This window comes from Streptomyces sp. NPDC053673 (genome assembly GCF_055585225.1).
The window spans coordinates 1-56,995 of the sequence record NZ_JBVJKN010000033.1 but is presented as its reverse complement, the minus strand read 5'-3'; the positions used below and the strand labels follow the sequence as shown (position 1 = coordinate 56,995).

Here is a 56,995-nt window from a genome sequence, read left to right as displayed (position 1 = left end):
TGCCCGTCCCACGACGCAGCGACCCTGCGGCTGTCGGGGCGCTGCGCGCGGCGTGCGCCGGAGCGGATGTCGTCCATGCGCACGGGCTCAACGCCGCCGTACGCACCGCGCTGGCTCTCAGCGGGCAGCGCGTACCGCTCGTCGTCACCTGGCACACCCGGACGCACGCCGAGGGGGCGCGCGGCCAACTGCTGCGGCTGCTGGAGCGAAGGGCGGTGCGGGCGGCGGCGGTGGTACTCGGTACCTCGTCCGACCTGGTCGACCGAGCCCGCAGCAGGGGCGCGCGGGACGCCAGGCTCTCACCGGTGTCGGTGCCGGCGCCGCGCCGCCCCGCGGGCGCCTACGAGAACAAGGCGAGGGCCGAACTGGGCGCCGTCGACCGGCCGCTGCTGATGGCGGTGGGCCGGCTCGAACCCGGCCGCGGGTACGGAACCCTGCTGGACGCGTCCCGCGACTGGCTCGAACTCGACCCCGTACCGCTGGTCGTGATCGCGGGAGAGGGACGCGAGCGGGTGTCGCTGCAGCGGCGCATCGAGTTGGAAGGGCTGCCGGTGCGGCTCATCGGCCGCCGGGACGACATCACCGAACTCCTCGCCGCGGCGGATCTGGCCGTGCTTCCCAGCCGGTGGGAGGCCCGTTCGCTCCTCGCACAGGAGGCGCTTCGGCTGGGTGTGCCGCTGATCGCGACCCGGGTCGGCGGCATCCCCGAACTCGTCGGCGACGCCGCGGAGCTCGTGCCCTACGGCGACCCCGTGGTCCTCTCCAGCGCCGTCACCGGCCTGCTGGCGGACCCGGACCGCCGCCGGCGGCTCGCGGCCGCGGGCCGCGCGCAGGCCGCGACCTGGCCGACGGAGGACGAAACCATCGCCCAGGTCCTGAGCGTCTACGACGAACTCACCCAGCCGCCCCGGCTCGGCCGGGCCTGACGGCGGCATGCTGGGCGGGGGCTGGAATCCCGGGGGCCGCGCCCCGATCAAGGCGCGCCCGCGTCACAGCACGCCCAGTCAAAGCGCGCAGGCGTCGAGGCGCCTCAATCAAGGCGCGCCCGCGTCAGAGCACACCCAGTCACAGCACGCCCAGTCAAAGCGCGCCCCCGTCAAGGAGCGTGGCGGCGCGCCCTGAGGGCCAGGGAGAGCGCCAGGACCGTCTGGGGGTCGTCCAGGTCCGTGCCCAGCAGCTCCGAGATACGAGCCAGGCGGTTGTAGAGCGTCTGGCGGTTGAGGTGGAGTTCGCGTGCCGTCTCCGCCTTGCGGCCCGCATGGGCCAGATACGTCTCCAGGGTGGGCAGCAGAGGCGGGCGGGAGGTGCGGTCGTGGTCCCGGAGGGGGCCGATCGCGCGGTCCACGAAGGCCGCCAGGTCGGGGTGGTCCCGCAGCCGCCACAGAAGGAGGTCGATGTCGAGGCGGCGTGCGTCGTACCAGGGGCGGTCGGAGAGGCCCTGTGCCGCCGTCGCGGTCTCGGCCGCGTGCCGCAGGCCCGCCGACGCCGCCGCCCAGCCGCCCGCCACGCCGACGACGACCACCGGAGGGTGCGCCCCGGCGCGTTCGAGGCCCGCGCGCTGCAGCCCCGCGTGCAGCGCCGCGGCGACCCGGTCCGCCAACGCCGTACGTTCCGACTCCGAACGCAGCCCGAGCAGCAGCGGTACACGGCCCTCCACGGGGCGCACACCCAGCAGGACGGGTACGCCGACGGACGACAGCTCTTCGAGCACCGCGCGGGCCAGCAGCGACCAGTTGCCCGACGGGGACAGCTCCGGGGCCAGCCGCATCACCACGGGCAGCAGCGGACCGTCGCCCGGTTTGAAGCCCAGGACCTTCGCCTGGGCCGGCGCGTCCTCCGCCGAGATCCGCCCCTCGGCAAGGTCCGTGAGGAAGTCGCCCCGGCCGCGCGCCGCCAGCTCCTCCTCCTGGCGGGCCTGCATGAGGACCACCGCGAGCACCCCCGCCGTCCGTTCCGCGGCCATTCGGTGCACCGGAAGCAACGGGGACGAAACGGCGAGCAGGACGAGGCGGGCCCGTACCGCGCCGGCGCCGTGGCCCCCGCCCGGCACATCCACCAGCACCGTCCCCGCCGGCGGACCGGCCTCCCGCGCCGCGCGCTGACCGCGCAGCCCGTCCCAGACCTGCAGCGGATCGGCGGCGGCGGGCCCGGACTCGCTGTCGGCCGCGTACAGCAGTTGTCCGTCCGGAGTCTCCAGGAAGACCGGATTGGCCGTGAAGTCCGCGAGGATCCGGAGCACTTGGGGGATTCCGCCGCCCCCGAGCAGCGCCTCCGTACACCGCCGGTGCACCTCTTCGGCCTGCTGCAGCAGTGCGTAGTGCCCATTGACGATCTCGGTGTGGACCTCCTCCGTCACCGAGACGAACGGCACCTCGCGGTGCAGCTGGATCAGGGGCAGCCCCGCGGACCTCGCCGCCTCGACGATGGTCGCGGGCAGCCGGGCGAAGCGGGGGCCCAGCTCCACCACCAGCGCCGCGATCCCGCGTTCGGCGAGCCGCCGTACGAAGGCGCGCTGTTCGGCGGGCCGGGTGCCCAGGCCGAGACCGGTGGTGAGCAGCAGCTCACCGCCCTTGAGCAGCGATGCGATGTTCGGCACCTCGCCCGCGTGCACCCAGCGGACCGTGCGGTTCAGCCGGTCGGCGCCCGCCACCACCTCCGGAAGCCCGCCGCGGAGCCCGGGCAGCTCGAGCGCCCGCTGCACGGTGATTCCGCCCTGTGTTTCCATTGCCGGGACGCTACCTGGGCAAAAGTTCGAAGGACAACTGTCAGCCCGGCTTGATGTTGTGGTTCCGGCTGAACACATTGTCCGGGTCGTACTGGGCCTTGACGGCGGCGAGACGCCGATAGTTCTCGGCGCCGTAGCCTGCCACCACCCGTGCCTCGCCCTCGTCGCCGATGAAGTTGAGGTACACCTGGCCGATGGACCAAGGCGCGACATCCCTGCGCGCGTCACGGACCCACTGTCTGCCGCGCGTGTCGTCGGCGGGGCTGTCCCAGATCCCGAAGGGGTGGGAGACCCACTCGGCGCTCCGCCAGGGCACCGGATAGGCGGAGTCGCCGCGGGCCAGCGCGCCGCCCATCGGGAAGAGGATGTGCTGCGAATTCGACGGCACGATCATGCTGTCCGCACGGGCGCAGAAGACGTCCACGGCCTCCTGCGGCAAGGCCTGGAGATACTCCGCCGACCAGTAGTTCCGCAGGCCCGGCGGATCGTCGATCATGCACTGAAGTTCCGCGTACGGGAGGTCTGTGATGACCTCCGCCTCGTGTCCGAGGCGGAGCAGCGGCCCGGCCCCCCGGCGCAGTTCGGACTCCGGGCCCGCGTAGGTGATCAGCACCAGGCACACCGGCTTGTCCACCAGGTGCTCGGGCATGAAGTCCTCGGGCGGGCCGGTCAGAAAGATGAATCCTCCGCCGACCTCGTCCGGCGCTGACTCCAGCACGTCCCGGTAGACGGGGAGCACCTTGGCCCCCTTCGCCGCCGGGAAGAACAGGAAGGCGACGGACATGTCGGGCAGGGGGTGCAGCCTCAGCGTCATCGACGTGGCCACACCGAAGTTGCCGCCGCCGCCGTGGAGCGCCCAGAACAGTTCGGGGTTCTCGTCCTCGTCGACGTGCAGTGCGGTCCCGTCGGCCGTCACCAGATCGACGGCGACGAGATTGTCGCAGGCCAGGCCGAACTTCCGCTCCAGCCACCCCGAGCCGCCGCCCAGTGTGAAGCCGCCCACCCCGGTGGTGGAGGCCCGGCCGCCGGTGACCGCCAGGGCGAACGGCTGGGTGGCCCGGTCCAGATGACTCATGGTGGCTCCGCCGCCGACACAGGCCGTACGGGCGTCCGGGTCGACCGTGACCGCGTGCATCCTGCGCAGATCGACGACGAGACCGCCATCGGTGGTCGCGAGACCGGCGACGCTGTGGCCGCCGCCGCGGACGGCCAGCTCCAGCTCGTTCTCCCGGCCGAAGCGCACCGCCGCGGCCACGTCCGCCGCCGACTCGCACTGGGCGATCACCGCGGGCCGCCGGTCGATCATCGCGTTGAAGAGCTTGCGGGCCTCGTCGTATCCCGCGTCGCCCGGGGTGATCACATCGCCGGTGAGGGTTTCGCGCAGTCCTTTCAGGGCCGCTTCTGCGAGGGACTGGGGCGCCATGACGGCCCCCTTCCGGGACGCCAACGGGACTCTCCCATCGTAAGGACGTGCCCCCGTGGCACGCGCCCCGGACGACTGCCTGTGGGGTCCGCTCTTCGCTGTCCTCCGGCTGTGCTGTGACCTGCACGTCGAGAAACCGGCGTCGACGAGTCCGCGCGGCCAACAGGACAGGGGATCAATCCCACAGCTGCCCTACCCGCCGTACGCGCCGGACGCGGTGAGACGGAGTGCCGTGTCGATCAGCGGAACATGGCTGAACGCCTGCGGGAAGTTGCCCACCTGGCGCTGCAGCCGCGGGTCCCACTCCTCGGCGAGCAGGCCCAGGTCGTTGCGCAGCGACAGCAGCTTCTCGAAGAGCCGTCGGGCCTCGTCCACCCGCCCGATCATCGCCAGATCGTCCGCGAGCCAGAACGAGCACGCGAGGAAGGCCCCCTCGTCGCCCTCGAGACCGTCGACCCCGGCCTCGTCGCCGGCCGTCGGATAGCGCAGGACGAAACCGTCCGGGGTGGACAGTTCCCGCTGGATCGCCTCGATCGTGCCGATGACGCGCTTGTCGTCCGGCGGCAGGAAACCCATCTGCGGGATCAGCAGCAGCGAGGCGTCGAGCTCCTTCGAGCCGTACGACTGGGTGAAGGTGTTGCGCTCCTTGTCGTAGCCCTTCTCGCAGACATCGCGGTGGATGTCGTCGCGCAGCTCGCGCCAGCGCTCCAGCGGCCCGTCCGCGTCGCCCGACTCGATCAGCTTGATCGTGCGGTCGACGGCGACCCACGCCATGACCTTCGAGTGCACGAAGTGGCGGCGCGGCCCGCGGACCTCCCAGATGCCCTCGTCGGGCTGGTCCCAGTGGTCCTCCAGATAGCGGATCAGCTTGAGCTGGAGGACGGAGGCGTAGTCGTTGCGCGACAGTCCGGTCATGTGCGCGAGGTGCAGGGCCTCGGTGACCTCGCCGTACACATCGAGCTGGAGCTGGTTGGCGGCGCCGTTGCCGACCCGGACAGGGGCGGAGTTCTCGTACCCGGGCAGCCAGTCCAGCTCCGCCTCGCCGAGCTCACGCTCGCCGGCGATGCCGTACATGATCTGCAGGTTCTCCGGGTCGCCCGCGACGGCGCGCAGCAGCCACTCGCGCCAGGCCCGGGCCTCTTCCCGGTAGCCGGTGCGCAGCAGCGAGGAGAGGGTGATCGCCGCGTCCCGCAGCCAGGTGTAGCGGTAGTCCCAGTTCCGTACGCCGCCGATCTCTTCCGGCAGCGAGGTCGTGGGTGCGGCGACGATCCCGCCGGTCGGGGCGTACGTGAGCGCCTTCAGCGTGATCAGCGAGCGGACCACCGACTCCCGGTAGGGGCCGTGATACGTACAGTGCTCGACCCACTCGCGCCAGAAGTCGGCGGTGGCCTCCAGCGACCCCTCGGGGTCGGGCAGCGCCGGCGGCTGGTGGTGCGACGGCTGCCAGCTGATGGTGAAGGCGATCCGGTCGCCCGGGGAGACGGTGAAGTCGGAGTACGTGGTCAGGTCCTTGCCGTACGTCTCCGTCGGCGTGTCCAGCCACACCGAGTCGGGGCCCGCGACCGCGACCGTACGGCTGTCGACCTTGTGCACCCACGGCGTGATCCGCCCGTACGAGAAACGCATCCGCAGCGCGGAGCGCATCGGCACCCGCCCGCTGACGCCCTCCACGATCCGGATCAGCTGCGGTGCCCCGTCACGGGGCGGCATGAAATCGGTCACTCTGACCGTGCCGCGCGGCGTGTCCCACTCCGATTCCAGGATCAGGGAGTCCCCCCGGTACCGGCGGCGGTTGGCCGTGGGCGGCTCTGCGCCCCCCGGATACGCGGGGCCGAGCCGCCAGAAACCGTGTTCTTCGGTGCCGAGCAGCCCGGCGAAGATCGCATGCGAGTCGAAGCGGGGCAGGCACAGCCAGTCGACCGTGCCGTCCCGGCAGACCAGGGCAGCGGTCTGCATGTCTCCGATGAGTGCGTAGTCCTCGATGCGCCCGGCCACGTGGATCTCCAGTCGAACGGCCACGTCCGCCCTGCGTGGCACTTACTGCGGTCAAGGGTGTCAAACGGTCAATGGGTCGTTGACGAGCTCTTGTTCCGGTATGTGGGGTCCCGCCCAGGCGAAGCTCTGGTGGAGGGCGGGGGTTGGTTTTGCCGGTCGCCTGCCTGGCTCGGCAGCGATATTCCGAATCAAGTGTCCGAGCAGGATACGACGCACCCCGGTGATCCGCGCGACGCTCCCGGCAATGCGGCGCCGCCGAACGGGTGAGCGGCGGGTGAGCTCGGAGAAGCCCGTGATGGCCATGATGCCCTGTGTGGCCGGAAGCAGTCTCCCTTCGGCGCTGATACCCTGGTAGCCCGTGGACCGGTGGTGCGCCCCCATTGCGATGGCGGCCCCCGAACCGCAGCGACGGCACCCCCGGAAATCTCCGGATCTCCTCAGCGGGACCGCCGGTACGCACGACGAACTCGCGACCACGGGAGCCCCCTCTTGGCCATGCCGCCCGCTGCTTTTCGAAACAGCACAGCCACGACGACCAAGCACATCTTCGTCACCGGGGGTGTCGCCTCCTCGCTCGGCAAGGGCCTGACCGCCTCGAGCCTGGGTGCGCTGCTCAAGGCGCGGGGCCTGCGGGTCACGATGCAGAAGCTCGACCCGTACCTGAACGTCGACCCGGGCACCATGAACCCGTTCCAGCACGGTGAGGTGTTCGTCACCAACGACGGCGCCGAGACCGACCTGGACATCGGCCACTACGAGCGCTTCCTCGACGTGGACCTGGACGGCTCCGCGAACGTCACCACCGGTCAGGTGTACTCCACGGTCATCGCCAAGGAGCGGCGCGGCGAGTACCTGGGCGACACCGTCCAGGTCATCCCGCACATCACCAACGAGATCAAGCACCGCATCCGGCGCATGGCCACCGACGACGTCGATGTCGTCATCACCGAGGTCGGCGGCACGGTCGGCGACATCGAGTCGCTGCCGTTCCTGGAGACCGTGCGCCAGGTCCGCCACGAGGTCGGCCGGGACAACGTCTTCGTCGTGCACATCTCGCTGCTGCCGTACATCGGCCCGTCCGGCGAGCTGAAGACCAAGCCGACCCAGCACTCGGTCGCCGCGCTGCGCAACATCGGCATCCAGCCGGACGCGATCGTGCTGCGCGCCGACCGTGACGTACCGACCGCGATCAAGCGCAAGATCTCGCTGATGTGCGACGTCGACGAGGCCGCGGTGGTCGCCGCGATCGACGCCAAGTCGATCTACGACATCCCGAAGGTGCTGCACACCGAGGGCCTCGACGCCTACGTCGTGCGCAAGCTGGACCTGCCGTTCCGCGACGTCGACTGGACGACGTGGGACGACCTGCTGGACCGCGTCCACAACCCCGACCACGAGGTCAATGTCGCACTCGTCGGCAAGTACATCGACCTGCCCGACGCCTATCTGTCGGTGACCGAGGCGCTGCGCGCGGGCGGTTTCGCCAACCGCGCCCGCGTCAAGATCAAGTGGGTCACGTCGGACGACTGCAAGACCCCGGCCGACGCGAAGAAGCAGCTCGACGACGTGGACGCGATCTGCATCCCCGGCGGCTTCGGCGACCGCGGTGTCAGCGGCAAGGTCGGCGCGATCCAGTTCGCCCGTGAGAACAAGATCCCGCTGCTCGGCCTCTGCCTGGGCCTGCAGTGCATCGTGATCGAGGCCGCGCGCAACCTGGCCGAGATCCCCGAGGCGAACTCGACGGAGTTCGACGCCGTCACCGCGCACCCCGTCATCTCGACGATGGAGGAGCAGCTGGCGTACGTGGAGGGCGCGGGCGACCTGGGCGGAACGATGCGGCTCGGCCTGTACCCGGCGAAGCTCGCCGAGGGCTCGATCGTCCGCGAGGTCTACGACGACCAGCCGTATGTCGAGGAGCGCCACCGTCACCGCTACGAGGTGAACAACGCCTACCGCGCGGAGCTGGAGAAGAAGGCGGGCATCGTCTTCTCGGGCACGTCCCCCGACAACAGGCTCGTCGAGTACGTCGAGTACCCGCGCGAGGTGCACCCGTACCTGGTCGCCACCCAGGCGCACCCGGAGCTCCGCTCCCGCCCGACCCGCCCGCACCCGTTGTTCGCGGGCCTGATCAAGGCGGCCGTCAAGCGGAAGACGGACGCGTAGGCGTCAGGCGATACGGTTGGCCGGGGTACGGGTCCTTCGGGCCTCGTACCCCGGTTTTCTGTGTTTCTGTTCGGCACGGTTCGTTTGTTGTTCGTTCGCTGGAGGACGCTTCATGGCCATCAAGGACACCCCCGAGGAATGGCGGGTCACTGCGACGGCGACCCCGTTCCGGGGCAACAAGACAAGCGTCAGGACCGACGACGTGGTCATGCCCGACGGCTCGGTCGCGCGCCGTGACTACCAGGTCCACCCCGGGTCGGTGGCGGTGCTCGCCCTCGACGAGTCCGGCCGCGTCCTCGTGCTCCGCCAGTACCGGCACCCCGTGCGGCAGAAGCTGTGGGAGATCCCGGCCGGCCTCCTCGACGTGCCGGGCGAGAACCCCCTGACCGCCGCTCAGCGCGAGCTGTACGAAGAGGCCCACGTCAAGGCCGTCGACTGGCGGGTCCTCGCCGACGTCTACACCACGCCCGGCGGCTGTGACGAGGCCGTACGGATCTTCCTGGCCCGCGATCTGTCCGAGGCGGAGGGTGAACGCTTCCACGTCTCCGAGGAGGAGGCGGACATGGAGCTGGCCCGGGTGCCGCTGGAGGACCTGGTCCGGGGCGTGCTCGACGGGGAGCTGCACAACAACTGCCTGGTGGTGGGCGTGCTCTCGCTCACCGCGGCGCTCGCCGGCGACGGTGTGGAGGCGCTGCGTCCTGCCGAGGCGGAGTGGCCGGCGCGGCCGTTCGAGGCGTAGCCCCTCCGGGGGTGTGCGGGGCGCCTCCGGCGGCGGTGCGATGTGCCTCCGGCGGGGGTGCGGATTGGGTGCGGCGCGGCTCCGGCGGGTGCGGGGCGCCTTCGGCGGGTGCGGTGTGCCTTCGGCGGCTGTCGGGTGCGTCTCCGCGGGGGCAGTGACGGTGTGCCCGGTGCCGTGGCGGCAGCTGGTGTGTCCGTCCTCAAGCTCCCCCTACGCCCTGCGGCGTGGGGGGACCCCCAGACCGGCTTGGGGTGCGCCGGTGGGTGGTGGGGCTGGGCCCCTCCGGGCTCGACTCCTCGGGGCCGGCGGGTTGCCCTGTACCGCGGGTTCGTCCGGTACTTCCGCCGGTCCCTGCGGGGCCGACCCGGCACGGCCCCGCCCCGGGCCGTCGCCCGGCTGCGGGCCGTGGGGGGCTGCTTCGGCCCGGGTCCGGGCCGGTCGCCGGGTGCGGGCCGTGGGAGGCGGGGCCGCTTTGAGCCGGATCCGGTTCGGGTGCCGGGTGCCGGTCCGACGATCGGCTGATCCGATCGGGGGATCTGCTCGCCACGCGTCGTCGCGGTCTGCCCGGTTCGGCGAGATGCCTGAATTACGCTCGGAGCGCCCGCGGGGAGACCCCCGGTGGGCTCGGCTCGTGGCGGACTGGGAGCGTGGCCCGTGACGGATCAGGCGGTGGACCGAAACGGACCCGAGGGGGCGGGTGCACCGTCGTCCCCGGACCGCCCGATGCCGGCCGGACCGAGTGGGCCGGTGGCCGCGGACCCCGCCGGGCGTGGCACCGTAAGCGGTGTGGGTGGGCAATTCATCGGGCGGCAGCGGGAATTGAAGGCGCTGCGGTCCGACATCGAGCGAGCCGGTCTTGACACGATCTCCGGGCGCAAAGCGCCGCGGGCCAGGGTCCTGCTCGTCGCCGGGCGGCCCGGCTCGGGGCGGACCGCGCTCGCGCGGGAGCTGGCGCGCCGGCTGGCGGACGCGTACCCGGACGGGGTGCTCCGGGCGAGCCTCACCGAACCGGGCGGCGAGCCCGTGCCCACCGACCGCACCGCACGCCGGCTGCTCGACGCCCTCGGGATCGGCGCACCGCCCGGCGCGGCGGAGGACCTGCTCAGCGAGATGGTCCGCGAGGCTCTCGCCGTGCGCCGCTGTCTGCTGCTGCTCGACGACGCGAACGACGCCGAGCAGGTCGACCCGCTGCTGCCGGACAACCCCGAATGCCTCGTCGTCGCCGTCGCTCAGGGACCGCTCACCGGAATTCCCGACGTACGGCCGTGCACGATCGGCGGGATGGACCCCAAGTCCGCGATCGAGCTGCTGAGCCGTTTCACCGGCTCGGTGCGGATCACCGTCGACCCGCAGGCCGCCGAATTGCTCGTGGAGCAGTGCGGCGGACAGCCCGCCGCGATGGAGCTGGCCGGTGGCTGGCTCGCGGCACGCCCCAAGGCCTCGGTCGCCGACGCCGCCAAACGGCTGCGGGCGCTGCCCGACGACCCCGAGGAGCCGGCCGGTGCCCGGCCGCTGTCGCGCGCGTTCCGGCTGGTGTACGAATCCCTGCCGGCATCCGCCGCCCGGGCACTGCGGCTGCTCGCGCTCGCGCCCGCCGGGCTCGCCGATGCGCACACCGCGTCCGCGCTGGCCGGCTGCTCGGTCTCGGCGGCCCAGTCGACGCTGGAGGAATTCGCCGCCCTCGGGCTGTTGCGGGCGGATGCCGACCGTGATCAGTACCAGGTGCCCGGCTGCCTCGCGCCGCTGCTGCAGGGGCTGATGGCCGACGAGGACCGGCCGGCCGAGGTGCAGCTCGCCCGGGCGCGGATGCTGGAGAGGACCGTACGGCTGCTGCATTCCTGCCGGGCCGTCACCGAACCGGACGGCTCCACGGCCCGCAGGAAGCTCGCCGGGCTGCCGCGTGCCCTGCGTTTCGAGAGCGCGGCCGCCGCCGAGGGCTGGCTGCGGGCCCGGCAGCCGGCCCTGCTGGCGGCGGCGCGGGCCGCGGTGGCGGACGGCGAGCTCGACACCCTGGCCCGCCGGCTGATCGCAGCGCTCACACGGGCCCTGGCCGCGCATCGCGGCACCGAGGCCGCCGCGCCCGAGCTGTACGGGCTGCATCAGCTGGTCCTCGACGTCGCCGAGCGCCGCGAGCTGCACCGGGAGCGGGCGGCCGCGCTGCTGAACCTCGCCGACCTGGATGTGCAGACCGGCCGCACCGAGGACGCTTTGGTGCGATACCGGTCGGCGCTGGACGCCGGACGCATGGCGAAGGATCCGTACGCGACCGGCCGCGCAATGGAATCCGTAGGGGGTGCGTACCAGGAGATGGAGGACTGGCAGCGCGCCGCCGACTGGTACGGACGAGCCCTCTCCCAGCGGCTCGCCCGCGGGGAGCGCGCCGACGAGGCACGGCTGTACGGCCGGCTCGGTGCCGTACACACCTATGCGGGCCGCTACGGCGAGGCGCTGCGCAGCTGGCGGGCGGCCGCGGCCGGATATCGACGCCTCGGCGATCTGCCCGGCCATGCACGGGCGTTGAGTGAGGCGGCCCGGGTACAGGAGTACGCCGGCCGGCCGCAGGAGTCGTTGCGCACCTGCGAGGAGGCGGTCGCCTGGGCGCGGCAGGCCGGGGACCTGCGGTTGCAGGCCGCGCTCCAGCTCAGACTGGCCGACACGCTGGAGCGGCTCGGTGACCCTGCGGCCGCCCGGCTACACCGTGCCGCTGCCGAGCAACTGCTCGGAACCGATACTTCCGGCCTACGAAATCCGTAGTGCTTCAGTCAAAGAATTTTGCTTTGCAAGGCTAGACAGCGAGAAGTCCTTCATTAGACTGGCTCTGCCGGGTGACGCCCCGGTCTCTCCCGTTGCGCCCGGCGTATCCGGGTAACTATGGAAGTGCACCAGAAATCCCCCTGAGTCAAGGACCGTGATCGACGTGAAGGTCGGCATCCCCCGCGAGGTCAAGAACAACGAGTTCCGGGTGGCGATCACCCCCGCCGGAGTGCACGAGCTCGTGCGCAACGGCCATCAGGTCTTCATCGAGGCCAACGCCGGTGTCGGCTCCTCGATCACGGACGAGGAGTTCGTCTCCGCCGGTGCGCAGATCCTGCCCACCGCCGACGAGGTCTGGGCGACTGCCGACCTGCTGCTGAAGGTCAAGGAGCCCATCGCCGAGGAGTACCACCGCCTCCGCAAGGACCAGACCCTCTTCACGTACCTGCACCTCGCCGCCTCCCGCGAGTGCACGGACGCCCTGCTCGAGTCCGGCACCACCGCGATCGCCTACGAGACGGTGGAGCTCCCGAACCGCGCCCTGCCGCTGCTCGCCCCGATGTCCGAGGTCGCGGGCCGGCTGGCCCCGCAGGTCGGCGCGTACCACCTGATGCGCTCGGTCGGCGGCCGTGGCGTGCTGCCGGGCGGTGTCCCGGGCACCCACGCCGGCGAGGCCGTCGTCATCGGCGGTGGCGTCTCCGGCTGGAACGCCACCCAGATCGCCGTCGGCCTGGGCTTCCACGTGACCCTGCTCGACCGCGACATCAACAAGCTGCGCGAGGCCGACAAGATCTTCGGTACCAAGGTCAAGACCGTCGTCTCCAACGCCTACGAGCTGGAGAAGGCCGTCGTCGAGGCCGACCTCGTCATCGGCGCCGTCCTCATCCCGGGTGCCAAGGCCCCGAAGCTGGTCACCAACGAGCTCGTCGCCAAGATGAAGCCCGGAAGTGTCCTTGTCGACATCGCCATCGACCAGGGCGGCTGCTTCGAGGACTCGCACCCGACCACCCACGCCGAGCCGACCTTCCAGGTCCACAACTCGGTCTTCTACTGCGTCGCCAACATGCCGGGCGCGGTGCCCAACACCTCCACCTACGCGCTGACCAACGCCACGCTGCCGTACATCGTGTCGCTGGCCAACAACGGCTGGGTCGAGGCGCTGCGCCGTGACCCCGCGCTGGCCAAGGGCCTCAACACCCATGACGGCCACGTCGTTTACAAGGAGGTCGCCGAGGCGCACGGCCTCGAGTCGGTCGAACTGAGCACGCTGCTCGGCTGACACCGCGACCGACAAGCGACCGCCCTGTCAACAGGGGTCGTCAACATCACGCAACCGGCCGGACCTTGTCGAGCAAGGTCCGGCCGGATGTGTGTCCGGACACTTCGGGCTCTCGCTCAACTTGCCTCGAACGTAACCCTTTAGCCGTTTCGCACACCCGCGGAACCCCACGGCCATACCTTGCCAAGTGGCCTGTGCACCCTTGACAGCGGGGTGTTCGGTTCCCGACACATCGGGCCGGGTCCGGCGGATTGTGTTGCTGCGGACCGGTGACACGCCATAGAGTCGCCAACCGTCGGCATGGTGCCACGCTGACCTATCGATAAATTTTCCTGGTCACGTCCAAGGAGGTAAGACGACTTGTGAATGAGTCGACATTTTCTCCCGGGGGTGGTCATGCAGGGATCCCTGCGCAGGACCAGGGTCCTGCGTCCGGGCTCGAAGCTGTCGGCTCCGTCGCTGTCCGAACCTTCGCGACCCACCAGCACATGACGACGACAGCCCACACGATGAAGATGATGGACGGCCAACACGTGAACGCCATGGCCGGCAACGAGAGTGGCCGAGAGTCCACCCACTTCGCCGACTACGACGAAGTGCCCGAGGGGCACTTCTACGATCCAGACGCCGAATACGAGCCGGACCCGGAGTACGCGGCCACGCTCGCGCCCGACGCGGCCCGCCAGCGCCGCGAGCGGATCGGTCCCACCGGGCGGCCGCTGCCGTACTTCCCGATCCCGGGCCCGCTGACCGACCACGGCCCCGCGAAGATCATCGCGATGTGCAACCAGAAGGGCGGCGTCGGCAAGACGACGTCGACCATCAACCTGGGTGCCGCGCTCGCGGAGTACGGACGCCGGGTCCTGCTCGTCGACTTCGACCCGCAGGGAGCCCTGTCGGTCGGCCTCGGCGTGAACCCGATGGAACTCGACCTCACCGTCTACAACCTGCTCATGGAGCGGGGCATGTCCGCGGACGAGGTCCTGCTGAAGACCGCCGTGCCCAACATGGACCTGCTGCCGAGCAACATCGACCTCTCGGCCGCGGAAGTGCAGTTGGTGAGCGAGGTCGCGCGCGAGTCCACGCTGCAGCGTGCGCTGAAGCCGCTGATGCAGGACTACGACTACATCGTGATCGACTGTCAGCCGTCGCTCGGTCTGCTGACCGTGAACGCCCTGACGGCCGCCCACAAGGTGATCGTGCCGCTGGAGTGCGAGTTCTTCGCGCTGCGCGGGGTCGCGCTGCTGACCGAGACGATCGAGAAGGTCCAGGAGCGGCTCAACCCCGACCTGGAGCTCGACGGCATCCTCGCCACGATGTACGACTCGCGCACGGTGCACAGCCGTGAGGTGCTGGCCCGCGTGGTCGAGGCCTTCGACGACCACGTCTACCACACGGTCATCGGGCGCACGGTGCGCTTCCCGGAGACCACGGTCGCCGGTGAGCCCATCACGACGTACGCGTCCAACTCCGTCGGTGCCGCCGCCTATCGCCAGCTCGCCAGGGAGGTGCTCGCCCGGTGTCACGCCGAGTGAGTCTGCCCGGGGCCGACGAGCTGTTCCGTACGACCGGCGGCACGGCGCTGCAGTCGTCGTCCCCGAGGCGGGGCGCGGCCGGCGCGAACGGCGAGGCGCGGGTGCCGGCGCCGGCGGGCGAGAGCGACCCGGCGGCGGACGCGCAGCCGGCCGCTTCCGCGCCGGCGTCCCCGGCGTCCTCGGCGTCGGAGGAACACTCGGCGGCGGAGGCGGAGGCCACCGAGCCCCGGAGCCGTACGGCCGCGGACGGCGACCAGGCCGGGTCTCCCGCCAATGCCGCCGCGAAGGGCCGTCCCGCCGCTGCTGCGGCGCCGGCCCAGCGCCGGCGGAGCCGTGCGGCCAACCGTCGGCCCAGCGGCCGTGAGCGGCACGACGAGAAGATCACGGTCTATGTCTCGGCCGAGGAACTGATGGACCTCGAGCACGCACGTCTGGTGCTCCGCGGCGAGCACGGCCTCGCCGTCGACCGCGGGCGCATCGTCCGCGAAGCGGTGGCGGTCGTGCTCGCGGACCTGGAGTCCCGGGGCGACGCGAGCATCCTGGTGCGGCGCCTGCGCGGTCGCTGACGGGGTAGCCTGCGCGCGACGTTCCTTCCGCTCCCTGGACCACGATGCCCCCGACCGACGACGCCTCCACCCCAGCGCCGCGCGCCTCTCGACGTGCGCTGGGCCGCGGCCCGGGTGCGTCCGGGTCCCCTGCCGGGGGCCGTTCCGCGGGATTCCCACCGGAGCCCCGTGAGCCGTCGGCCGAGCCGGCGGCGGCCCCGTCGGCCCCCTCGGCCCTCGCCGACCTGCCGGCCGAGGCGGCACACGGTCCGGTGGTCCCCGTGCCGGCGGACCCTGTGGAGCCTGTGGTTGCGGACCTTGTGCAGCCTGTGGCGGCGGACCTCGTGGAGCCCGCGGGTGAGGCACACGACTCCCACCCGGCGGCCGACGCGGTCCCTGGTGTGGCTGATCCTGTGGTGGAGCCCGCGGGGAGCGAGGGCGAAGACGACCCCGGATCCGCCGACGACGGGCGGTTCAAGGTACGGCTGGCGAACTTCGAAGGGCCCTTCGACCTGCTCCTCCAGCTGATCTCCAAGCACAAGCTGGACGTGACCGAGGTCGCGCTCTCCAAGGTCACCGACGAGTTCATGGCGTACATCCGGGCCATGGGACCCGACTGGGATCTCGATCAGACGACGGAGTTCCTCGTCGTCGCGGCGACTCTGCTCGACCTGAAGGCCGCCCGTCTGCTGCCCGCCGCCGAGGTGGAGGACGAGGCCGACCTCGCGTTGCTCGAAGCCCGGGACCTGCTGTTCGCGCGGCTGCTGCAGTACCGCGCGTACAAGCAGATCGCCGAGATCTTCCAGCACCGGCTGGAGGAGGAGGCCCGGCGCTACCCCCGGACCGTGGGGCTCGAGGACCACCACGCCGAACTCCTCCCCGAGGTCGTCATCAGCATCGGCGCCGAGGGCTTCGCCAAGCTCGCCGTCAAGGCCATGCAGCCCAAGCCGAAGCCCCAGGTGTACGTGGACCACATCCACGCGCCCCTCGTGAGCGTGCGCGAGCAGGCCGAGGTGGTCGTGGGCATGCTGCGCGAACGCGGCAGGGTCAGCTTCCGCGAGCTGACCGAGGGCGTCGGTGACACGCTCACCGTCGTCGCCCGCTTCCTCGCCCTGCTGGAGCTCTACCGCGAGAAGGCCGTCACCCTGGACCAGGAGGACGCCCTCGGCGAGCTCATCGTCACCTGGGCCGGTGGCGATGCGACGGCAACCGTCACCGATGAATTCGACCGAGCCCCCGAGCCCCTTGAGAAAGCAGAGGAGAAGGCATGAGCGATCTCAAGCCCGCGCTCGAAGCCGTCCTCATGGTCGTCGACGAGCCGGCCACCGAGGAGCACCTCGCCAAGGTGCTGGAGCGGCCCCGCAGGGAGGTCTCGGACGCGCTGCGCGAGCTCGCCGACGAGTACACCGTCCAGGGGCGCGGCTTCGAGCTCCGGCTGGTCGCCGGCGGCTGGCGCTACTACACCCGCCCCGAGCATGCCGAGGCCGTCGAGCGCTTCGTCCTCGACGGCCAGCAGGCCAGGCTCACCCAGGCAGCGCTGGAGACCCTCGCCGTGGTCGCCTACCGTCAGCCGGTCAGCCGGTCCCGGGTCTCCGCCGTGCGCGGCGTGAACTGCGACGGCGTCATGCGCACCCTCCTCCAGCGCGGTCTCGTCGAGGAGGCGGGCGCGGAACCCGAAACAGGTGCGATCCTGTACAGGACGACGAACTACTTTCTGGAGCGGATGGGCCTGCGCGGCCTGGACGAGCTCCCGGAGCTCGCGCCCTTCCTGCCCGAGGCGGAGGCGATCGAGGCCGAGACGCAGGAAGGCGTACCGTCGTTCGATCCGGACGCTCCGGACACAGACGCAGACGACACGACGACGACGGAACTTTGATGCGAAGCAGCGGCAGGAACAGCAGCGGACGCGGTAACTACCGGGGTGCTGGCAACGAGCGCGACGACAAGCAGAAGCGCGCGCGCAAGCCGCGTCCCGAGGAGCGCCGCTACGACGTCGGAGGATCGGCGTCCGAAGGTCCGAAGAAGGGCCGTGGCGCAGCCGCCCGCGGTGGCGCCAAGGGTGGCCCGAAGCAGTCCCCGCAGCGCGGCGGCGGCCGCACCGCCCCGGCCCGTTCCCGCGAGTACGACGCCCGCGCCGAAGAGCGCAACCGCGAGCGTTACGCGAACAAGCCGCAGATCAAGACGCCCAAGACCTTCCCGGGAGCGGAGCAGGAGGGCGAGCGGCTGCAGAAGGTCCTCGCCCGCGCCGGCATGGGTTCGCGCCGCGCCTGCGAGGAGCTGATCGACGCCGGCCGCGTCGAGGTCAACGGCAAGATCGTCATCGAGCAGGGCGTCCGCGTCGACCCGGAGCACGACGAGATCAAGGTCGACGGCCTGACCGTCGCCACCCAGTCGTACCTGTTCTTCGCGCTGAACAAGCCGGCCGGTGTGGTCTCCACCATGGAGGACCCGGACGGGCGCCAGTGTCTCGGTGACTACGTCACCAACCGCGAGACCCGGCTCTTCCACGTCGGCCGCCTCGACACCGAGACCGAGGGCATCATCCTGCTCACCAACCACGGCGAGCTGGCGCACCGTCTCACCCACCCCAAGTACGGCGTCCAGAAGACCTACCTCGCCGCCATCCAGGGTCCGCTCCCGCGCGAGGTGGGCAGGCGCCTCAAGGAAGGCATCCAGCTGGAGGACGGCTACGCCCGCGCGGACCACTTCCGGGTCGTCGAGCAGACCGGCAAGAACTACCTGGTCGAGGTCACCCTCCACGAGGGCCGCAAGCACATCGTGCGCCGCATGCTCGCCGAGGCGGGCTTCCCGGTCGACAAGCTCGTCCGGACGTCGTTCGGGCCGATCTCGCTCGGCGACCAGAAGTCCGGCTGGCTGCGCCGCCTGACCAACACCGAGGTCGGCATGCTGATGAAGGAAGTCGGTCTCTAGACATCCCTTCCCAGGAGAGCCCGCGGCCGTACGACGGCCGCGGGTTTTTTGTGCTTGTGGCCGGCCCGCCCCCGCTTTATAGTCAGAGTGACTCTAAAAGAGGGGGGGCGGCGTGAGCCTCGCGGACGTACTCGAACCACTGCAGCGGCCTCTGTTCACGCTGCTCGACACCCCGGTCAGCTGGACCGAAGTCCTCGGCTTCGGCAGCGGAGCGCTCTGCGTCTGGCTCGTCGCCCGCCAGCACCTCGCCAACTGGCCCATCGGCATCGCCAACAACGTCCTCTTCATCCTGCTGTTCACCCAGGCCGGCCTGTACGCCGACGCGGGGCTGCAGGTCGTCTTCATCACCCTCGCCGTGTACGGCTGGTGGACCTGGACCCACGGGGGTGGACCAGGCTCGGACGCCCTCCCGGTGCGCCGCACCACGCGCACCGAGTGGACGTGGCTGTTCGCGGCGGGGGTGGTGGGGACCCTCGGACTGACGATGCTCCTGGACCGCGCCACCGACTCCACCGTCCCCTTCTGGGACGCGCTGACCACCGCGCTCTCCCTGATGGCGACGTACGGACAGTGCCGCAAGCGGCTGGAGTCGTGGTGGCTCTGGATCGCCGCGGACCTCGTGTACGTACCGCTGTACGCGTACAAGCAGCTCTATCTCACCTCGCTGCTGTACATCGGGTTCATGACCCTCTGCGCGCTGGGACTGCGCAACTGGTCGCGCGACCTGTCCGTACAGGAACGACAGTTGGCGGAGGCGACGGTATGAAGCGGTACCGGCACGGTCTCGTCCTCGGCAAGTTCTATCCGCCGCACGCCGGCCACCACCATCTCGTACGGACCGCACGCGACCGCTGCGAGCGGCTGACCGTCCTCGTCTGCGCCGCGTCCGTGGAGTCCATCCCGCTCGACGAGCGCATGGCGTGGATGAGCGAGGTGCACCCGGACGTCCGCGTCGTGGGCGCCATCGACGACATCCCCGTCGATCTGACCGACCCGGCCGTCTGGGACGCGCACATGGCCGTGTTCCGCGCGGCCGTCCCCCGGCGCGTGGACGCCGTCTTCACCTCCGAGGCGTACGGCGACGAGCTCGCCCGGAGGTTTCGCGCCGACTCCGTGTGCGTCGACCCGGGCCGCACGGTCTTCCCGGTCTCCGGTACGGCCGTACGCAAGGACCCCGTCGGCTGCTGGGACTTCCTGGAACCGCCCGTACGCGCGGCCCTCGCCCGCCGCGTCGTCGTCCTCGGCGCCGAGTCGACCGGCACCACCACCCTGGCCACGGCGCTCGCCGGGCACTACCGCGCACGCGGCGGGGTGTGGGCGCGCACCGGCTGCGTCGCCGAGTACGGCAGGGAGTTCAGCGAGCGGAAACTCGCCGGACTGCGCGCCGAACGGCCCGGAGCGACCTGGTCCGACGTCCGCTTCACCTCCGGTGAGTTCCCGCTCATCGCCCGGCGGCAGACCGAACGGGAGAACGCCGCGGCCCGCACCGGCTCACCCGTGCTCATCTGCGACACCGACGCCTTCGCGACCACCATCTGGCACGAGCGGTACATGGGCGGGCCGAGCGACGAGGTCGCCGAGATCGCGGCGCGCGGCCGCGGCGACCTGTGGCTGCTCACCGACCATCGGGGGGTGCCGTTCGAGGACGACGGGCTGCGCGACGGTGAGCAGCTGCGGCCCTGGATGACCGCCCGGTTCGCCGACCGGCTCGCCGGCACCGGACGGAAGTTCGTCACGGTGACCGGCCCGCACGAAGAACGGCTGGCCACCGCCGTGGCCGCGGTCGACGCACTGCTCGCCGAAGGGTGGCACCTCGCCGATCCCCTCCCGGAGCGACGATGAGCGCCCCGCGGGTGCCCGAGGGGTACGACCCGTACGCCTTCGAGCCGTTCGCCGTCACCGTCGACCTCGCCGTGTTCACCGTCCGCGAGGGACGGCTCCACGTCCTCCTCGTCGAACGCGGACAGGAGCCGTACAAGGGAGCCTGGGCGCTGCCCGGCGGGTTCATCCTGCCCCGGGAGTCCGCGGGCCAGGCCGCCCGCCGCGAACTCGCCGAGGAGACCGGCCTGTCGGCGAGCACCGCCGCCGCGCTCCACCTCGAACAGCTGCGCACCTACAGCGACCCCGACCGCGACCCCCGAATGCGGGTCGTGTCCGTCGCGTACACGGCACTCGTACCCGACCTGCCCGAGCCGCACGGCGGCGGTGACGCAGCGCACGCCCAGTGGATGCCCTACGGCAGCCACGGCCGTCCCCCCGCCTCCGGCCGGAGGGACACCCATCCCGCTCCGCTCGCCTTCGACCACGACCGCATCCTCGCCGACGCCCACGACCGCATCGGCGCCAAGCTCGAGTACACGTGTCTCGCCACCGCCTTCTGCCCGGCCGAGTTCACCCTCGGCGAGCTGCGGCAGGTGTACGAGACCGTCTGGGGCGTCGAGCTCGACCGCCCCAACTTCCGGCGCAAAGTCCTCACCACACCGGGCTTCGTCGAGGCCGTGGCGGGGGGAGCGCGCCTGACCGGCGGCCGCGGGAAACCGGCCGCGCTCTACCGGGCGGGGCCGGCGAACGCCCTGCACCCTCCACTTCTGCGACCGGAAGGACGGCACACGACATGACCGCGACGAGGACCGCCACCAAGCAGGCCGCCACCGGCACCCTGACCGGACTGGCGCTGGGTGACGCGCTCGGCTTCCCCACCGAGTTCAACGATGTGCCGTCGATCCTCGCCAAGTGCGGGCCGTGGCGGGAGATGCCGCTGCCGCAGCCGGCGATCGTCACCGACGACACCCAGATGACCCTGGCCCTCGCGCGCGGCATCCGCACCGCGATGGACCGGGGACTGCTCGCCCCGCTGCGGCTGACCCGGCCGGTGCGGGAGGAGTTCGTGAACTGGTACCACTCCCCGGAGAACAACCGGGCCCCCGGCAACACCTGCCTGGTCGCCTGCCACAAGCTCGACAGCGACATGCCCTGGCAGGAGGCCAGCCAGATGGGCTCCAAGGGCTGTGGCGCCAATATGCGCGTCGCGCCGGTCGGACTCGTACCCGGGCTGAGCGAGGGGCAGCGCGCCGGCGCGGCCCAGCTCCAGGCCGCGCTCACCCACGGCCACCCCACGGCGCTGGCCGCGTCCGACCTCACGGCCCGTGCGGTGTTCCTGCTCGCCCAGGGCACGGAGCCGCTCGGTCTCGTCGGCCGGCTGCGCTCGTACGCGTACGAGAACCGCTCCCGCTACCACCACGGCTGGCTCGGCGACCTGTGGACGTACGCGCACGACGCGACGCCCGAGGCGTACATCGAGCGCGGCTGGGACGAGTGCCTGCACGCCCTGGAGCGGCTCACGTCCGCGCTGCGGGAGCCCAACCCGGAGAACGACCCGTGCCTCACGACGGGCGACGGCTGGATCGCCGAGGAGGCACTCGCCACGGCCCTGCACTGCTTCCTGCTCTTTCCCGAACAGCCGCTGCTGGCCCTGAGGCGCGCGGCCTGCACCAGGGGCGACTCCGACTCGATCGCCTGCCTGACGGGAGCGTTCGCGGGGGCGCACCTGGGGGCGCGCGCCTGGCCCAAGGAGTGGGCGGAGCGGATCGAGTACCGGAGCGAGCTCCTGACGCTGGGTGCGCTCTGGGATGCCTGACCCCTGGCCGGGACGCTGCGACCTGGCTGGGATGCTTGATCCATGCTTGATGCACTGAGTGCCGACCTCACCCCTGTCGTCGCCGAGCAGCCCGACCCCCTCCTCTTTGCCACGGTCTCGGGCGCGCACCTGTACGGCTTTCCCTCCCGGGACTCGGACGTGGACCTGCGGGGTGTCCATGTCCTTCCCGTGGAGCGGCTCGTCGGCCTGCGCGAGGCGGAGGAGACCCGGTCCCGGATGTGGGACCGGGACGGCACCGAGATGGACCTCGTCACTCACGACCTGCGGAAGTTCGTACGGCTGATGCTGCGGCGCAACGGCTATGTGCTGGAGCAGCTGCTGTCGCCGCTCGTGGTCCACACGACGGAGGCGCACGCGGAGCTCGTCGCGTTCGCGCCGTCCGTGCTGACCAGCCATCACGCCCACCACTACCGCGGGTTCGCGAACACGCAGTGGCGGCTCTTCGAGAAGACCGGGGAACTGAAGCCGCTCCTCTATGCGTTCCGGGCGCTCCTCACCGGTGTCCACCTGATGCGGGCGCACGAGGTGCAGGCCCATCTGCCCACGCTGGTAGGGGAGGTGGCCGCACCGGCGTATCTGCCGGACCTGATCGAGGCCAAGACCGCCGCCGAGCACGGCCCGGCGCGGGGAATCGCGGCGGACGCCATACGTGCGGACTTCGAGGAGCTGCACACGGCGCTCGACGAGGCCCAGGCGGTCACGCGGCTGCCGGGGGAGCCGAGCGCCTACGACGCCCTGGACGACTTCGTCGTACGGGTACGCCTGGCGCCCGACCGGGCCGCTCTCATCCGGCCGATGCCCGTCGTGCCCGGATGAGGAACTCCTCGACGCGGGCCCGGTCCGGCGCCTCCGGCAGCGGAGTGCCCGCGGCCGCCGCGTCGGCCTCCTCGCCGAGGCGGGTCATCCAGGAATCGACCTCCCGCCAGGAGACTTCGCCGCGCTTGACGGCGAGGAGGCGCTCGCGGTCCTCGCCGACCTCGATCACCAGCCGCCCCGTACGGAGCAGATCGCGGCAGCTCGCCAGCAGCCGGAGCAGATGCATCGCGTGCTTCCAGCGCGGCGCGCCGTGCTGCCGTACGTCCGCGTCGAGCTTCCTGCGCTGTCCCACGGCGTACCGTACGAAGGTCACATGCGCCTGCCGCGACAGGAACGCGTCGCGCAGCGCGAGCAGTTCGCGGCCGGTGTCGTCGATGTGCTCGACGAGCGGGGAGTGCAGGCACTCCAGGACGTTCGGATTGGCGCGCATCGCCAGCTCGCAGAAGCGCTCCAGCTCCCAGGAGAACTGCTCGGCGGCGGGGCCCTCGACATGTGTCGGGGGCTTCTCGAAGCGCCAGTACAGCGGCGTCGGCGCGAGGAAGACGCCACGCCGGTCGGTGTCACTCCCGTCCGTCGCGAGACCGAAGGCCCGGGATCCCATCACACAGGAGTAGATGGTGTGGTCGCGGACGAGCGCCTCGGGAGTCGGAGTCATGCGCGACAGGTTACGTGAGCCGGATCTCCTCCCCGGAGACGGTGATCTGCTTCGCCGCCAGCGGCCGTGTCGCGGGCCCGTGCGCTACCGAGCCGTCCTGGATACGGAACTTGCTGCCGTGACAGGGGCAGTCGATGGTGCCGTTCTCGACCTTGTTGACCGTGCAGCCCTGGTGGGTGCAGATCGCCGTGAAGGCCTTGAAGTCGCCCTGGGCGGGCTGGGTCACCACGACCTTCTGGTCCGTGAAGACCTTCCCGCCGCCTTCCGGCACTTCGGAGGTGGTGCCCAGCGCCTCGCCCGCGGGCGGCTGCGCGCCGGGGCTCTGCCTCTGAGCAGGGGGCGGGGGCTGCGTCGGCGAGGCGGGCGCCGGGGCCGATGTCTGACCGCCGCCGCTCTCGTCGCCGTACTTGCTGCAGCCTGTTGCCACCAGCACGGCGGCACCGGTCACCAGAACCGTACGGCGGGTGGTGCCTTCATTTCTCGCCCGGTCACTCACGCGGTCACTCGTGTGGTCACTCATGTCGTCACCCCGAACGTGCTGAAGAACCAGAGCGCCGAGGTCGCCCAGGCCAGCATGAGCGCGGCGAAGACCAGCCCGCCGACGACCGGCAGCAGCCACCCCGGCAGTCGCTCCATGCGCAACAGCAACATCTTTGCGCTGAACGCCCCGAAGAAGAAGCAGCCGAGGAACGAGTGCCACATCGCCCGCGAGCTGTACGTCTGATAGCCCAGCGCGTACAGGCAGTGCACGGCGACCGGCACGGCCAGCAGGAACGCCACCCGGCCCGACCAGCGGTGCAGTGTGGGCGTCCACGACGCGGCTTGTACGCCCGGCAGCTGCCCGTACATGGTGAGCGCGCTGACAACCTGCACGAACCCGAGCGCGAGCGCCGCCGTGGCCAGCCACGCCTTCACCGCGCTCGGGCTGCTGAAACCGGCCAGATTGAATGCGGTGCCGGCCGGCTCGTGCAGCTTCCCGTAAGCACCCAGGCCGACCGCGACGACCGCGGCGACCAGAGCCGGGACGAGGAAGCGCGCTGCTCCCGGGCCGGCCCGACCGGGCGGGGCCCCCGGCGGCGGTGGTGGTGGCGGCGGCGGGTAGTCGCGGCTCTGCGCATTCGGGTCCACGCTCATGACGCACCTCGGGGAGGCTCAGGGTTCGACGGGGCGGGCGGTCAGCTGGGTCCCGTCCACGGTGACGGCACCGGTGGCCGGGTCGATCGGGGGAGCGGCGGCGGGCTTGCCGTCGCGAGTGACGATGCCGACCTGGCGGCCGTCCGGGAGGACGATCCAGCCGCCCTTGATCTTGGTGCCGCCGGCCTGGGCGCTGGCCCGGTACAGCCCGGACGGCTTGCCCACCTTGGGGGCGGTGAACTGCCAGCTGCGGTCGCCGATCTCCACCGATCCGGTGGCCTTGGCCCCGTTCACGGTGCCGTCCAGCTCCGCGCCGGTGTCGCTGGTCAGCCGCATACTGCCGTCGCTCCCGACATCACCGCGCATCCAGGCCTCCTGGGTGCGGCCGTCGCAGAAGTACGCGACGGCCTTGGTGCCGCGGAGCGTGATGGCGACGGACGCGGTGTCGTCGGCCGTACGGCCCGCGTACTTGGCCTGCGTCTGCGCAGTCGGGGTCGGGGACGGCGGCGGGGTCCGCGTCGGGGACGGCGGCGGGGGCGGAGACGCGGGCTTGCTGGGGCCGGGGCTCCGGCTTGCGGCCGGACGCTCGTACGACGAGGGCGCGGGCTCCCCGGTCGTCGCGTTGAGCGACAGCATGAACAGGCCGAGCAACAGCCCGGCGGCCAGCGTGAACAGCGGTCCTGAGCGCTTCATGGACGCCTCTCGCAGGGGCGGGCAGGGGAATTCCCATGCAACCGGACGTGACGCCCCGTGTCCAACGGATGCACAGCCGGTGATAGCCCGAGTGGCGGCAGGGTCGGGTGTGGGCGACATTGGCCGTAATCCTCCCCGGAGAAGGCCGTCGACGAGATCGCCCGGGCCCTGCCGCAGGCCATCGACAAGTCGACAAGCTGACGCCGAACGCGCCGATGCCTTCCGGCTTCCTGGAGGACGTCATCGGGCAGCAGGTGATCCGGCCCGCGGTCCGGCACCGTCCTCCGAGACGAGGGGCGGCCGCACCTCGTCTCGGAGGACGGTCGGCGCGCAGGCGGGTACGGGCAGCTGACTAGGCTGACCGGAGCACTCGCGGAGTTAAGGAGCACGACGTGGCGGTACGAGCCGTCCGGGGAGCCGTCCAGCTGGAACGGGACGAGGCCGGGCACATGGACGAGCAGGTCAGTGAGCTGCTCACCGCCATCCTGGAGCGGAACGGGCTCACCGCGGACGATCTGATCAGCGTCTGGTTCACCGCCACGCCGGACCTGCACAGCGACTTCCCTGCCGCGGCGGCACGAGGGCTGGGGATCGTCGACGTGCCGCTGATCTGTGCCCAGGAGCTGGACATCACCGGGGCCATGCCGCGCGTCGTGCGGATCCTCGCGCACATCGAGTCCGACCTGCCCAAGTCCGAGATCGCGCACGTGTACCTCGGTGCCGCGGCCGCCCTCCGCAAGGACATCGCCCAGTGAGAACCGCCCTTGTCATCGGTACCGGACTGATCGGTACGTCCGCCGCGCTCGCGCTCGCCGCGCGCGGCGTCACGGTCCACCTCACGGACCACGACCCGGCGCGGGCGAGGACCGCGGCCGCGCTCGGCGCCGGTACGGACGAGGCGCCCGAAGGGCCTGTCGACCTCGCCGTCGTCGCCGTGCCGCCCGCGCATGTGCCCGCCACCATCGCCGAGGCGATGCACGCGGGCGCCGCCCGTGGCTACCTCGACGTGGCCAGCGTCAAGGGCGGGCCGCGGCGCGAGCTGGAGGCGCTCGGCGTGGACATGACCGCGTACATCGGTACCCACCCGATGTCCGGCAAGGAGCGCTCGGGGCCGCTGGCGGCGACCGCGGATCTCTTCGAGGGCCGGCCGTGGGTGCTCACGCCCACCCGGGACACCGACACCGAGGTGCTGAACCTGGCGCTGGAGCTGGTCGCGCTCTGCCGCGCGGTGCCGGTCGTGATGGACGCCGACGCCCACGATCGGGCGGTCGCGCTGGTCTCGCACACGCCGCAGCTGATCTCGTCGATGGTCGCCGCGCGACTGGCGGACGCGGACGAGACGGCGGTACGGCTGTGCGGGCAGGGCATCCGGGACGTCACCCGCATCGCGGCCTCGGACCCCCGGATGTGGATCGAGATCCTGTCCGCCAATCCGGGCCCGGTCGCCGACGTCCTGGCGGGCGTCGCGGCCGACCTCGACGAGACGGTGCGCTCCCTGCGGGCCCTGCAGTCCTCCGACGAGGACAAGCGCCGCGACGGCGCGGGCGGCGTCGAGGACGTCCTGCGCCGCGGCAACGCCGGCCGTGAACGCGTCCCCGGCAAGCACGGCGCCGCCCCGACGACGTACGAGACCGTCGCCGTCCTCATCAGCGACCAGCCCGGCGAGCTCGCCCGCATCTTCGCGGACGCCGGCCGCGCGGGCGTCAATATCGAGGACGTCCGCATCGAGCACGCCACGGGCCAGCAGGCGGGCCTGGTCCAGCTCATGGTGGAGCCGGCCGCGGCGCCGGTGCTGTCGGCGGCGCTGCGGGAGCGGGGCTGGTCGCTGCGCCAGTAGCGCCCCTGAGGGGCTTGGCCCCCGGGCCCCTGTGTGCCCTCCGGGCGGGCTGCCGGGCTTGACGGTGCCGTCCGGTCGGCCGCTTTGTCCGTCCTCAGGCGCCGGGCGGGCTTGATGGGCGTGCCCGGTACCGGGCGGGTGCCGTGTGTCCGTACCCAAGCGCCGGACGGGCTCCAGATGGAGCCCCGCCGGGGGGCTTGGGGCAGGGCCCGGGGATGGAGCCCCGGGCCGGGGCCTGGGGGGCGAAGCCCCCAGTTCGCCGAAGGGACGGGTGGGGCTGTATCAATGTGCGGCTCGGCCGCGTGGGCCCCGCGCAGCGGCCTCGGTCCGGGGCGTAGCCCCGGTGCCGGACGGGGCACCGCTGCACGGGTGCATGGGCAGGGTTCCGCACTCGGTAACCTTGTGCGGGGCACCTTGGCATTCCGGCCTGCCCGCAAACGCGTATGAGGAAGGTCTCCGACACCGTGGAATCCGTGATCGTCGCCATCGACGGCCCCTCCGGCACGGGCAAGTCGAGCACCTCCAAGGCGGTCGCCGCAGAGCTGGGCCTGAGCTACTTGGACACCGGCGCTCAGTACCGGGCGATCACCTGGTGGATGATCAGCAACGGCGTCGACGTCGGCGACCCGGTCGCGATCGCGAGCGCCTCCGGGAAGCCGGTGATCGAGTCCGGTACGGACCCGGTCGCTCCGACGATCACCGTCGACGGTCTGGATGCGTCCGGCCCGATCCGCACCCAGCAGGTCACCTCCAAGGTCAGCGCGGTCAGCGCGGTCCCCGAGGTGCGGGCCCGGATCACCGAACTGCAGCGGTCCATCGCCGCGGCCGCCGAGAAGGGCATCGTCGTCGAGGGCCGGGACATCGGCACCACCGTCCTCCCCGACGCCGACCTGAAGATCTTCCTGACCGCCTCCCCGGAGGCCCGCGCCGCCCGCCGCAGCGGTGAGCTCAAGGGGAAGGAGGCGACCGACCTCGCCACCACCCGTGACGCGCTGATCAAGCGGGACGCCGCCGACTCCAGCCGCAAGACCTCCCCCCTCGCCAAGGCGGACGACGCCGTCGAGGTCGACACCACCGACCTCACCCTCTCGCAGGTCATCGAGTGCGTCGTGACCCTTGTTGAGGAGAAGCGGGCCGCGAAGTGACCCTCCCGTCCGCCCAGGGCGCCGCCGTCGGCCGGGTGATCGGCATCGGCCTCATGCACACGCTGTGGAGGCCGAGGGTCCTCGGCTCCTGGCGGGTCCCTGCCACCGGCCCGGTGATCTTCGCCGTCAACCACGCGCACAACATCGACGGTCCGATGCTCATGGGGACCTCGCCCAGGCCGGTGCACTTCCTGATCAAGCAGGAGGCGTTCGCCGGACCTCTCGACCCGTTCCTGACCGGGATCGGCCAGGTGAAGGTGGACCGTACGAGCGCCGACCGCACCGCCATCACCAACGCCCTCGGCGTGCTCGAGAACGGCGGCGTCCTCGGCATCTTCCCCGAGGGCACCCGAGGCGAAGGCGACTTCACCTCGATCCGCGGCGGGCTCGCCTACTTCGCCGTCCGCTCCGGTGCGCCGATCGTTCCCGTGGCCGTCCTGGGAAGCAGCGAGCGCGGCGGACGGTTGATACGGGCGCTGCCTCCGCTGCGCAGCCGCGTCGACATCGTCTTCGGCGACGCCTTCGCGGCGGGCGACGGCACCGGCCGCCGCACCCGCAAGACGCTCGACGAAGCGACCGCACGCATCCAGGAGCGGCTCACCGCCCACCTGGAAAACGCCAAGCGCCTCACCGGGCGCTGAGCGAGACTTCAGTAGTGAGCCCGGGACCTCCTGTCCCGTGTTCACCGATCACCACGAATGAACGAGGAACGGACTTCATGAACGACCAGCACGACCACGGGGCACTCGGCGACACCGAGTACGCGGAGTTCATGGAGCTCGCCGCGGAGGAGGGCTTCGACCTCGAGGACGTCGAGGGCGCGATCGAGGAGGCCGGTCACGGCCCGTTGCCCGTCCTCGCCGTCGTCGGCCGTCCGAATGTCGGCAAGTCGACCCTGGTGAACCGCATCATCGGCCGCCGCGAGGCCGTCGTCGAGGACAAGCCCGGCGTCACCCGCGACCGCGTCACGTACGAGGCGGAGTGGGCCGGCCGCCGCTTCAAGGTCGTCGACACCGGCGGCTGGGAGCAGGACGTCCTCGGCATCGACGCCTCCGTCGCCGCCCAGGCCGAGTTCGCCATCGAGGCCGCCGACGCCGTCGTCTTCGTCGTGGACGCCACCGTCGGCGCCACCGACACCGACGAAGCCGTCGTCAAGCTCCTGCGCCGCGCAGGCAAGCCGGTGGTGCTCGCCGCCAACAAGGTCGACGGCCCGTCCGGCGAGGCCGACGCGTCGATGCTGTGGTCGCTCGGTCTCGGCGAGCCGTTCCCGGTCTCCGCGCTGCATGGCCGCGGCACCGGCGACCTGCTCGACGAGGTCCTCAAGGCGCTCCCCGACGCCCCTGCCCAGACCTTCGGCACCGCCGTCGGCGGCCCGCGCCGTATCGCCCTCATCGGCCGTCCGAACGTCGGCAAGTCGTCCCTGCTCAACAAGGTCGCAGGCGAGGAGCGGGTCGTCGTCAACGAGATGGCCGGCACCACCCGCGACCCGGTCGACGAGCTCATCGAACTCGGCGGCACGACCTGGAAGTTCGTGGACACCGCCGGTATCCGCAAGAAGGTCCACCTCCAGGAGGGGGCCGACTACTACGCCTCGCTGCGCACCGCGGCCGCCGTCGAGAAGGCCGAGGTCGCCGTCGTACTGATCGACACCAGCGAGTCCATCTCCGTCCAGGACCAGCGCATCATCACGATGGCCGTCGAGGCAGGCCGTGCCCTCGTGATCGCGTACAACAAGTGGGACACCCTCGACGAGGAGCGCCGCTACTACCTGGAGCGCGAGATCGAGACCGAGATGCAGCAGGTCTCCTGGGCGCCCCGGGTGAATGTCTCGGCCTCGACCGGACGGCACATGGACAAGCTGGTCCCGGCGATCGAGACGGCGCTGGAGGGATGGGAGACCCGCGTCCCGACCGGCCGCCTCAACGCCTTCCTCGGCGAGCTGGTCGCCGCCCACCCGCACCCGATCCGCGGCGGCAAGCAGCCGCGCATCCTGTTCGGTACGCAGGCGGGCACCAAGCCGCCGCGTTTCGTGCTCTTCGCCTCCGGCTTCCTGGAGCACGGCTACCGCCGCTTCGTGGAGCGCCGGCTGCGCGAGGAGTTCGGCTTCGAGGGCACCCCGATCCACATCTCGGTGCGGGTGCGCGAGAAGCGCGGCCGGAAGAAGTAGTCCGCACGGCCATGGAGTCCGCACAGCCACGGAGTCCGCACGGCCATGGGGTCCACATGGCCATGCGGAACTCATGACCACGTGGCGCAGATGACCACGTGGCACACACGACGAAGTGGCCGGGGCGGCAGCCGCCCCGGCCACTTCGTCGTCTCACAGCCCTCTACGGGGCGCCGGTGGCAGCGCCGCGGGGGTGTGGTGCTGTCTGCCGCCCGTCTGCCGGACGGGGGCGGGCTGCCACCCGAATCCCGACTGGCCCCCGAACCCGCCGTGACCGGTCGGCCCGTGCTGACCGGTGCCGAACGCCGAGAACCCGAGGTTCTCCTCGCCGCTCCGGTCCCCCGGCAGCGTCCGGAACGCCCTGAGGTACTCGGAGTACAGCGCGTCGTAGATCGGAGTGGCCGATGGGCCCGCCGCTACGTCGTACGCGGGGCGCATGGAGGGGACATGGCCCTGGCGCGGCCGACGGGCGGGGTCGTTTGTGTGCACGTATGAGCCAACGACCCGCACGCCGGTCGGATGCGGCCCCGTCCGGGAAATCGCTGATCGGCGGGGGTACGCCGGGCACGCCGGCGCACGGCGTCCGTCAGGTGCCCGCCAGCGGCATGGTGGCGGCCACCAGCCGGCCGTTGGCCGCGGCCTTGTCGAGGGCGTCGCGCAGCAGGTCCTCGCGCGGCTGCTGGCCGATGGAGCCGACCGGGGCGGCGAAGACCAGTACCCTGTGCGACTTGTTGGCGGCCGTGCGCCAGCCATCGGTCACCTGCAGCGGCTGGTGGGCCTGCCACCAGGCGACCTGGCCGCCGCCGCCCGTACCCGGCTGGAGCACGGCGTGCAGCTGGCCCATGGCGAGCAGCACGGACCAGCCGGGCAGGGACGGGGGCACCTGGTTCACCACGGAGACCGGCAGGAAGCCCTGCTCGATCAGCAGCGGCAGGAAGTCGTCGCCGCCACCGTACGAGCCGGGCCGGGCGATCGGGGCGGTCGGCTCGACGACGAGCGCCGGGTGCAGCTCGTCCTCGATCAGAACGAGACCGCTCGTGACACCGAGCACCGCCTGCTCCGGCGCCGCGCCCAGCGAGCCCGGGTCGACCTGGGCGGGTGGCTGCGGGGCGGCGGCGGGGGATTCGCCGGTGATCGAGCGGACGGCGCCCTTGAGCTGCTCCTCGGCGACCTGGACGACTTGGGAGGGAATGCAGCTGGCGTGGGCGAAGGCGAGGACGGCGGTCTCCTCGCCGACGAACAGCACCGTGCTGGTGCGTTCCTGCTCGGAATCGCCCGGGGTGCGACAGGAAGTGCAGTCGTAGCTGCCCGGGGCGTTCTCGCCGGCGAGCAGCCGGTCGGCTTCTTCGTCGCCGATCTCGGCGCGTACGTCCTCGCTGACGTCGAGCATGCGCGGCACGGGTGGCTCCTCGGACTCGGTGCGTGGTGGGTTGCCGGGCGGCACCCGGCTCGTAAAGAGCACAACGGGTGAGTCAGGGCAAGGGTCACGCGCGAAGCCGGTTGCGGGAGACAGATCGTCACAGTGATACATCGACAAATCGTTCGGGGCTCGGCGAGTTCACCGCGTCGACAGGACGGAAGAGGCCGGATCCAGCAGAGTGGTGACATGACGGAGAAGTGATTCACGGTGCCCCGACGCGCCTGACGGCCTTGGGCGCCCAGTACAGTCCCATTGCGATGACCATGAAGCTCAGGGGGATGCGGCAGCGCATGCATATCTCGTTCCTGCTCCACAACGCCTACGGAATCGGCGGGACGATCCGCACGACGTTCAACCTCGCCCGGACACTGGCCGAGCGACACGACGTCGAGATCGTCTCGGTCTTCCGGCACCGTGAGGAGCCGACGCTCGGCGCCCCCGTCGGCGTACGCATGCGTCATCTGCTCGATCTGCGCAGCGGTAGCCCCACCTACGACGGCACGCATCCGGACTACACCCGTCCGGCGAAGGTGTTCCCGCGCGGCGACGGCCGCTGGAAGCAGTACAGCCGCCTCACCGACGCCCGCATCGCCGCACATCTGAAGTCCCTGGACGCCGACGTCGTCGTCGGCACCCGCCCCGGGCTGAATGTCCACATCGCCCGCCAGGCCCGGCGCGGCCCGGTCCGCATCGGCCAGGAGCACCTCACCCTGGACAGCCACGGCTACCGGCTGCGCCGCGAGATCGGCCACCGGTACGCGCTGCTCGACGCGGTCACCACGGTCACCGAGGCCGACGCACTGTCCTACCGCACGCGGCTGAAGCTGCCCGGCGTACGGATCGAGTCCGTGCCGAACAGCGTGCCGGCCCCCACGGTCGAGCCCGCCGACTCCACCAGCAAGTGGGTGATCGCCGCCGGCCGGCTCACCAAGGTGAAGCAGTACGACCTGCTGGTCAAGGCCTTCTCGAAGGTGGTCGCCGCCCGCCCCGACTGGCGGCTGCGGATCTACGGCAGCGGTGACGCGACGGGCAACGAGAAGAACGCGCTGCGGGCTCTGATCGAACAGCGCGGGCTGCACAACCACGTCTTCCTGATGGGGCCGGCCAATCCGCTGGAGCCGGAGTGGGTCAAGGGCTCGCTCGCCGCGGTGACCTCGACCATGGAGTCCTTCGGGATGACGATCGTCGAGGCGATGCGCTGCGGCGTGCCGGTCGTGTCCACCGACTGCTCGCACGGGCCGCGCGAGATCATCGAGGACGGCGTCGACGGACGGCTCGTCCCCGTCGGTGACGAGGGCGCGGTCGCCGACGCACTCCTCGACCTGATCAACGACGACGAACTGCGTCGGCGCACCGGCGAGGCGGCCCGCGAGGCGTCCGCCCGCTTCGATCCTGCGCGCATCGCGGAGCGCCACGAGGCGCTCTTCACCGAGCTGGTCGCCCGAGGCGCCAACGGCCGCTCCCGTGGCGCCCTGCGGGACACCCTGTACCGCTCGCGCGGGGCGGTGCTCGACGGGGCGTACGCCCTGCGCTACAAGGCCGCCGATGTGATCCGGAAGGGGAAGACGGCATGACCACGTCCACCGAGCGGCGGACACCGCGTGCCGACTGCATTGCCGACTCCGCAGGTGGTGTCACGTTCGACATAGCGGAAGTCGCGGCTCCGGACGCGGCGTTCGTTCTGCGCCGGCGCGGCGGCACCGCCGCCGAGGACACCGTACGGCTCCCGCTCACCCCGACCGGCGGGGGTCACTCCCGGGCCGTGCTGCCCAGCACGGTCGAGCTGGCCGAGGGCCACTGGGACGCGTTCACCGACGACGACGTGGCCATCGAGCCGGGCATCCGCGATCTGCGGGCACTCGTCGACCGGGTCCCGGCAGCCGGCCGCGTCGTCGTGCGGGTGCCCTACCCGACGGCGGACGGACGGCTCGTGGTGCGCTCCTGGGTGCGTGAGCCGCACGCCGAAGCCGGCGGCATCGGCTCCGAACCGGGCGCCTGCACGGTCGAGGGCGTGCTCTACGGCGCCGAACTCGGCGCGGGAGCGGTGGCCGAGGCGCGCCTCGGTGAAACGGTCCACGAGGTGCCGGTGACCGGCGAGGGCGGCAGCTTCGGATTCACCCTGCCGTACGGGACGTTCGCCGAGCCGCTCGTCCCGAAGGAGCAGCTGTGGACGCTGTGGCTGCGGCCGGCCAAGGGCGCCGAGCCGGTACGGATCTCCCGCATCCTGGACGACGTATGGGACCGGAGGGCCGTCTTCGTGTACCCGGCCCACGAGGCGGAGGGCTACCGGGCGGCGCCCTGCTACAACGCGGACAACGACCTGTGCGTACGGCTGTCCCCGAAGTGACCGGGCGTGAGTGGCCGGGGTACAGGTGATCCCGGTGAGATCGACCAAGGTCGCCTGGGACCCGCCCGGCCCGGCGATGGCCGGGAAAGTCCGCCGCCCGGGCCAGCTTGAGGACAGTGACTGTCCTCAAGCGCTGGCAGACTCACCCTCATGCTGGAAACCTCGGCAAGACTGCTGCGCCTGCTCTCTCTGCTGCAGGCCCACCGCGAATGGTCCGGCGCCGATCTCGCGGAGCGGCTCGGCGTCACCCCGCGCACCGTGCGGCGGGACGTCGACCGGCTGCGTGAGCTCGGCTATCCCGTCAATGCCAGCCCCGGTACCGGCGGCGGCTATCAGCTCGGCGCGGGGGCCGAGCTGCCGCCGCTGCTCCTCGACGACGAGGAAGCCGTCGCCGTCGCGGTCGGCCTGCGCACCGCCGCCGGCAACGGCGTCGAGGGCATCGGCGAGACCTCCGTACGCGCCCTGGCGAAGCTGGAGCAGGTGCTGCCGAACCGGCTTCGCCGCCGGGTCGGCGCCCTCAACGCCTTCACCGTGCCGATGCTGCGCACCCCGCAGGGGCAGGTCGACCCGTCCGTCCTGACCGAACTGGCCAACGCGTGCCGGGACAGCGAGCGGCTGCGCTTCGAATACCGCGACCACAACGGCTCGGCGAGCCGCCGCACCGTGGAGCCGCACCGCCTCGTCTGCACGGAGCGCCGCTGGTATCTCGTCGCCTGGGACGTGGACCGCTCCGACTGGCGTACGTTCCGGGTCGACCGGGTCACCCCGAAGCCGCCGCACGGCCCGCGCTTCGCACCGCGCACCCCGCCCGCCGAGGATCTCGCCGCCTATGTCTCGAAGGGCGTTTCGACGGCGGCGTACGCCACCAAGGCGGTGATCAGGCTGTGCGTTCCGGTCGAGCGCGCGGCCGAGGCCGTGTCACCGTCGGCGGGCGTCCTGGAGGCCGAGGGCCCGGAGAGCTGTCTGCTGCACACGGGCGCCACGAGTCTGGATGTGATGGTCGTTCATGTGGTGCTCATGGGCTTCGAGTTCGAGGTCGTCGAGCCGGCGGAGCTGACCGGGCACATCAGGACGGTCCGCGACCGGTTGTCCCGGGCTCTGGGGGAGTGACACGCCGCACCGGGAGCCGGCCGGGGACCTCCGCGAACCCGGGGTGGTGCAGGTCGAAGGCCGGCGCCTCGGAGCGGACGCGCGGGATGGTGGTGAAGTTGTGGCGGGGCGGTGGGCAGGAGGTCGCCCACTCCAGCGACCGGCCGTACCCCCACGGGTCGTCGACCGTGACCTTCTCGCCGTACTTCTGGGTCTTCCAGACGTTGTAGAGGAACGGCAGCGTGGAGATGCCGAGCAGGAAGGCGCCGATCGTCGAGACCGTGTTGAGAGCGGTGAACCCGTCGGCCGCCAGATAGTCGGCGTACCGCCGCGGCATGCCTTCCGCGCCCAGCCAGTGCTGCACCAGGAAGGTGGTCTGGAAGCCGATGAAGAGCGACCAGAAGTGGATCTTCCCGAGCCGCTCGTCGAGCATCCTGCCGGTGAACTTGGGCCACCAGAAGTAGAAACCGGCGAACATCGCGAAGACGACCGTGCCGAACACCGTGTAGTGGAAGTGCCCCACGATGAAGTAGCTGTCGGTTACCTGGAAGTCCATCGGCGGCGAAGCGATGATGACGCCGGTCAGACCGCCGAACAGGAAGCTCACCAGGAAGCCGACGGACCACAGCATCGGGGTCTCGAACGACAGGGAGCCGCCCAGCATCGTGCCGCTCCAGTTGAAGAACTTCACCCCCGTCGGGACGGCGATCAGGAAGGACAGCATGGAGAAGAAGGGCAGCAGCACCGCACCGGTGACGAACATGTGGTGTGCCCACACCACGACCGAGAGCCCGGTGATGGCCATCGTGGCGCCGACCAGCGTCACGTAGCCGAAGATCGGCTTGCGTGAGAAGACCGGGATGATCTCCGTGATGATGCCGAAGAACGGCAGCGCGATGATGTAGACCTCGGGATGCCCGAAGAACCAGAACAGGTGCTGCCACAGCAGCGCCCCGCCGTTCGGGGCCTGGAAGACCACCGAGCCGAACTGGCGGTCGGACTCCAGCACCAGCAGCGCCGCCGCCAGTACGGGGAACGCCATCAGCACCAGGATCGTGGTGAACAGGATGTTCCACGTGAAGATCGGCATCCGGAACATCGTCATGCCCGGCGCCCGCATGCCGATGATCGTCGCCAGGAAGTTCACGGACGTGAGGATCGTGCCGAAGCCGGAGAGCGCAAGCCCCATGATCCACAGATCGATGCCGAGGCCCGGGGACCGGTCCAGGCTGTTGAGCGGCGCGTACGCGGTCCAGCCGAAGGCGGCGGGGCCGGTCGGCACGAGCAGCGAGCCGAGCACCATCAGCCCGCCGAACAGGAACAGCCAGTACGAGAACATGTTGAGCCGTGGGAAGGCCACATCGGGCGCGCCGATCTGCAGCGGCACGATCTCGTTGGCGAAACCGGCGAAGGTGGGCGTCGCGAAGAGCAGCAGCATGATCGCGCCGTGCAGCGTGAAGGCCTGGTTGTACGACTGGTTCGTCAGCAGCTGGAGCCCGGGCCGTGCCAGCTCCGCGCGCATCAGCATCGCCAGCAGCCCGGCGATCAGGAAGAAGACGAACGAAGTGACCAGGTAGAGATGCCCGATCCTCTTGTGGTCGGTGGTCGTGAGCCAGCCGATGACGACCCGGCCCCGCCCGCGCAGTGATGCCGGTGAGGCAGCGGCCTCCGCGGTGTCCGTCCCCATCGTTGCCCCTTCGCGGTCCGCGGCTCGGGGCCTCGTCCGGCACTGGTTCGGTCTCGGGCTGGAGCCACGATGCTAGCCACGCGATACCACCCGACAGGGTGGGGACACGGATCGGGACAGAGTGGGATACGCGGACGGGTGAGCGACCGTTTCGCCCAGAAATAGGAACTGCATAAGTAACGATGAATTTCTGGCTCGCGGTCGGCCGGAGAAAAGTCATCGGCAGGGAGAATTCCGGGGCCGGGACGGACCGGCGTCGCGATGATCCATGAATTCAGCGGAATTCCCGTGCGGGCGACTCCGATTGTGCGCACGAATGAACGAATCCCGACCAAACGCGTGTCGTGATCCTGTGACACAAGTGTGACCGGTGAGGTACGTGGGGAAGCGGACGCGTGTACGGGTGCCTGCTATTGGAGGTTGCCAACGGGCCTTCCGTCACCGTCCGCTGCCGCCTACGGTGAATCCCATGGCACCGATACCGACCCCCTCCGCACAGCCCGACGACGCCCCCGAGTCCTATGTCGGCCTCGACGCCGAGAGGGCCGAGCGGCTTGCCCGCAGCCGGGGCTGGAGCACCGTCAGAGCGCTTCCGCCGGGCTCGATCATCACCATGGAGTACCTGGTGGGCCGGCTGAACTTCGAGGTCGACGAGGGCACGGTCGTGCGCTGTTGGAAGGGCTGAGACCATCCGCACGGAACGCCAACGGCGAAGGCCCCGACCGTTGTCGGGGCCTTCGCCGTGTGGTGCGGGAGTGTGCGGGCCCGGTGCGTGCCACCGCCGTCTCCCGCGCCGTCAGCCGCCCGCCAGATGGCGCGAGCGCGGCGGACGGCGGCTGCCGACCGGGGTGACGGGCGTGCGCTCCGAGCGCACCGCGTGCGGGTGCGGACGCGCCTGGGCGAGCTGAGCCGTGGTGACGTTGGCGGACACCGCCGGGCCCGCGGCGCTCCGGGCAGTGCCCGGCGTACGGCCGGAGTTGCCCGCGCCCACCGGGTGGCGCACCGGCTCCCCGTCCTCCGCCGGAAGCCGCTGCGGGTATATGGCCGGACGCGGACCGCCCGACGCGACCGGAAGCGAGGGCACCGGCAGACGGCGCGCACGCAGCTGGTCGCGCAGCGAGAGGACGAAGGCCTCGGTGTGCCCGATCAGCGGCTCGCACCAGGGCAGCGCGAGCAGGATCAGCAGCCCGGCGGCCCAGCCGAGCAGAACGTCGCTCAGCCAGTGCGTGCCGAGGTACACCGTCGTCAGGCCGACGCCCAGGGCGACCACGGCCGACAGCGCCGACAGATACCGTCTGGCCCTCGGGGTGGTAGCCAGGTACGCGAGGATTCCCCAGGTCACGACGGCGTTGGCGGTGTGGCCGGAGGGAAATATATCGCCGCCGGCAAAGAGCTCGGCGGAGCCGATCTGCGTCGCGTAGTGGGGTCCGAGCCGACCGAGGCCGAGCTTGACCGCGCCCACCGTGGCGTTCAGCAGCAGCAGCGAGGCGCCCAGCGCCAGCAGCGGCCGCAGGGTGTGCTGCCGCCACGAGCGCCAGCCCAGCCAGGCCGCCACCATCACGGCGGTCGGGCCGCGCTGGCCGAGCACCACGAAGTAGTCCAGGAACGCGTGCAGCTCCGGCCACTGCTGGTACGGCCGGAAGAGCATGACCTTCCAGTCGATGACCACCAGCCAGGACGAGAGGAGCACAGCCACGACGATGGCGAGATAGAACGCCGAGGTCCCGCCGAAGAGGGCGAGACGGGTGCGGCTCATCCGCGGGATCTCTATCTTCGGCGGCTCCGGCTCCCGGTCCAGACGGGCAAAGATGTCGGTACGCACCCAATCGACGTTACAGCGAGTGAGTGTGGGCCCAGGCCGATCCTGGCTCTTCGTGATGACGATGTGATGTGGACTATGTCTCAGCCGCACATTCATTCAGAGCCGTTCCGGAATTCAAAGTGACCTTGAGCCCTATTATCCGGGCGGCCTTCTTCGTAAGTGTGTTTGTAGCAGCAGAAACAGTTCACGCGATTGGCGCCCGGAATTACGGGGCCGTTCGGAGCACACCGGGTACCACCCCCGTGGCGCCCCGGCGTGGCGCACGCCACACCCCCGGGCCCGCCGAGGTGAGAGGTGCACCACGCGCCACCGGCCCGGACTCGCGTACCCTGGCTGATCACTCGCCCGTCGATGCCGGGCCGCCCCGAGGGCCCCGTCCCCGGCTGGCCCACCGAGAGCGAGGGAATCCTTGGGAGGTACGTACATGTCCTGGACGACCACGGCCGGAGCGCGCCCGCGCGCCACCGGTGGCGGTGCCAACCGCTGGGTCGTCCTGCTCGTCCTCTGCGTCAGCCTTCTGCTGGTCGCGCTCGACGCGACCGTGCTCCATGTCGCGGTGCCCGCCGTCACCGAGGACCTCCGCCCCAGCGGGGTGGAGCTGCTCTGGATAGTCGACGCCTACCCGCTCGTGTGCGCCGCGCTGCTGATCCTCTTCGGCACCCTCGGCGACCGCGTGGGACGCCGCCGCATCCTGCTCCTCGGCTACGCCCTCTTCGGGGTGGCCTCCGCCGTCGCGGCGCTCGCCACCACCCCCGAGGTGCTCATCGCGGCCCGCGCGCTGCTCGGCGTCGGCGGCGCGATGATCATGCCCGCGACGCTCTCCATACTCCGGGCGGTCTTCCCCGACCGCCGTGAGCGTGCCACCGCCATCGGAATCTGGACCGCGGTCGCTGCCGTGGGAGCCGCCACCGGCCCCGTCCTCGGCGGCTTCCTCGTCCAGCACTTCTGGTGGGGCTCGGTCTTCCTGATCAACATTCCGCTGATGGCACTGATCCTGCCGATCGGCCGCTGGCTGCTCCCCGAGTCCAAGGGCAGCGGCGACGGCCCCTGGGACGTGCTGGGCGCCCTGATGGCCGCGGCCGGTGTGCTCGGCGTGGTCCTCGGCGTGAAGCGGCTCGGCGCGGGCGACGCCCTGACCGATCCGCGCACCTTCGGCCCGCTGCTCGCCGGAACTCTGCTCCTCACCCTGTTCATACGACGCCAGAAGCGCCGCGAGCATCCCCTCATCGACATGCGGATGTTCGCCAGGGCGACCTTCTCCACCTCGGTGGGCTGCATCGTGCTGGCCATGCTGGCGCTCGTCGGCCTGGAGCTGATCGCCGTCCAGTACCTCCAGCTGGTGCTCGGGCTGAGCCCGCTGGAGACCGGGCTGCGGCTGCTGCCCCTCACCTTCGCCGCCATGGCCGCGGGCGCCACGGGCTCGTTCACCCTGCGCCGCCTCGGCCCGCGCCGGATGGTCGGCTGGGGCTTCGTACTGACTGCCGGCGCCGTGCTGTTGCTGACGCTGATGGGACAGCACGACCGGCCGCTGCTGCTCACCGGCGGCTTCGTCCTGCTCGGCTTCGGTCTGCAGACCACGCTCTTCGCCGCGTACGAGTCGATGCTCAGCGAGGCTCCCGCGGAACAGGCGGGCGGAGCCGCGGCCATCGGTGAGACCTCGTACCAGCTCGGCGCCGGAATGGGCATCGCGCTGCTCGGCAGCGTCATGAACGCCGCGTACGCGCCCGGGCTCGCCGCGGCCGGGAGCGCACCGACGGCCGCCCGCTCCGCCGCGGCCAATTCGCTGGGCGAGGCCTATGAGGTGGCGGCCCAGCTGGGCGGACCTGCCGGGGACGCGCTGCGGATCGCGGCCCGCCAGTCCTTCGTCCACGGGCTGCATGTCTCGCTGCTCGTCAGCGCCGGGCTGCTGTTGCTCGGAGCGGTGGCCGCGCTGCGGCTGCCGAAGGTGATGGAGTGCGCGGCGCAGTCCGCCGAGCTGCCCGAGCAGCAGGTGCAGGCTGTCGAGCTGCCCGAGCAGAAGGTGCAGTCCGCCGTGCCGCGCGAGCAGGTGCCCGCCGAGCCGCACGAGCACGTGGCCGTCCCGGCCCGGAGGACACCCGCCGAGGCGGCGGGCCAGGCCCGCTCTGGACGCACGGCACACTGAGCCGTAACGTCAGCGCCGAGCATTAACTACCACTGCTAGGTTTTTGCTGGGTTTCTGACACAGCGCCGTGCGAGCCGCCGGAGGCACCCTCATGTCCGCACCCTCGAAGCTGCCGCCCTTCGACCCCGCCGACCCCCTCGGCATCGACGACCTCCTGGACCCGGAGGACCTCGCGATCCGTGACACGGTCCGCTCCTGGGCCGCCGACCGCGTCCTGCCGTACGTCGCCGACTGGTACGAGAGCGGCGAACTTCCCGGCATTCGCGAACTTGCCCGCGAACTCGGATCGATCGGCGCGCTCGGTATGTCCCTGACCGGCTACGGCTGCGCGGGCGCCACCGCTGTCCAGTACGGACTGGCCTGCCTGGAGCTGGAGGCCGCCGACTCCGGCATCCGCTCCCTGGTCTCCGTCCAGGGCTCGCTCGCCATGTACGCGATCTGGAAGTACGGCTCCGAGGAGCAGAAGCAGCGGTGGCTGCCCTCCATGGCGGAGGGCTCGACCATCGGCTGCTTCGGGCTGACCGAGCCCGACCACGGCTCCGACCCGGCCGGAATGCGCACGCACGCCAAGCGCGACGGCTCCGACTGGGTACTGACCGGCCGCAAGATGTGGATCACCAACGGCTCGGTGTCCGGGGTCGCCGTCGTCTGGGCGCAGACCGACGAGGGGATTCGTGGATTCGTCGTCCCGGCCGACGTCCCCGGCTTCTCCGCTCCCGAGATCAAGCACAAGTGGTCGCTGCGCGCATCCGTCACGAGCGAGCTCGTCCTCGACGAGGTACGACTGCCTGCGGATGCCGTACTTCCGGAGGTCACCGGGCTGAAGGGCCCGCTCAGCTGTCTGTCGCACGCGCGCTACGGAATCGTCTGGGGTGCGATGGGCGCGGCTCGCTCCAGCTTCGAGGCGGCGCTCGACTACGCCAGGACGCGCGAGCAGTTCGGAAAGCCCATCGGCGGCTTCCAGCTCACCCAGGCCAAGCTCGCCGACATGGCACTCGAACTGCACAAGGGCATCCTGCTCGCCCACCACCTCGGGCGAAGGATGGACGCGGGCACGCTCCGACCGGAGCAGGTCAGCTTCGGAAAGCTCAACAACGTGCGGGAAGCGATCGAGATCTGCCGCACCTCGCGGACGATTCTCGGCGCCAACGGGATCTCGCTCGAATACCCCGTGATGCGGCACGCGACCAACCTCGAGTCGGTACTCACCTATGAGGGCACCGTCGAGATGCACCAGCTCGTGCTGGGCAAGGCGCTCACTGGTCTGGATGCCTTCAGGTAGACCGGCGAGCACCCTGCTCAGCGCTGGTTGCCGCGCATCTGACTGCCGCGTTCCCCCGGCGCCGCTGCATCTCGCAGCGGCTCTGGCGCGGGCCGGAAAGCATCCCCGGCCTCAGCTCTGGTTGAAGAAGCCGCCGCTGTCGCGGCTCGCGGACTCCTCGCTGACGATCTCCGTGTCGGCGGGGGTCAGCAGGAAGACCCGGTTCGCGACGCGCTCGATCGAGCCGCGCAGACCGAAGGTCAGTCCTGCGGCGAAGTCCACGACCCGCTTCGCGTCCGCGGGCTCCATGGACGTGAGGTTCACGATGACCGGGACACCGTCCCGGAAGAGCTCCCCGATACCTCGCGCATCACGGAAGCTGTCCGGCGAAATGGTGGCGATCCGGCGGCCGTGCTCCTCGGCCGACTCGGAGGCCACACGGACCCGCGGGTCGGTGACCCACTGGTCGCCGGCTCCCGCACTCTCGGCGTACTCGTCGTCGTAGTAACGCTCGTCGTTGTCCTCGACGAGACCCAGCCATGCACTCGCCTTGCGCACCGATCCCATGGACGCCTCCTTTCAACTGCGGTCACTTGTGGTTCCGCATCCCTATGGTCGTCCATAATGCGGATCGCGCGCCAAGTGGATAGTCGCCGCGCAGGGGATTCGTGACGGTACTGGTGCAGAAGATGTGGCGATTCGTCAAGGTTCTTCCAGCGTAAGGGCCCTGGCAAGCCTCATATCGAAGCAAAATATGAATGTCGGGCCAGATGGGTGAGGCCGGGGACGTACGGGTGAACGGACCGCTCGGATACCATGCGGGCCGCACACTCGAACGACTCTCGGGGGAACGTCTTGTTCGGAATCGTCAGGCCGTGCACTCATCGGCTCACGGACGGTCTCAAAACGGAGTGGATGGCCCATCTCTGCGGCCTCTGCCTGGCACTTCGCGCCGACCACGGGCAGCTTGCCCGGGTCGTCACCAACTACGACGGGCTCATCGTCTCGGTTCTGACGGAGGCTCAGACCGAGCGCACGCCGGGGCAGCGGCGTACGGCGGGGCCGTGCCCGCTGCGGGCGATGCGGACCGCGCCGGTCGCGCGCGGGGAAGGCGCCCGGCTGGCGGCAGCGGTCTCACTGGTGCTGGCGTCCGCGAAGGTACGGGACCACGTCGCCGACCGGGACGGGCTGTTGGCGCGCAAGCCGGTGGCCGCGGCGGCCCGCCGCGTCGCCGCCGGCTGGGACCGGGCCGGCGCACGGACCGGTGCGGCGCTGGGCTTCGACACGGCCGTGCTCGTCGACGCCGTCGACCGCCAGAGCGGTATCGAGGCGCTGGCCGGCCCCGGCACCCCGCTGCTCACGATCACCGAACCGACCGAGACGGCCACGGCGGCGGCCTTCGCGCACACAGCCGTGCTCGCCGGACGACCGCAGAACATGGCCCCCCTCGCCGAGGCGGGCCGGCTCTTCGGACGGCTGGCGCATCTCCTGGATGCCGTGGAGGACCGGGAAGCTGACGCCGCGTCGGGCTCGTGGAACCCGCTCACGGCGACCGGCACGTCCCTGGGCGAGGCACGCCGACTCGCCGACGACGCGGTGCACGGCATCAGGCTCGCGCTGCGCGACGCGGAGTTCGTCGACGACAAGCTGCTGCACGTACTGCTCGCGCACGAGTTGCGGCAGTCCGTGGACCGGTCGTTCGGCACGACGACCTGCTCGCACCAGGGGTACGGACAGCAGCCGCCGCAGGGTAATCCGTACGGGGGCGCGGCGGGGCCGTACGGCTCCAGCAACCCGTACGGCGGCGGGAACCCGTACGGGGGCGGTGGTGCCAGTGGTGCTGGTGGTGTGGGTGGTGCTGGTGGTGCTGGTGGTGCCGGCGGGCTGCCCCCGCAGTTCGACGGCGGGGAGTCCCCGAAGCCGAAGCCGCGCGGCTTCTGGGCGGGCTGCGCGGTCTTCACCGGCCTGTTCTGCACGTGCCGGCTCTGCTGCGCGAGCGAGTACGAGGGACCCTGGTCCCGGAAGAAGCGCGAAGGCTGCTGCCACAAGTGCGACTGCAACTGCGACTGCGGTGGCTGTGACTGCTGCTGCCCCTGCGACGGCTGCTGACGAGGCGTCACCCCTGCACCGAAAGGCCGAAAGGCCGAAAGGCCGAAAGACCGAAAGACCGAAACGCCGAAAGGTGCCGTGGTCCGGTGCACGGTCGGCGCGGAGTAGCGGGCAGGGGTGTGCGTCACACTTCAGCGGTGGCCCGGTCGACCTCGTCGAGCTGATCACCCGGTGGCGCCGGGAAGCCGCCGTGGACGGCTTCCATCTCGCGCCCCTCGCGCCCCACCGCGATCTGGAGCGATCGTCAACGGGACGGTCGCCCTGCTCCAGCACCGCGGCCTGTTCCGCACCTTCTACCCGGGCGGCACACTCCGCGAGCACCTGGGCCTGGCCCGTCCCGCCGGCCAGTACGCACACCCAGGGGGCGTACGGCATGACCACAGCGAAGGCGATCCATCCGGCCGCCCACTTCCCGGGCGTCGACGGCACCACCGTCCGGGCCGGCCACCGCTCCCGCAGCCAGATCGACTTGCGGTCACATCTGGGACTCGCCGAGCCCGTATGGAAGGGTTGACGCATGACAAGCGACCCGCACCAGGACTGGAAGAGCTGGCACGAGCGTCGCACCGCAGCGGTCTCGGCGCCGCACGGACCGCTCTCCCTCACCGGCACACACTGGCTCGCCGACTACCCGGAAGGTCGAATTCCGGCCGTCCCCGGCGTCTGGCGCCAGGACGGTGACGAGGTGGTGCTGACCGCTACCGCCGAGGAGGGTCTCACCGTCGACGGAGAGCCGCTGACCGGCGAGGTCAGGCTTTCCTCGGACCATGCGCCGGTCGGTGAATCGCGGGTGGCGCACGGCGACCGGCGGCTCGTCGTGCTGCGCCGCGAAGGGCTCTGGGCGGTACGGGACTTCGACCCCGGCTCTGCGGCACGGCAGGCCTTCCGGGGCATCGAGGCCACGCCGTACGACGCGCGCTGGAGGGTTCCGGGGCGGTTCCTTCCCTACGCGGAGCACCGCAGCGTCCGGGTCGAGAACGCCGACGGGCGCGAGCGCGGACTGGGCCTGTCCGGCGAGATCGCCTTCGCGCTCCAGGGCGCTGTGCACAGTCTCCGGGTGGCCGTCGAGGCGGACGGCTCGCTGTGGGCCGTCTTCGCCGACGCGACCAGCGGAAAGAGCAGTTACCGGTTCCGCTTTCTGCGGCCCGACGCGCCTGCCGAGGACGGCTCCGTGACTGTCGACTTCAACCGGGCCCTGCTGCCGCCCTGCGCCTTCGCCGATCACTTCATCTGCCCCTTCCCGCCTCCTGGCAACACGCTCACGACGGGCATCCCGGCCGGCGAGCGGAACCTCCTGACCCGCTGACCCGTCCTATACAGGCGCGGGACTTCCCAGCCCCGGCGGCCACCGAGCCGCCGGGGCCGTCCGGCGTACAACGCCGCCGCGCGGCCGAAAGGCGCCCTTGCGCGGATAGTTGACGACACGAATACTCCCGAGCAGCGCTTGTCAGGGGCACGACCTATCCGGATTCCGGACACGCAGCTGGAATCCGGGCACACAACGAGCCTTCTGGCTGCGCCTCACGGGCCCGTCACCCCACAGCCGGGCCCCCGGATTCCCCTCGGGAGGAACGAGAAGTGAGGATCAAGCGCACCACCCCCACCCATGGCGTGGCGAGACGCATCCGTCTGCTCGCCGTGACCACCGGCCTCGTGGCCGCCGCCGCCCTGGCGATCCCCACCGCCAGCGCCGACGAGGCACCCAGCACCTTCAGCGCGACCCAGCTCTCCGCCGCGAGCGACGCCGTCCTGACCGCCGATGTGGCCGGTACCGCCTGGCACATCGACAAAGCAACCAACACGCTTGTCGTCACGGCCGACTCCACGGTCTCCAAGGCGGAGATCGCGCAGATCAAGCGTGAGGCAGGCGCCAACGCCGGCGCGATCCGCATCGAGCGCACCCCCGGCAAGTTCTCCAAGCTGATCTCCGGCGGCGACGCCATCTACGCGACCAGCTGGCGCTGCTCCCTCGGCTTCAACGTCCGCAGCGGCAGCACGTACTACTTCCTGACCGCCGGCCACTGCACCGACGGCAACCCGCCCTGGTACACCAACTCCTCGCGCACCACGAGCATCGGTCCGACGGCGGGATCCAGCTTCCCGGGCAACGACTACGGCCTCGTGCGCTACTCCAACACCTCGCTGTCCCACCCGGGCACCGTCGGCGGCGTCGACATCACCAGCGCGGCCAACGCGACCGTCGGGATGTCCGTGACCCGCCGCGGCTCCACGACCGGCACCCACAGCGGCAGCGTCACCGGCCTCAACGCCACGGTGAACTACGGCGGCGGTGACATCGTCTACGGCATGATCCGCACGAACGTGTGCGCCGAACCGGGCGACAGCGGCGGTCCGCTCTACTCCGGCAGCCGGGCCATCGGCCTGACCTCCGGCGGCAGCGGCAACTGCAGCTCCGGCGGTACGACCTTCTTCCAGCCGGTGACCGAGGCCCTGAGCGCGTACGGCGTCAGCGTCTACTGACCTCCGGTCAACAAGAGCCCCCGCCCGCACTCCGGGCGGGGGCTCGACGTATTGCACACTTTTGAGAGGATGGCAGAGCGGTCGGCCACAGAAGGAGCGGGGGCGGATGAAGCGCATCGGAGTGACCGGCCACAGAAGCATTCCTCCCGAGGCCATGCCCCATGTGCTGGCCGCCATGAAGGCGCTGCTGTGCGGCCACGAGGAAGCCATGGAAGCGCTCTCCAGCCTCGCCGAGGGCGCCGACCAGCTCTTCGCCGACATAGCCCTGGACTGCGGCGCCGCGCTGACCGTCGTGATCCCGAGCGGCGACTACGAGGACGGATTCGACGACCCCGAGGCCCTGGCCTGCTACCGGCGGCTCAAGGGCCGGGCCAGCCAGGAGGTTCGCATGGCCTTCCCGCACTCCACGGACGAGGCCTACTACGCCGCGGGCACCTACATCGCCGACAACTGCGACCGGCTGCTCGCGGTCTGGGACGGCCGTCCCGCCCGCGGGCTCGGCGGTACCGGCGACATCGTCCGGTACGCGCGCGAGCACGGCAAGCCCGTCACGGTGATCTGGCGCGACGGTGTCGAACGTACCTGAACCCCTGTCAACTCCGATGCCGCACCAGCCAGTCGGTGTGCTGGGGCGAGACGATCCGCTCGGTCTCGTACACCGCCGACGGCCACTGCTGCTCGGACACCGACGTCTCCATGGCGATGTGGATCGCGGCCAGATCCTCCTCGACCAGCGAGTGAGCCGCTATCAGCGGCTGATGCCGGCGGATCTCGCTCCACGCCAGACACGCCGCCGCGGCGGCGGACAGCAGCCCCGCCGGCTCGGCCGAGTCGGAGACCGAGAAGGTGCGCAGCGTCCCGAACAGCAGAGCGAGCAGGGTGAGCAGGGCGATCGTCACCGTCCACAAGGTGGTGGCTCGCCGGGAGATCTCGGCACGCCGGTGGTACCAGTTGCGCTGTTCGATGAGGCGGTCCCGTACGTAGGTCTCCTTGCGGACGCTGAAGACCTTCTCCCGTAACAGCCGCATCGGCGTGGTGATCAGCTCCGCGCCGGCAGCGCTCTCGCCGCTCTCGCGCGGATCCACCCAGCCGACCTTCCGCAGCTCCTGCAACCCCTCTTCCAGTCGGGTGGTGAACAGCCCGTCAGGATCGGGGGAGTTGGAGTCGAAGGGTGCTCCGTGCACGGCGTAGCGCCAGCACATCGACCGGATGAACTCGGCTGCGGAGCGGTTGAGTTGCCAATGCGACTTTGCTCGGTTGCGTGAACCGCGGAAGCTGACGACGAGCACCCAGGCGTACGCCAACGCGCTGAGCGCGCCGATGAGTTGGAAGGAGTCGCCGATCCTCCCCCGCCACGGCAGTGCGGCCAGCGCCGCACCGAGGACCAGGAGGAGCAGCTGCAGCCGGGTACCGTTGACCGACTGGCGCTGCCGTGAGATGGCTGTCTCGTCCGCGCGGTGAAAGAGAACCGGCAGATCAGCGTTTCGGAAGACCATACTTTGCAGATGGCCGGGAATCCCGGTCATGCGCATCCCCCTCTGCGGATTTGGCTTCACTCGTTCGATGGAATGGCTTGTTCCGTTCGGAGTGGGGAATACTCGCGCAACGCTTTTGTTTCAGCGCTACGTGCCGAGTTGCTGTGGGTGGCCATGAGAGTAAAGTCGTGCCGCCGACACTGCAACGGTGCACGGTTTCCCCTGTTCGCACAACATGCCCAAGGATGGCCGTCGTGACCTTCCAGACCTCAGTCACCTTCGCCACCGCGAAGAAGAATCGGGTGCCCGTCACCGAGATCGACGTGCGCGGTGCCGACGCAGTCAAGAAGCTCGGCCGCGTGCGCCCCACCGCCCTCGACCGCACCGTACGGATGTCCACCTTCAACTCCGCGCTCTAGTCCGGCTCCAGGCCCTTGGGCCTGCCCCTAGACTGGTGGAATGACCGGACCCGTGGTCCCATTCCGCGAGATCGTACTGAAGGTCCACAGCAGATGTGATCTTGCTTGCGACCACTGCTATATCTACGAACACGCTGATCAGAGCTGGCGTACCCGCCCCAAGACAATCTCTGACGAGGCGATTTTCTGGACAGCTCTGCGACTGGCCGAGCATGCGAAGAAACATGCCCTGCCCTCCGTGTCAGTGATCCTGCACGGAGGGGAGCCTCTACTGGCCGGTCCCTCCCGGCTCCGCCGTATCTGCGAGGAGCTCACGACAGCCCTCGACGGCATCGCCGCTCTCGACCTGCGGATTCATACCAACGGCCTGCAGCTCAGCCCCCGCTATCTGGACGTCTTCGACGAGTTCGGCGTCCGGGTCGGCATCTCCCTCGACGGGGACAGGGCCGCCAATGACCGCCACCGCCGCTTCGCGGACGGCCGCAGCAGCCACCCCCTCGTCCTCCGGGCCGTCGAGCTGCTCCGCCAGGACCGCTACCGCCATCTCGACCTCGGCCTCCTGTGCACCATCGACGTCGCCAACGACCCGGTCGCCGTGCACGACGCGCTGATGGAGCTCGATCCGCCGCGCATCGACTACCTGCTGCCGCACGCCACCTGGGACGAGCCGCCCCCACGGCCCGACGGCTCCCCGACCGCGTACGCCGACTGGATCCTCACCGTCTTCGACCGCTGGGACCGGCAGGGCCGCCCGGTGCCGGTGCGGCTCTTCGCATCGGTCCTGTCCACCCTCTCCGGCGGCCCGAGCCTCACCGAATCGCTCGGACTCGCGCCCACCGATCTCGTCGTGGTGGAGACCGACGGGACCCTGGAGCAGGTCGACTCGCTCAAGAGCGCCTACGAAGGCGCCGCCGCCACCGGCTTCGACGTGTACACCCACTCCTTCGACGAGGTCGCCGCGCACCCCGGCGTCAGAGCCCGTCAGCTCGGTCTCGCAGGCGTCGGCGAGACCTGCCGGCAGTGCCCCGTCGTCCGCTCCTGCGGCGGCGGCCTCTACACCCACCGCTACCGCTCCGGTTCCGGCTTCGACAACACCTCCGTGTACTGCACGGACCTCGAAGCCCTGATCCGCGGCATCGAGCACCGCACCGCCGCCGGGTCCGTGGCGCCCGCCGTGACCGACGACAGCGCCCTGCGCGCCGACCAGCACGAGCTGACGCGGCTCCTCCTCGCCGAACTCAACAGCGAACTGGACGGCCGCGGCGGCGAGACCTGGGCCCGGGCCTGGGAGCTGGCAGGCACCGTCGACCGGAGCTCCGGCGGGCTCGATGACGTACTGACCCACCCGTACACCCGCGGCTGGCTGCTCGGCGCCCTGGACGCGCTGCACGAGGAGCGGCCGGGAGCCGTCACCGCGCCGGCCGGCCGGCTGGCGGCGTCGGTCGCCGCCGCCGTCGTACGCGGCGGAATCGACCTCCCGGTGCAGGTCCCGTACGACGACGGCGTACTGCTCCTGCCGACGCTCGGCGAGCTGCGGCTGACCGGTGAGAAGACCCGAGGCACCGCTGAGGTGCAGCCCGTCGAGAAGGGTTTCCTGGTCCGGTCCGCCGGCGGTGAGCGGCGGGTCGCCCGGCTCGACGAGCCGGGCGTCGGCTGGCAGCCCGTGCGCAGGCTCGGCCGGGACGGTGCGCCCGATCTCGCGATCGACGACCTCGACCCGTACCGGCACTGCTTCGGCTCCCCGGCCCTGCCCCGGCTCGGCCTCGCAGAGGCCGCGGGCTGGACCGGCCGGCTGGCCCACGCCTGGGTCCTGCTGCGGGAGCGCGCACCGGAACAGGCCGCGGCCGCCGCCGGATCGCTGACCACGCTGACCCCGGTCGACGGTCCCGGGCCGTCCGTGGGCCGGCACGGCTTCGGCGGGCTCGGGATCCCGGTGCGGGGCACCGCCCGGGAGTTGGCGCCCGCGCTGCTGCGCGGCCATCGCAGGGCGCGGTTCCAGGCGCTCGTCGAAGTCACCGACCTCCATGCCGAGGACGGGCTGTGGCGCCACCCCGCACCCTGGCAGGAGGCGCCCGTCCCGGTGTCGGAGCTGCTGGCGGGGGCGTACGAACGGGCAGGGCTCGCCGCATTCGAGCCGGGCAGCACCGAGGAGGCCCTGCGGGCGCTGGACACCCTGGACCGCGCGCCGGAACTTACCGTCGCCGGGAAGTGTCTGCTGGCCCAGCTGCGGGAAGAGGCGGACCGTGACCGATGAAGCCGATGAGCGCGACAGGCTCGTACGACAGCTGGTACGGCTGGGATTACGGGAGGGGTCGACGGTCCTCGTCCACGCCGGGCTCAGCGGCTCGGGTCTGGACGCACGGACACTGCGCGACGCACTGCTGACGGCGCTGGGCGAGGACGGCACGCTGGTGGTGCCCGCCTTCACCCCGGAGAACTCGGAGACATCCGCCGCCCATCTGCGACGGGTGGCCGGAATGACACCCACTCAGGCGGCGGCCTTCCGGGCCACGATGCCCGCCTTCGACCCCGCCACGACACCGTGCCCCGGGATGGGCCGGTTGGCCGAGTCCGTACGGACCACCCGGGGCGCGGTGCGCAGCGCCCATCCCCAGACGTCCTTCGCCGCGCTCGGGCGGCGGGCACACGAGCTGCTCTCCCGGCATCCGCTCCACTCCCATCTCGGACCCGAGTCGCCGCTGGGTGCGCTCTACCAGGCCGGGGCCGACGTATTGATGATCAATGTGGGTTTCGCCGTGTGCACGGCCTTTCACCTCGCGGAATACCGGCCGGGTGCACCACGCCGGCGCTATCGCTGTGTGGTGCGTGGGACGGACGGGCCGGAATGGACGGAATACGAGGACGTTTCCCTGGACGACAGTGATTTCGAGGCGGTCGGAGCCGCCTTCGCCTGGAATGTGGAGCAGAAGGGACAACTGGGAAGAACGGTCGCAAGGTTGTTCTCGATCAAGAACGCCGTGGACCATGCCGTGGTGTGGATGTCCGAAAAGCGGCGTTGATTGACTGAACGATGAGGGGATGGAGCGAGGTCCGCTCCGGAATGATTAATTCGCTCGCACTTCATCAGTCGTGAGTGTGAGTGTTCATACAGGACGGGGGTCGTGTGCACGCGTCATCGCAGCAGCGAGCGGCGGACCATCGGCCGTACTTCTTCTTGAGCTATGCGCACACGCCGAGGTACGGAGCCGGCGGGCCTGACCCCGATATGTGGGTCGAGCGCCTTTTCCGGGATTTGTGCGGCCATGTGATGGCCATGACCGATCTTCCGGCCGGTGCTCCGGCCGGATTCATGGACCGGGAGATACGCTCCGGTGAGGGGTGGTCCGAGCGGCTCGGCGAAGTGCTCGCCACCTGCCGTGTCTTCGTACCGCTCTTCTCGCCTCGCTATTTCGCCAGCGAGATGTGCGGCAAGGAGTGGTACGCCTTCGCCCAGCGGGCGATCTACCACCAGGCCAAGAGCAACCGGCCCGCGGAGGCCATCGTGCCCGCCCTGTGGGTACCGGTGCCGCCCGAACAACTCCCCGGCCCCGCCGAGCGGTTGCAGTTCAACCACCGAGCCTTCGGTGACCGCTACGTCACCGACGGGCTCTACGGGCTCATCAAGCTCCGCATCTTCGCCGAGGAGTACGAGCGTGCGGTCTACGAACTCGCCAAACGCATCGTCAGCGTCGCCGACACCGCCGGCGTGGGCCCCAGCCGGCCCCTCGACTACCGGCAGGCCCCCAGCGCCTTCGGCACACCGGCATCGGCCGGATCGCCGGGCGGCGGCCCGCGCCCCATCCAGGTCACCGTCGCCGCGCCCACCCGCCACGACCTGCCCGGTGGGCGCAACCCCGAGTACTACGGCGACATGCCCCAGGACTGGAACCCGTACTACCCGGACGCCCACCGGCCCCTGGCCTATGTCGCACGCGACCTCGTGCGCGCCCTCAACTACCAGGCCACGGTCGGCTCGTTCGACCACGACTCGGTCCCGCTCGACAGCAAACAGCCCCCGACCAGACCGGAGTTGCTGATAGTCGACCGGTGGGCCCTGGAGGACGACGAGAGACGGGAGCGGCTCGCCGCCTTCGACGCCGAGAACCGCCCCTGGGTGAGCGTCGTCGTCCCCTGGAACCGCGACGACCACCAGAGCCGCGCCGCCGAGAGCGAACTGAGCGCCAAACTCGAACAGACCCTGCCGACCAAGCTCAGCCAGGGCCGCGCCGCCTGCCGGGCCGCCGCCCGCGGCGTACCCAGCATGGAGGCCTTCGGCCAGATCCTCCCCCAGGTGGTGGAGGCCGCCGCCCAGCAGTACCTGAGACACGCCCAGGTCTATCCACCCGCCGGCGGCAGCCATACCGAACGCCCCCGGCTGCGCGGCCCGATGGCCGCCGAGTACGCCACCACGCACTTCATCCACGACATGCTCGACCAGGCGCCCGATGCGGAGGACACGGATGACAGCCAGTCGTGACGGACGCATCGTCACCTTCTACTCCTACAAGGGAGGCACCGGCAGGACGATGGCCATGGCCAACACGGCCTGGATACTCGCCGCGAACGGCAAGCGGGTCCTCGCCGTCGACTGGGACCTCGAAGCCCCCGGTCTGCACCGCTTCTTCCACCCCTTCCTCGATCCCTCCACGCTCGGCGCCACCACCGGTGTCATCGACCTGATCACCGAATACGCCTGGGCCGCCACCAGCCCCGTGCAGCGCCCCGACGACTGGCACCGTGACTACGCGCGCATCCAGCCGCACGCGGTCTCCCTCACCCCCGAGGCCCTGGGCTGGGAGTTCCCCGAAGGCGGCACGCTCGACTTCGTCTCCGCGGGCAAGCAGAACCGCGAGTACTCGGCGACCGTCTCCACCTTCGACTGGGACAACTTCTACGACCGGCTCGGCGGCGGGCACTTCTTCGACGCGCTGCGCGACGACATGAAGGCCAACTACGACTACGTCCTCATCGACAGCCGCACCGGCCTCAGCGACATCGCCGACATCTGCACCGTCCATCTGCCCGACATCCTGGTCGACTGCTTCACCCTCAGCGACCAGTCCATCGACGGAGCGGCCGCCGTCGCCCGCCAGATCGACGAACGCTACGGCGGCCGCGGGATCCGGATCTTCCCCGTTCCCATGCGCATCGACGAGGGCGAGAAGGAGAAGGCCGACGCCGGACGGGCCCTCGCCCGGCTCAAGTTCGACCGGTTCCCGACCGGGCTCGCCGGCGACGAACTCACCTCCTACTGGGGCGCGGTGGAGATTCCGTACCGCCCCTACTACGCCTACGAGGAGACCCTGGCCACCTTCGGCGACGAGGCGGGACTCACCAACTCCCTGCTCTCCGCCTTCGAACGGCTCACCGCCGTCATCACCGACCAGGAGATCACCTCCATGCCCACGGTCGGCGAGGAGGTCAGGCTGCGGATCAGGGACGCCTTCACCCGCCGCCGCCCCGCCCTGCCCGCCGACCTCTTCCTCAGCTACGTCGCCGAGAACCGGATGTGGGCCGACTGGATCGAATCCGTCCTCACCCGTGCGGGCTTCCGCGTCGTACCGCGCGACGTCTCCGCCGAACCCTCCCCGGACGGCTCCGGCGCGGCCGCCCCCGAGAACGCCGCGCGCACCGTCGTACTGCTCTCCAGCGCGTATCTCAAATCGGCACGGGCCGTCGAGGTGTGGGAACGGGCCGCGTCCGAGGACCCCGGCGGCGGCCGGCGCCATCTGCTGCCGCTGCGCGTCGGCGACGTACGCCTCACCACCCCGTACATCGACCGCAACCCCGTCGATCTCTTCCGCCTCGACGAGGTGCACGCCACCACCGCGCTGCTGCGCGCCCTCGACCGGCCCGTGCAGCTCGCCGACGGGGTCTCGCCCGGGCCGCGGTTCCCCGGCACCGTCCCCAAGATCTGGAACGCGCCACCGCGCAACCCCGGATTCACCGGCCGCTCCGTCGTCCTGGAGCGGATGCGCGACCAGCTCGGCGGCGGAATGGCCGTCGTCCTTCCGCAGCCGCAGACCCTGTACGGACTCGGCGGCGTCGGCAAGACCCAGGTGGCGCTGGAGTACGTGCACCGCTTCATGGCCGACTACGACCTGGTGTGGTGGATCTCCTCGGAGCAGACCGACGAGGTCGTCGCCGGTCTCGCCGATCTCGCCACCCGGCTCGGCGCACAGGGCGGCGAGGACATGGCGGCCGCCTCCCAGGAGGCCATCGACCTGCTGCGGCGCGGTGTGCCGACTTCCCGCTGGCTGCTGGTCTTCGACAACGCCGACGACCCCGAGCAGCTCAAGCGGTTCTTCCCGACCGGCGGGCACATCCTGGTCACCTCGAGGAACCAGACCTGGTCCCAGTACGGCGACGCGCTGCCCGTCGACGTCTTCCTGCGCGAGGAGTCGGTCGAGCACCTCCAGCGCCGCGCCCCCGGGCTCACCCTCGAGGACGCCGACCAGGTCGCCGGCGCCGTCGGTGACCTGCCGCTCGCCGTCGAACAGGCCGCGGCGTGGATCGCCGAGACCGCCACCCCCGTCGCCGCCTATCTGGAGCAGCTCGGCCAGCAGGCCCCGCGCGTCCTCGCGCTCAACCAGCCCGCCGGATACCCCGAGCCCGTCGCCGCCACCTGGAACGTCTCCATCGAACGGCTCAAGGAACGCTCACCCGCGGCCGTACGGCTGCTCCAGCTCTGCGCGTTCTTCGCCCCCGAGCCGATCTCCGCGAACCTCCTCTACAGCAAGGAGATGATCGAGGCGCTCAAGCCCTACGACTCCTCACTCCAGGAGAAGCTCGTACTCGGCCGCGTCATCCGGGAGATCGGCCGGTTCGCCCTCGCCAAGGTCGACCAGATCTCCAACTCGATCCAGGTGCACCGGCTGGTGCAGGCCGTCATCAGGGCCCAGCTCAGCGAGGAGGAGCAGATGGACGCGCGGCACGCCGTCCACCGGATCCTCGCCGGTGCCCGCCCCGACGACGACGAGCCCATCGACAACCCCGAGACCTGGGCGCGGTTCAACACCATCTGGCCGCACCTCGGCCCGTCCGAGGCCCGCTTCTGCACGGAGCCGGAGACCAGGCGGCTCCTCATCGACCGTGTGCGCTATCTCTGGAAGCGAGGTGACTGGCAGACGGCGGGGGAGCTCGCCGAGGAACTGCGCGACTCCTGGCGGGACATGCTCGGCAACGACGACCTGCAGTATCTGTATCTGCGCTTCCACCTCTCCAACATCCTGCGCTCCCAGGGCCGTTACGTGGAGGCGCGAGAGCTGGACGAGGTGACGCTGGAGCGGCAGCAGGCCGTGCTCGGTCCCTCCCATCCGCACACGTACATGACCACCAGCGGTCTCGCCATGGACCTCGGCACGCTCGGCCAGTACGGCAAGGCCATGGAACTGGCCACCGAGGCCCACGAGGGATTCAGCCAGATCTTCCACGAGTCCCACCCGCGCACCCTGGCCGCCGCCAACAACCTCGCACTCAACCTGCGCATGGTCGGCCAGTACGCGCGCGCCCGCGAGATCGACCAGGACGTCTTCGACCGGCGCACCGAGGTGCTCGGCCCGGACCATCCGTACACCCTTTCGTCGGCCGCCTCACTCGCCCGTGACCTGCGGGAGGTCGGCCGGTACGAGGACTCGGTGGCGCTGCTCAGCCGCACCTACGACAGCTACAAGCAGACTCTCGGCCGGGCCTTCCCCGGCACTCTCGCCGCGGGCAAGAGCCTCGCCGTCTCACTGCGGCGGGCGGGCAGACTGGAGGACGCGCGCCGGCTGACCACGGCGACGCGCAACCGCTACCGAGCCCGCTACGACTACGATCACCCGGACTCGCTCGCCTGCGATCTGAACCTGGCGGCGGACCTGTTCGCGGCCGGGGAGCCGGTCGCCGCGCGGGACCTGGCGCAGGAGGTCGTCGACAAGTACAGGGAGGTGCCGGGCGAGAAGCACCCGTACACCCTCGCCGCGTTCAACAACCTCGGCATCTACCAGTGGGGCTGCGGCGACCCCGAGGCGGCGGAACAGCTGCTGCTGCCCACCATCCGCAGGATGACCGATGTCCTCGGCACCGCCCATCCCCACACACTGTTCTGCACCGTCAACCTCGCCAACGCCCGCGCGGACCTGGGAGAACTGGAAGCGGCGCTGGACACCGAACGGCGGGCCGTCATGAAGCTCCGCGAGGTCCTCGGCGCCCACCACCCGGAGGTCCTCGCCGTCGCCTCCAACATGTGCGTCACGCTCAGCGCGCTGGGCCGCAAGGACGAGTCGGCGGTGTTGCGCGCGGAGACCGTGGAGGAGCTCGGCCGGCTCCTCGGCGACGACCACGCGCTGACCCGGATCGCCCGCGACGAACGCAGGATCCAGCGCGATCTGGAGCCGCTGGCTGTGTGATCAGGGCTCGGTTCTCCCCCTGCCCTCGGCGGGGGGAGAACCGGGTATTGCGGGACAGCCCTTAGCTTGTTCTTTAACCCTTGAACCGCTGTAGGGCGATAAGCGTCTTCTCGCGGCGGACGGTTTTGCCGACGTCGTAGCGGGGTGCCCGGCGCCTG

The 56,995-nt window shown here is 70.8% G+C and carries 49 protein-coding genes and 1 pseudogene (1 of these 50 cut by a window edge); 37 read left to right on the top strand and 13 right to left on the bottom strand.

Annotated features, from left to right (window positions below; genetic code table 11):
• Positions 1–926, top strand: the 3' portion of a protein-coding gene (locus ACZ6ZQ_RS31910) for a glycosyltransferase family 4 protein (protein WP_469771992.1). The gene continues 169 nt to the left of window position 1, outside the view; only the last 926 of its 1,095 coding nucleotides appear in the window; its start codon lies beyond the left edge, outside the window; it ends in the stop codon at positions 924–926.
• Positions 927–1,096: 170 nt separating this feature from the next.
• On the opposite strand, the gene ACZ6ZQ_RS31905 is transcribed toward ACZ6ZQ_RS31910, so the two are convergent.
• The 3 genes from ACZ6ZQ_RS31905 to ACZ6ZQ_RS31895 all read right to left on the bottom strand — a co-directional run bounded on the left by ACZ6ZQ_RS31905 (position 1,097) and on the right by ACZ6ZQ_RS31895 (position 6,143).
• Entirely contained in the window at positions 1,097–2,725 is a 1,629-nt protein-coding gene (locus ACZ6ZQ_RS31905) for a PucR family transcriptional regulator (RefSeq protein ID WP_469771991.1), read from the bottom strand.
• A gap of 40 nt (positions 2,726–2,765) precedes the next feature.
• Positions 2,766–4,148, bottom strand: a complete 1,383-nt coding sequence (locus ACZ6ZQ_RS31900; RefSeq protein ID WP_469771990.1) for an FAD-binding oxidoreductase — start codon at positions 4,146–4,148, stop codon at positions 2,766–2,768.
• 192 nt (positions 4,149–4,340) lie between these two features.
• Complete coding sequence (locus ACZ6ZQ_RS31895) at positions 4,341–6,143, bottom strand: glycoside hydrolase family 15 protein (RefSeq protein ID WP_469772011.1); 1,803 nt, start codon at positions 6,141–6,143, stop codon at positions 4,341–4,343.
• Positions 6,144–6,638: 495 nt separating this feature from the next.
• Between ACZ6ZQ_RS31895 and ACZ6ZQ_RS31890 the strand changes: the two genes are divergently transcribed.
• The 14 genes from ACZ6ZQ_RS31890 to ACZ6ZQ_RS31825 all read left to right on the top strand — a co-directional run bounded on the left by ACZ6ZQ_RS31890 (position 6,639) and on the right by ACZ6ZQ_RS31825 (position 22,563).
• On the top strand, positions 6,639–8,306 hold the full coding sequence (locus tag ACZ6ZQ_RS31890; RefSeq protein WP_469772010.1) for a CTP synthase: 1,668 nt from the start codon (positions 6,639–6,641) through the stop codon (positions 8,304–8,306).
• Between the two features lie 112 nt (positions 8,307–8,418).
• A complete protein-coding gene (locus ACZ6ZQ_RS31885; protein ID WP_469771989.1) occupies positions 8,419–9,045 on the top strand; it encodes an NUDIX domain-containing protein in 627 nt (208 codons plus the stop codon).
• A gap of 654 nt (positions 9,046–9,699) precedes the next feature.
• On the top strand, positions 9,700–11,799 hold the full coding sequence (locus ACZ6ZQ_RS31880) for a tetratricopeptide repeat protein (protein ID WP_469771988.1): 2,100 nt from the start codon (positions 9,700–9,702) through the stop codon (positions 11,797–11,799).
• A 163-nt stretch (positions 11,800–11,962) separates the two neighbouring features.
• Positions 11,963–13,078, top strand: a complete 1,116-nt coding sequence (gene ald / locus ACZ6ZQ_RS31875) for an alanine dehydrogenase (protein WP_469772009.1) — start codon at positions 11,963–11,965, stop codon at positions 13,076–13,078.
• Between the two features lie 404 nt (positions 13,079–13,482).
• Complete coding sequence (locus ACZ6ZQ_RS31870) at positions 13,483–14,613, top strand: ParA family protein (RefSeq protein ID WP_469772008.1); 1,131 nt, start codon at positions 13,483–13,485, stop codon at positions 14,611–14,613.
• Positions 14,610–15,179, top strand: coding sequence for a hypothetical protein (locus ACZ6ZQ_RS31865; protein ID WP_469772007.1), 570 nt, complete (start codon positions 14,610–14,612; stop codon positions 15,177–15,179). Before ACZ6ZQ_RS31870 ends, ACZ6ZQ_RS31865 begins: the two co-directional genes overlap by 4 nt.
• A 44-nt stretch (positions 15,180–15,223) precedes the next feature.
• Complete coding sequence (locus ACZ6ZQ_RS31860) at positions 15,224–16,429, top strand: segregation and condensation protein A (RefSeq protein ID WP_469771987.1); 1,206 nt, start codon at positions 15,224–15,226, stop codon at positions 16,427–16,429.
• Positions 16,426–17,034, top strand: coding sequence for an SMC-Scp complex subunit ScpB (gene scpB / locus ACZ6ZQ_RS31855; RefSeq protein WP_469771986.1), 609 nt, complete (start codon positions 16,426–16,428; stop codon positions 17,032–17,034). The genes ACZ6ZQ_RS31860 and scpB overlap by 4 nt, the downstream gene beginning before the upstream one ends.
• Positions 17,034–18,089 carry a pseudouridine synthase gene (locus ACZ6ZQ_RS31850; protein WP_469771985.1) on the top strand — a complete coding sequence of 352 codons (1,056 nt, stop codon included), beginning with the start codon at positions 17,034–17,036 and terminating at the stop codon, positions 18,087–18,089. The genes scpB and ACZ6ZQ_RS31850 overlap by 1 nt, the downstream gene beginning before the upstream one ends.
• A gap of 112 nt (positions 18,090–18,201) precedes the next feature.
• Positions 18,202–18,855, top strand: a complete 654-nt coding sequence (gene pnuC / locus ACZ6ZQ_RS31845; RefSeq protein WP_469771984.1) for a nicotinamide riboside transporter PnuC — start codon at positions 18,202–18,204, stop codon at positions 18,853–18,855.
• On the top strand, positions 18,852–19,931 hold the full coding sequence (locus ACZ6ZQ_RS31840) for an AAA family ATPase (protein WP_469771983.1): 1,080 nt from the start codon (positions 18,852–18,854) through the stop codon (positions 19,929–19,931). The genes pnuC and ACZ6ZQ_RS31840 overlap by 4 nt, the downstream gene beginning before the upstream one ends.
• The gene (locus tag ACZ6ZQ_RS31835) at positions 19,928–20,707 is read left to right on the top strand and encodes an NUDIX hydrolase (protein ID WP_469771982.1); all 780 of its coding nucleotides are present in this window, start codon (positions 19,928–19,930) and stop codon (positions 20,705–20,707) included. Before ACZ6ZQ_RS31840 ends, ACZ6ZQ_RS31835 begins: the two co-directional genes overlap by 4 nt.
• Positions 20,704–21,726: an ADP-ribosylglycohydrolase family protein gene (locus ACZ6ZQ_RS31830; protein WP_469771981.1), complete on the top strand. Its 1,023-nt coding sequence runs from the start codon at positions 20,704–20,706 to the stop codon at positions 21,724–21,726. The genes ACZ6ZQ_RS31835 and ACZ6ZQ_RS31830 overlap by 4 nt, the downstream gene beginning before the upstream one ends.
• Before the next feature lie 42 nt (positions 21,727–21,768).
• Positions 21,769–22,563, top strand: coding sequence for a nucleotidyltransferase domain-containing protein (locus ACZ6ZQ_RS31825; protein WP_469771980.1), 795 nt, complete (start codon positions 21,769–21,771; stop codon positions 22,561–22,563).
• On the opposite strand, the gene ACZ6ZQ_RS31820 is transcribed toward ACZ6ZQ_RS31825, so the two are convergent.
• Genes ACZ6ZQ_RS31820 through ACZ6ZQ_RS31805 form a run of 4 tightly spaced genes read right to left on the bottom strand, consistent with a single transcriptional unit; the run spans position 22,532 to position 25,045 of the window.
• Positions 22,532–23,218, bottom strand: coding sequence for a nucleotidyltransferase domain-containing protein (locus ACZ6ZQ_RS31820; RefSeq protein ID WP_469771979.1), 687 nt, complete (start codon positions 23,216–23,218; stop codon positions 22,532–22,534). The two genes, ACZ6ZQ_RS31825 and ACZ6ZQ_RS31820, sit on opposite strands and share 32 nt — an antisense overlap.
• A 10-nt stretch (positions 23,219–23,228) precedes the next feature.
• On the bottom strand, positions 23,229–23,738 hold the full coding sequence (locus ACZ6ZQ_RS31815) for a Rieske (2Fe-2S) protein (protein WP_469771978.1): 510 nt from the start codon (positions 23,736–23,738) through the stop codon (positions 23,229–23,231).
• Positions 23,735–24,352 (bottom strand): DUF6529 family protein, encoded by a 618-nt coding sequence (locus tag ACZ6ZQ_RS31810; RefSeq protein WP_469771977.1) that lies wholly within the window; start codon positions 24,350–24,352, stop codon positions 23,735–23,737. The genes ACZ6ZQ_RS31815 and ACZ6ZQ_RS31810 overlap by 4 nt, the downstream gene beginning before the upstream one ends.
• 18 nt (positions 24,353–24,370) lie before the next feature.
• Positions 24,371–25,045 carry a hypothetical protein gene (locus ACZ6ZQ_RS31805; RefSeq protein WP_469771976.1) on the bottom strand — a complete coding sequence of 225 codons (675 nt, stop codon included), beginning with the start codon at positions 25,043–25,045 and terminating at the stop codon, positions 24,371–24,373.
• 392 nt (positions 25,046–25,437) lie between these two features.
• Between ACZ6ZQ_RS31805 and aroH the strand changes: the two genes are divergently transcribed.
• From aroH to der, 5 genes are all read left to right on the top strand, one after another.
• The gene (gene aroH, locus ACZ6ZQ_RS31800; RefSeq protein WP_469771975.1) at positions 25,438–25,800 is read left to right on the top strand and encodes a chorismate mutase; all 363 of its coding nucleotides are present in this window, start codon (positions 25,438–25,440) and stop codon (positions 25,798–25,800) included.
• Complete coding sequence (locus tag ACZ6ZQ_RS31795) at positions 25,797–26,882, top strand: prephenate dehydrogenase (RefSeq protein ID WP_469771974.1); 1,086 nt, start codon at positions 25,797–25,799, stop codon at positions 26,880–26,882. The genes aroH and ACZ6ZQ_RS31795 overlap by 4 nt, the downstream gene beginning before the upstream one ends.
• Before the next feature lie 464 nt (positions 26,883–27,346).
• A complete protein-coding gene (cmk, locus tag ACZ6ZQ_RS31790) occupies positions 27,347–28,027 on the top strand; it encodes a (d)CMP kinase (RefSeq protein ID WP_469771973.1) in 681 nt (226 codons plus the stop codon).
• A 53-nt stretch (positions 28,028–28,080) separates the two neighbouring features.
• A complete protein-coding gene (locus ACZ6ZQ_RS31785; protein WP_469772006.1) occupies positions 28,081–28,668 on the top strand; it encodes a lysophospholipid acyltransferase family protein in 588 nt (195 codons plus the stop codon).
• Between the two features lie 77 nt (positions 28,669–28,745).
• Positions 28,746–30,194 (top strand): ribosome biogenesis GTPase Der, encoded by a 1,449-nt coding sequence (gene der / locus ACZ6ZQ_RS31780; RefSeq protein WP_469771972.1) that lies wholly within the window; start codon positions 28,746–28,748, stop codon positions 30,192–30,194.
• Positions 30,195–30,347: 153 nt separating this feature from the next.
• Here the strand turns inward: der and ACZ6ZQ_RS31775 are convergent, their stop codons facing one another.
• A complete protein-coding gene (locus ACZ6ZQ_RS31775) occupies positions 30,348–30,632 on the bottom strand; it encodes a hypothetical protein (RefSeq protein WP_469771971.1) in 285 nt (94 codons plus the stop codon).
• A 148-nt stretch (positions 30,633–30,780) separates the two neighbouring features.
• Complete coding sequence (locus ACZ6ZQ_RS31770) at positions 30,781–31,593, bottom strand: hypothetical protein (RefSeq protein WP_469771970.1); 813 nt, start codon at positions 31,591–31,593, stop codon at positions 30,781–30,783.
• Between the two features lie 311 nt (positions 31,594–31,904).
• On the opposite strand from ACZ6ZQ_RS31770, the gene ACZ6ZQ_RS31765 reads away from it, so the two are divergent.
• The 3 genes from ACZ6ZQ_RS31765 to ACZ6ZQ_RS31755 all read left to right on the top strand — a co-directional run bounded on the left by ACZ6ZQ_RS31765 (position 31,905) and on the right by ACZ6ZQ_RS31755 (position 35,071).
• Positions 31,905–33,188, top strand: coding sequence for a glycosyltransferase family 4 protein (locus ACZ6ZQ_RS31765; RefSeq protein WP_469772005.1), 1,284 nt, complete (start codon positions 31,905–31,907; stop codon positions 33,186–33,188).
• Positions 33,185–33,961, top strand: a complete 777-nt coding sequence (locus ACZ6ZQ_RS31760) for a hypothetical protein (protein ID WP_469771969.1) — start codon at positions 33,185–33,187, stop codon at positions 33,959–33,961. Before ACZ6ZQ_RS31765 ends, ACZ6ZQ_RS31760 begins: the two co-directional genes overlap by 4 nt.
• A gap of 150 nt (positions 33,962–34,111) precedes the next feature.
• Positions 34,112–35,071 (top strand): helix-turn-helix transcriptional regulator, encoded by a 960-nt coding sequence (locus ACZ6ZQ_RS31755; protein WP_469771968.1) that lies wholly within the window; start codon positions 34,112–34,114, stop codon positions 35,069–35,071.
• Here the strand turns inward: ACZ6ZQ_RS31755 and ctaD are convergent.
• A complete protein-coding gene (ctaD, locus tag ACZ6ZQ_RS31750) occupies positions 35,028–36,737 on the bottom strand; it encodes an aa3-type cytochrome oxidase subunit I (RefSeq protein ID WP_469771967.1) in 1,710 nt (569 codons plus the stop codon). The two genes, ACZ6ZQ_RS31755 and ctaD, sit on opposite strands and share 44 nt — an antisense overlap.
• 469 nt (positions 36,738–37,206) lie before the next feature.
• Here ctaD and ACZ6ZQ_RS31745 point away from each other — a divergent pair, with 469 nt between their 5' ends.
• Positions 37,207–37,422 (top strand): I78 family peptidase inhibitor, encoded by a 216-nt coding sequence (locus tag ACZ6ZQ_RS31745; protein ID WP_469771966.1) that lies wholly within the window; start codon positions 37,207–37,209, stop codon positions 37,420–37,422.
• Positions 37,423–37,533: 111 nt separating this feature from the next.
• Here the strand turns inward: ACZ6ZQ_RS31745 and ACZ6ZQ_RS31740 are convergent, their stop codons facing one another.
• Positions 37,534–38,559 carry a phosphatase PAP2 family protein gene (locus ACZ6ZQ_RS31740; protein ID WP_469771965.1) on the bottom strand — a complete coding sequence of 342 codons (1,026 nt, stop codon included), beginning with the start codon at positions 38,557–38,559 and terminating at the stop codon, positions 37,534–37,536.
• 424 nt (positions 38,560–38,983) lie between these two features.
• On the opposite strand from ACZ6ZQ_RS31740, the gene ACZ6ZQ_RS31735 reads away from it, so the two are divergent.
• On the top strand, positions 38,984–40,702 hold the full coding sequence (locus tag ACZ6ZQ_RS31735; protein WP_469771964.1) for an MFS transporter: 1,719 nt from the start codon (positions 38,984–38,986) through the stop codon (positions 40,700–40,702).
• 91 nt (positions 40,703–40,793) lie between these two features.
• Positions 40,794–41,984, top strand: coding sequence for an acyl-CoA dehydrogenase family protein (locus ACZ6ZQ_RS31730; protein WP_469771963.1), 1,191 nt, complete (start codon positions 40,794–40,796; stop codon positions 41,982–41,984).
• A gap of 111 nt (positions 41,985–42,095) precedes the next feature.
• Here ACZ6ZQ_RS31730 and ACZ6ZQ_RS31725 read toward each other — a convergent pair whose 3' ends face one another.
• Complete coding sequence (locus tag ACZ6ZQ_RS31725; RefSeq protein ID WP_469771962.1) at positions 42,096–42,530, bottom strand: cell division protein SepF; 435 nt, start codon at positions 42,528–42,530, stop codon at positions 42,096–42,098.
• Positions 42,531–42,818: 288 nt separating this feature from the next.
• On the opposite strand from ACZ6ZQ_RS31725, the gene ACZ6ZQ_RS31720 reads away from it, so the two are divergent.
• The 6 genes and pseudogenes from ACZ6ZQ_RS31720 (at position 42,819) to ACZ6ZQ_RS31695 (ending at position 47,139) form a co-directional block, all read left to right on the top strand.
• On the top strand, positions 42,819–44,072 hold the full coding sequence (locus tag ACZ6ZQ_RS31720) for a DUF5685 family protein (protein ID WP_469771961.1): 1,254 nt from the start codon (positions 42,819–42,821) through the stop codon (positions 44,070–44,072).
• 130 nt (positions 44,073–44,202) lie between these two features.
• A pseudogene (locus ACZ6ZQ_RS31715) lies at positions 44,203–44,432 on the top strand (LLM class flavin-dependent oxidoreductase); the annotation flags it as partial.
• 13 nt (positions 44,433–44,445) lie between these two features.
• The gene (locus tag ACZ6ZQ_RS31710; RefSeq protein ID WP_469772014.1) at positions 44,446–44,586 is read left to right on the top strand and encodes a hypothetical protein; all 141 of its coding nucleotides are present in this window, start codon (positions 44,446–44,448) and stop codon (positions 44,584–44,586) included.
• Positions 44,587–44,589: 3 nt separating this feature from the next.
• Positions 44,590–45,378 (top strand): DUF1684 domain-containing protein, encoded by a 789-nt coding sequence (locus tag ACZ6ZQ_RS31705; RefSeq protein WP_469771960.1) that lies wholly within the window; start codon positions 44,590–44,592, stop codon positions 45,376–45,378.
• Positions 45,379–45,650: 272 nt separating this feature from the next.
• The gene (locus ACZ6ZQ_RS31700; RefSeq protein WP_469771959.1) at positions 45,651–46,553 is read left to right on the top strand and encodes a S1 family peptidase; all 903 of its coding nucleotides are present in this window, start codon (positions 45,651–45,653) and stop codon (positions 46,551–46,553) included.
• 106 nt (positions 46,554–46,659) lie between these two features.
• Positions 46,660–47,139 carry a hypothetical protein gene (locus ACZ6ZQ_RS31695; protein ID WP_453664383.1) on the top strand — a complete coding sequence of 160 codons (480 nt, stop codon included), beginning with the start codon at positions 46,660–46,662 and terminating at the stop codon, positions 47,137–47,139.
• 7 nt (positions 47,140–47,146) lie between these two features.
• Here the strand turns inward: ACZ6ZQ_RS31695 and ACZ6ZQ_RS31690 are convergent, their stop codons facing one another.
• On the bottom strand, positions 47,147–48,049 hold the full coding sequence (locus ACZ6ZQ_RS31690; RefSeq protein ID WP_469772004.1) for a DUF4231 domain-containing protein: 903 nt from the start codon (positions 48,047–48,049) through the stop codon (positions 47,147–47,149).
• Positions 48,050–48,282: 233 nt separating this feature from the next.
• Between ACZ6ZQ_RS31690 and ACZ6ZQ_RS31685 the strand changes: the two genes are divergently transcribed.
• From ACZ6ZQ_RS31685 to fxsT, 5 genes are all read left to right on the top strand, one after another.
• Positions 48,283–48,447 carry an FxSxx-COOH cyclophane-containing RiPP peptide gene (locus ACZ6ZQ_RS31685; protein WP_469771958.1) on the top strand — a complete coding sequence of 55 codons (165 nt, stop codon included), beginning with the start codon at positions 48,283–48,285 and terminating at the stop codon, positions 48,445–48,447.
• A 40-nt stretch (positions 48,448–48,487) separates the two neighbouring features.
• The gene (gene fxsBH, locus ACZ6ZQ_RS31680) at positions 48,488–50,701 is read left to right on the top strand and encodes a radical SAM/SPASM protein FxsBH, inactivated beta-hydroxylase extension form (protein ID WP_469771957.1); all 2,214 of its coding nucleotides are present in this window, start codon (positions 48,488–48,490) and stop codon (positions 50,699–50,701) included.
• Positions 50,691–51,467, top strand: a complete 777-nt coding sequence (locus ACZ6ZQ_RS31675; RefSeq protein ID WP_469771956.1) for an AAC(3) family N-acetyltransferase — start codon at positions 50,691–50,693, stop codon at positions 51,465–51,467. Before fxsBH ends, ACZ6ZQ_RS31675 begins: the two co-directional genes overlap by 11 nt.
• A gap of 80 nt (positions 51,468–51,547) precedes the next feature.
• Positions 51,548–52,924 (top strand): FxsC protein, encoded by a 1,377-nt coding sequence (gene fsxC / locus ACZ6ZQ_RS31670; RefSeq protein WP_469771955.1) that lies wholly within the window; start codon positions 51,548–51,550, stop codon positions 52,922–52,924.
• A complete protein-coding gene (fxsT, locus tag ACZ6ZQ_RS31665) occupies positions 52,908–56,837 on the top strand; it encodes an FxSxx-COOH system tetratricopeptide repeat protein (RefSeq protein WP_469771954.1) in 3,930 nt (1,309 codons plus the stop codon). Before fsxC ends, fxsT begins: the two co-directional genes overlap by 17 nt.
• Positions 56,838–56,995: the final 158 nt, after the last annotated feature.

Coding starts and splice junctions, on each gene's coding strand:
- ACZ6ZQ_RS31725 (WP_469771962.1), bottom strand. CDS start 42,530: ATGGGATCGGTGCGCAAGGCGAGTGCATGGCTGGGTCTCGTCGAGGAC.
- ACZ6ZQ_RS31905 (WP_469771991.1), bottom strand. CDS start 2,725: ATGGAAACACAGGGCGGAATCACCGTGCAGCGGGCGCTCGAGCTGCCC.
- ACZ6ZQ_RS31815 (WP_469771978.1), bottom strand. CDS start 23,738: ATGAGTGACCACACGAGTGACCGCGTGAGTGACCGGGCGAGAAATGAA.
- ACZ6ZQ_RS31745 (WP_469771966.1), top strand. CDS start 37,207: ATGGCACCGATACCGACCCCCTCCGCACAGCCCGACGACGCCCCCGAG.
- ACZ6ZQ_RS31785 (WP_469772006.1), top strand. CDS start 28,081: ATGCACACGCTGTGGAGGCCGAGGGTCCTCGGCTCCTGGCGGGTCCCT.
- ACZ6ZQ_RS31890 (WP_469772010.1), top strand. CDS start 6,639: ATGCCGCCCGCTGCTTTTCGAAACAGCACAGCCACGACGACCAAGCAC.
- ACZ6ZQ_RS31835 (WP_469771982.1), top strand. CDS start 19,928: ATGAGCGCCCCGCGGGTGCCCGAGGGGTACGACCCGTACGCCTTCGAG.
- ACZ6ZQ_RS31820 (WP_469771979.1), bottom strand. CDS start 23,218: ATGACTCCGACTCCCGAGGCGCTCGTCCGCGACCACACCATCTACTCC.
- ACZ6ZQ_RS31695 (WP_453664383.1), top strand. CDS start 46,660: ATGAAGCGCATCGGAGTGACCGGCCACAGAAGCATTCCTCCCGAGGCC.
- ACZ6ZQ_RS31710 (WP_469772014.1), top strand. CDS start 44,446: ATGACCACAGCGAAGGCGATCCATCCGGCCGCCCACTTCCCGGGCGTC.
- fxsT (WP_469771954.1), top strand. CDS start 52,908: ATGACAGCCAGTCGTGACGGACGCATCGTCACCTTCTACTCCTACAAG.
- ACZ6ZQ_RS31760 (WP_469771969.1), top strand. CDS start 33,185: ATGACCACGTCCACCGAGCGGCGGACACCGCGTGCCGACTGCATTGCC.
- ACZ6ZQ_RS31830 (WP_469771981.1), top strand. CDS start 20,704: ATGACCGCGACGAGGACCGCCACCAAGCAGGCCGCCACCGGCACCCTG.
- ACZ6ZQ_RS31730 (WP_469771963.1), top strand. CDS start 40,794: ATGTCCGCACCCTCGAAGCTGCCGCCCTTCGACCCCGCCGACCCCCTC.
- ACZ6ZQ_RS31810 (WP_469771977.1), bottom strand. CDS start 24,352: ATGAGCGTGGACCCGAATGCGCAGAGCCGCGACTACCCGCCGCCGCCA.
- ACZ6ZQ_RS31775 (WP_469771971.1), bottom strand. CDS start 30,632: ATGCGCCCCGCGTACGACGTAGCGGCGGGCCCATCGGCCACTCCGATC.
- ACZ6ZQ_RS31765 (WP_469772005.1), top strand. CDS start 31,905: ATGCATATCTCGTTCCTGCTCCACAACGCCTACGGAATCGGCGGGACG.
- ACZ6ZQ_RS31840 (WP_469771983.1), top strand. CDS start 18,852: ATGAAGCGGTACCGGCACGGTCTCGTCCTCGGCAAGTTCTATCCGCCG.
- scpB (WP_469771986.1), top strand. CDS start 16,426: ATGAGCGATCTCAAGCCCGCGCTCGAAGCCGTCCTCATGGTCGTCGAC.
- der (WP_469771972.1), top strand. CDS start 28,746: ATGAACGACCAGCACGACCACGGGGCACTCGGCGACACCGAGTACGCG.
- ACZ6ZQ_RS31735 (WP_469771964.1), top strand. CDS start 38,984: ATGTCCTGGACGACCACGGCCGGAGCGCGCCCGCGCGCCACCGGTGGC.
- ACZ6ZQ_RS31860 (WP_469771987.1), top strand. CDS start 15,224: ATGCCCCCGACCGACGACGCCTCCACCCCAGCGCCGCGCGCCTCTCGA.
- ACZ6ZQ_RS31755 (WP_469771968.1), top strand. CDS start 34,112: ATGCTGGAAACCTCGGCAAGACTGCTGCGCCTGCTCTCTCTGCTGCAG.
- ctaD (WP_469771967.1), bottom strand. CDS start 36,737: ATGGGGACGGACACCGCGGAGGCCGCTGCCTCACCGGCATCACTGCGC.
- ACZ6ZQ_RS31705 (WP_469771960.1), top strand. CDS start 44,590: ATGACAAGCGACCCGCACCAGGACTGGAAGAGCTGGCACGAGCGTCGC.
- ACZ6ZQ_RS31690 (WP_469772004.1), bottom strand. CDS start 48,049: ATGGTCTTCCGAAACGCTGATCTGCCGGTTCTCTTTCACCGCGCGGAC.
- ACZ6ZQ_RS31825 (WP_469771980.1), top strand. CDS start 21,769: ATGCTTGATGCACTGAGTGCCGACCTCACCCCTGTCGTCGCCGAGCAG.
- ACZ6ZQ_RS31900 (WP_469771990.1), bottom strand. CDS start 4,148: ATGGCGCCCCAGTCCCTCGCAGAAGCGGCCCTGAAAGGACTGCGCGAA.
- fxsBH (WP_469771957.1), top strand. CDS start 48,488: ATGACCGGACCCGTGGTCCCATTCCGCGAGATCGTACTGAAGGTCCAC.
- ACZ6ZQ_RS31850 (WP_469771985.1), top strand. CDS start 17,034: ATGCGAAGCAGCGGCAGGAACAGCAGCGGACGCGGTAACTACCGGGGT.
- ACZ6ZQ_RS31885 (WP_469771989.1), top strand. CDS start 8,419: ATGGCCATCAAGGACACCCCCGAGGAATGGCGGGTCACTGCGACGGCG.
- ACZ6ZQ_RS31805 (WP_469771976.1), bottom strand. CDS start 25,045: ATGAAGCGCTCAGGACCGCTGTTCACGCTGGCCGCCGGGCTGTTGCTC.